Origin of the sequence: Klebsiella sp. 7-CIP_Kleb., assembly GCF_050378655.1 — a bacterium.
Classification (GTDB): Bacteria; Pseudomonadota; Gammaproteobacteria; order Enterobacterales; family Enterobacteriaceae; genus Klebsiella; species Klebsiella quasipneumoniae.
Map to the genome: position 1 here is coordinate 1 of NZ_JBNRLJ010000001.1, position 55,647 is coordinate 55,647.

Annotated in this window: 53 protein-coding genes and 2 pseudogenes; 28 read left to right on the forward strand and 27 right to left on the reverse strand. The window is 60.1% G+C overall.

Annotated features, from left to right (window positions below):
• Positions 1-257: pseudogene (locus ACQUTI_RS00005) on the forward strand (hypothetical protein); the annotation flags it as partial.
• Positions 258-663: 406 nt separating this feature from the next.
• Here ACQUTI_RS00005 and ACQUTI_RS00010 read toward each other — a convergent pair.
• Together ACQUTI_RS00010 and bdcA are read right to left on the reverse strand one after the other, a co-directional pair.
• Complete coding sequence (locus ACQUTI_RS00010; protein ID WP_019705237.1) at positions 664-912, reverse strand: DinI-like family protein; 249 nt, start codon at positions 910-912, stop codon at positions 664-666.
• A 696-nt stretch (positions 913-1,608) separates the two neighbouring features.
• Positions 1,609-2,322 (reverse strand): SDR family oxidoreductase, encoded by a 714-nt coding sequence (gene bdcA / locus ACQUTI_RS00015; protein WP_428923157.1) that lies wholly within the window; start codon positions 2,320-2,322, stop codon positions 1,609-1,611.
• 73 nt (positions 2,323-2,395) lie between these two features.
• Here bdcA and ACQUTI_RS00020 point away from each other — a divergent pair, with 73 nt between their 5' ends.
• Positions 2,396-2,989, forward strand: coding sequence for a TetR/AcrR family transcriptional regulator (locus ACQUTI_RS00020; RefSeq protein ID WP_135712245.1), 594 nt, complete (start codon positions 2,396-2,398; stop codon positions 2,987-2,989).
• Between the two features lie 4 nt (positions 2,990-2,993).
• Here ACQUTI_RS00020 and ACQUTI_RS00025 read toward each other — a convergent pair whose 3' ends face one another.
• Positions 2,994-3,749: an SDR family NAD(P)-dependent oxidoreductase gene (locus ACQUTI_RS00025; protein ID WP_043522098.1), complete on the reverse strand. Its 756-nt coding sequence runs from the start codon at positions 3,747-3,749 to the stop codon at positions 2,994-2,996.
• 157 nt (positions 3,750-3,906) lie between these two features.
• On the opposite strand from ACQUTI_RS00025, the gene ACQUTI_RS00030 reads away from it, so the two are divergent.
• Entirely contained in the window at positions 3,907-4,785 is an 879-nt protein-coding gene (locus tag ACQUTI_RS00030; RefSeq protein WP_065697063.1) for an AraC family transcriptional regulator, read from the forward strand.
• Between the two features lie 50 nt (positions 4,786-4,835).
• Here ACQUTI_RS00030 and ACQUTI_RS00035 read toward each other — a convergent pair whose 3' ends face one another.
• Together ACQUTI_RS00035 and ACQUTI_RS00040 are read right to left on the reverse strand one after the other, a co-directional pair.
• Positions 4,836-5,042: a DUF1471 domain-containing protein gene (locus ACQUTI_RS00035; RefSeq protein WP_048294621.1), complete on the reverse strand. Its 207-nt coding sequence runs from the start codon at positions 5,040-5,042 to the stop codon at positions 4,836-4,838.
• Between the two features lie 25 nt (positions 5,043-5,067).
• Positions 5,068-5,997 carry an aromatic alcohol reductase gene (locus ACQUTI_RS00040; protein WP_428923158.1) on the reverse strand — a complete coding sequence of 310 codons (930 nt, stop codon included), beginning with the start codon at positions 5,995-5,997 and terminating at the stop codon, positions 5,068-5,070.
• A gap of 138 nt (positions 5,998-6,135) precedes the next feature.
• On the opposite strand from ACQUTI_RS00040, the gene ACQUTI_RS00045 reads away from it, so the two are divergent.
• Entirely contained in the window at positions 6,136-7,041 is a 906-nt protein-coding gene (locus tag ACQUTI_RS00045; protein ID WP_048294624.1) for a LysR family transcriptional regulator, read from the forward strand.
• A 21-nt stretch (positions 7,042-7,062) separates the two neighbouring features.
• On the opposite strand, the gene ACQUTI_RS00050 is transcribed toward ACQUTI_RS00045, so the two are convergent.
• Positions 7,063-7,986, reverse strand: coding sequence for a LysR family transcriptional regulator (locus ACQUTI_RS00050; protein ID WP_032455910.1), 924 nt, complete (start codon positions 7,984-7,986; stop codon positions 7,063-7,065).
• Between the two features lie 87 nt (positions 7,987-8,073).
• On the opposite strand from ACQUTI_RS00050, the pseudogene ACQUTI_RS00055 reads away from it, so the two are divergent.
• The 3 genes and pseudogenes from ACQUTI_RS00055 (at position 8,074) to ACQUTI_RS00065 (ending at position 10,414) form a co-directional block, all read left to right on the forward strand.
• A pseudogene (locus ACQUTI_RS00055) lies at positions 8,074-8,944 on the forward strand (MBL fold metallo-hydrolase).
• Positions 8,937-9,848, forward strand: coding sequence for an NmrA/HSCARG family protein (locus ACQUTI_RS00060; RefSeq protein WP_117131627.1), 912 nt, complete (start codon positions 8,937-8,939; stop codon positions 9,846-9,848). The pseudogene ACQUTI_RS00055 and the gene ACQUTI_RS00060 overlap by 8 nt, the downstream one beginning before the upstream one ends.
• 206 nt (positions 9,849-10,054) lie before the next feature.
• Entirely contained in the window at positions 10,055-10,414 is a 360-nt protein-coding gene (locus ACQUTI_RS00065) for a hypothetical protein (RefSeq protein ID WP_023318077.1), read from the forward strand.
• A gap of 19 nt (positions 10,415-10,433) precedes the next feature.
• Here the strand turns inward: ACQUTI_RS00065 and ACQUTI_RS00070 are convergent, their stop codons facing one another.
• Positions 10,434-11,609: an aminotransferase class I/II-fold pyridoxal phosphate-dependent enzyme gene (locus ACQUTI_RS00070; RefSeq protein ID WP_017898758.1), complete on the reverse strand. Its 1,176-nt coding sequence runs from the start codon at positions 11,607-11,609 to the stop codon at positions 10,434-10,436.
• Positions 11,610-11,829: 220 nt separating this feature from the next.
• Here ACQUTI_RS00070 and ACQUTI_RS00075 point away from each other — a divergent pair, with 220 nt between their 5' ends.
• The 3 genes from ACQUTI_RS00075 to ACQUTI_RS00085 are packed head-to-tail and all read left to right on the forward strand — an operon-like array spanning position 11,830 to position 14,316.
• Positions 11,830-12,633 carry a MetQ/NlpA family ABC transporter substrate-binding protein gene (locus ACQUTI_RS00075; RefSeq protein WP_004203972.1) on the forward strand — a complete coding sequence of 268 codons (804 nt, stop codon included), beginning with the start codon at positions 11,830-11,832 and terminating at the stop codon, positions 12,631-12,633.
• Positions 12,634-12,641: 8 nt separating this feature from the next.
• Complete coding sequence (locus ACQUTI_RS00080) at positions 12,642-13,655, forward strand: methionine ABC transporter ATP-binding protein (RefSeq protein ID WP_004203973.1); 1,014 nt, start codon at positions 12,642-12,644, stop codon at positions 13,653-13,655.
• Positions 13,648-14,316: a methionine ABC transporter permease gene (locus ACQUTI_RS00085; RefSeq protein WP_004203975.1), complete on the forward strand. Its 669-nt coding sequence runs from the start codon at positions 13,648-13,650 to the stop codon at positions 14,314-14,316. Before ACQUTI_RS00080 ends, ACQUTI_RS00085 begins: the two co-directional genes overlap by 8 nt.
• Positions 14,317-14,344: 28 nt before the next feature.
• On the opposite strand, the gene ACQUTI_RS00090 is transcribed toward ACQUTI_RS00085, so the two are convergent.
• The 3 genes from ACQUTI_RS00090 to ACQUTI_RS00100 form a co-directional block, all read right to left on the reverse strand.
• Positions 14,345-15,544, reverse strand: a complete 1,200-nt coding sequence (locus ACQUTI_RS00090; protein ID WP_064183121.1) for an amino acid aminotransferase — start codon at positions 15,542-15,544, stop codon at positions 14,345-14,347.
• 38 nt (positions 15,545-15,582) lie between these two features.
• Positions 15,583-16,197, reverse strand: a complete 615-nt coding sequence (locus ACQUTI_RS00095; protein ID WP_004176405.1) for a YitT family protein — start codon at positions 16,195-16,197, stop codon at positions 15,583-15,585.
• Between the two features lie 251 nt (positions 16,198-16,448).
• Positions 16,449-16,928 (reverse strand): Lrp/AsnC family transcriptional regulator, encoded by a 480-nt coding sequence (locus ACQUTI_RS00100; protein WP_023318081.1) that lies wholly within the window; start codon positions 16,926-16,928, stop codon positions 16,449-16,451.
• A 334-nt stretch (positions 16,929-17,262) separates the two neighbouring features.
• On the opposite strand from ACQUTI_RS00100, the gene ACQUTI_RS00105 reads away from it, so the two are divergent.
• Positions 17,263-18,642, forward strand: coding sequence for an amino acid permease (locus ACQUTI_RS00105; RefSeq protein ID WP_004203977.1), 1,380 nt, complete (start codon positions 17,263-17,265; stop codon positions 18,640-18,642).
• Positions 18,643-18,892: 250 nt separating this feature from the next.
• Positions 18,893-19,642 carry a hypothetical protein gene (locus tag ACQUTI_RS00110; RefSeq protein WP_004203979.1) on the forward strand — a complete coding sequence of 250 codons (750 nt, stop codon included), beginning with the start codon at positions 18,893-18,895 and terminating at the stop codon, positions 19,640-19,642.
• A 112-nt stretch (positions 19,643-19,754) separates the two neighbouring features.
• Here the strand turns inward: ACQUTI_RS00110 and ACQUTI_RS00115 are convergent, their stop codons facing one another.
• The 3 genes from ACQUTI_RS00115 to ACQUTI_RS00125 all read right to left on the reverse strand — a co-directional run bounded on the left by ACQUTI_RS00115 (position 19,755) and on the right by ACQUTI_RS00125 (position 22,010).
• Positions 19,755-19,949 carry a hypothetical protein gene (locus tag ACQUTI_RS00115; protein ID WP_004203980.1) on the reverse strand — a complete coding sequence of 65 codons (195 nt, stop codon included), beginning with the start codon at positions 19,947-19,949 and terminating at the stop codon, positions 19,755-19,757.
• Positions 19,950-20,185: 236 nt separating this feature from the next.
• Positions 20,186-21,304: an oxidoreductase gene (locus tag ACQUTI_RS00120; RefSeq protein WP_053810501.1), complete on the reverse strand. Its 1,119-nt coding sequence runs from the start codon at positions 21,302-21,304 to the stop codon at positions 20,186-20,188.
• A complete protein-coding gene (locus ACQUTI_RS00125) occupies positions 21,267-22,010 on the reverse strand; it encodes a DeoR/GlpR family DNA-binding transcription regulator (RefSeq protein WP_064187303.1) in 744 nt (247 codons plus the stop codon). The genes ACQUTI_RS00120 and ACQUTI_RS00125 overlap by 38 nt, the downstream gene beginning before the upstream one ends.
• Before the next feature lie 278 nt (positions 22,011-22,288).
• On the opposite strand from ACQUTI_RS00125, the gene zntB reads away from it, so the two are divergent.
• From zntB to dbpA, 3 genes are all read left to right on the forward strand, one after another.
• Positions 22,289-23,272, forward strand: coding sequence for a zinc transporter ZntB (zntB, locus tag ACQUTI_RS00130; protein WP_004203984.1), 984 nt, complete (start codon positions 22,289-22,291; stop codon positions 23,270-23,272).
• A gap of 335 nt (positions 23,273-23,607) precedes the next feature.
• Positions 23,608-23,784 carry a hypothetical protein gene (locus ACQUTI_RS00135; protein ID WP_369707506.1) on the forward strand — a complete coding sequence of 59 codons (177 nt, stop codon included), beginning with the start codon at positions 23,608-23,610 and terminating at the stop codon, positions 23,782-23,784.
• Between the two features lie 14 nt (positions 23,785-23,798).
• Positions 23,799-25,172: an ATP-dependent RNA helicase DbpA gene (gene dbpA / locus ACQUTI_RS00140; RefSeq protein WP_064150175.1), complete on the forward strand. Its 1,374-nt coding sequence runs from the start codon at positions 23,799-23,801 to the stop codon at positions 25,170-25,172.
• A gap of 45 nt (positions 25,173-25,217) precedes the next feature.
• Here the strand turns inward: dbpA and ttcA are convergent, their stop codons facing one another.
• From ttcA to nifJ, 5 genes are all read right to left on the reverse strand, one after another.
• Positions 25,218-26,153 carry a tRNA 2-thiocytidine(32) synthetase TtcA gene (gene ttcA / locus ACQUTI_RS00145; RefSeq protein WP_008805150.1) on the reverse strand — a complete coding sequence of 312 codons (936 nt, stop codon included), beginning with the start codon at positions 26,151-26,153 and terminating at the stop codon, positions 25,218-25,220.
• Positions 26,154-26,386: 233 nt separating this feature from the next.
• A complete protein-coding gene (gene uspF / locus ACQUTI_RS00150; protein ID WP_023289426.1) occupies positions 26,387-26,821 on the reverse strand; it encodes a universal stress protein UspF in 435 nt (144 codons plus the stop codon).
• Positions 26,822-26,902: 81 nt separating this feature from the next.
• The gene (locus tag ACQUTI_RS00155) at positions 26,903-27,115 is read right to left on the reverse strand and encodes a KTSC domain-containing protein (protein WP_004203998.1); all 213 of its coding nucleotides are present in this window, start codon (positions 27,113-27,115) and stop codon (positions 26,903-26,905) included.
• A gap of 142 nt (positions 27,116-27,257) precedes the next feature.
• Positions 27,258-28,382 carry a porin OmpK37 gene (gene ompK37 / locus ACQUTI_RS00160; protein ID WP_428923159.1) on the reverse strand — a complete coding sequence of 375 codons (1,125 nt, stop codon included), beginning with the start codon at positions 28,380-28,382 and terminating at the stop codon, positions 27,258-27,260.
• A 356-nt stretch (positions 28,383-28,738) separates the two neighbouring features.
• Positions 28,739-32,266 (reverse strand): pyruvate:ferredoxin (flavodoxin) oxidoreductase, encoded by a 3,528-nt coding sequence (nifJ, locus tag ACQUTI_RS00165; RefSeq protein WP_428923160.1) that lies wholly within the window; start codon positions 32,264-32,266, stop codon positions 28,739-28,741.
• A 361-nt stretch (positions 32,267-32,627) separates the two neighbouring features.
• On the opposite strand from nifJ, the gene ACQUTI_RS00170 reads away from it, so the two are divergent.
• Positions 32,628-32,891 (forward strand): putative hemolysin, encoded by a 264-nt coding sequence (locus ACQUTI_RS00170; RefSeq protein WP_004140155.1) that lies wholly within the window; start codon positions 32,628-32,630, stop codon positions 32,889-32,891.
• Between the two features lie 31 nt (positions 32,892-32,922).
• Here ACQUTI_RS00170 and hslJ read toward each other — a convergent pair whose 3' ends face one another.
• The 3 genes from hslJ to ACQUTI_RS00185 all read right to left on the reverse strand — a co-directional run bounded on the left by hslJ (position 32,923) and on the right by ACQUTI_RS00185 (position 35,124).
• Entirely contained in the window at positions 32,923-33,363 is a 441-nt protein-coding gene (hslJ, locus tag ACQUTI_RS00175; protein WP_004204013.1) for a heat shock protein HslJ, read from the reverse strand.
• Between the two features lie 123 nt (positions 33,364-33,486).
• The gene (locus tag ACQUTI_RS00180; protein ID WP_004204014.1) at positions 33,487-34,476 is read right to left on the reverse strand and encodes a 2-hydroxyacid dehydrogenase; all 990 of its coding nucleotides are present in this window, start codon (positions 34,474-34,476) and stop codon (positions 33,487-33,489) included.
• Positions 34,477-34,623: 147 nt separating this feature from the next.
• On the reverse strand, positions 34,624-35,124 hold the full coding sequence (locus tag ACQUTI_RS00185; protein ID WP_004204015.1) for a DedA family protein: 501 nt from the start codon (positions 35,122-35,124) through the stop codon (positions 34,624-34,626).
• A gap of 206 nt (positions 35,125-35,330) precedes the next feature.
• Here ACQUTI_RS00185 and ACQUTI_RS00190 point away from each other — a divergent pair, with 206 nt between their 5' ends.
• From ACQUTI_RS00190 to ACQUTI_RS00200, 3 genes are read left to right on the forward strand one after another with little or no spacing between them, the layout of a single operon-like run.
• Positions 35,331-37,970, forward strand: a complete 2,640-nt coding sequence (locus tag ACQUTI_RS00190; protein WP_428923161.1) for a YdbH family protein — start codon at positions 35,331-35,333, stop codon at positions 37,968-37,970.
• Positions 37,967-38,152 carry a YnbE family lipoprotein gene (locus tag ACQUTI_RS00195; protein WP_004204017.1) on the forward strand — a complete coding sequence of 62 codons (186 nt, stop codon included), beginning with the start codon at positions 37,967-37,969 and terminating at the stop codon, positions 38,150-38,152. The genes ACQUTI_RS00190 and ACQUTI_RS00195 overlap by 4 nt, the downstream gene beginning before the upstream one ends.
• 7 nt (positions 38,153-38,159) lie before the next feature.
• Positions 38,160-38,483 carry a YdbL family protein gene (locus ACQUTI_RS00200; RefSeq protein ID WP_004204018.1) on the forward strand — a complete coding sequence of 108 codons (324 nt, stop codon included), beginning with the start codon at positions 38,160-38,162 and terminating at the stop codon, positions 38,481-38,483.
• Here the strand turns inward: ACQUTI_RS00200 and feaR are convergent, their stop codons facing one another.
• Positions 38,484-39,386, reverse strand: a complete 903-nt coding sequence (gene feaR / locus ACQUTI_RS00205) for a transcriptional regulator FeaR (protein ID WP_032455921.1) — start codon at positions 39,384-39,386, stop codon at positions 38,484-38,486. It abuts the gene before it with no gap.
• Positions 39,387-39,621: 235 nt separating this feature from the next.
• On the opposite strand from feaR, the gene ACQUTI_RS00210 reads away from it, so the two are divergent.
• Together ACQUTI_RS00210 and ACQUTI_RS00215 are read left to right on the forward strand one after the other, a co-directional pair.
• A complete protein-coding gene (locus ACQUTI_RS00210; RefSeq protein WP_428923162.1) occupies positions 39,622-41,121 on the forward strand; it encodes an aldehyde dehydrogenase family protein in 1,500 nt (499 codons plus the stop codon).
• A gap of 124 nt (positions 41,122-41,245) precedes the next feature.
• Positions 41,246-42,136, forward strand: coding sequence for an oxidoreductase (locus ACQUTI_RS00215; protein WP_064177900.1), 891 nt, complete (start codon positions 41,246-41,248; stop codon positions 42,134-42,136).
• Positions 42,137-42,153: 17 nt separating this feature from the next.
• On the opposite strand, the gene ACQUTI_RS00220 is transcribed toward ACQUTI_RS00215, so the two are convergent.
• The 4 genes from ACQUTI_RS00220 to ACQUTI_RS00235 are packed head-to-tail and all read right to left on the reverse strand — an operon-like array spanning position 42,154 to position 46,164.
• Positions 42,154-42,885, reverse strand: a complete 732-nt coding sequence (locus ACQUTI_RS00220; protein WP_032455924.1) for a class II aldolase and adducin N-terminal domain-containing protein — start codon at positions 42,883-42,885, stop codon at positions 42,154-42,156.
• A gap of 5 nt (positions 42,886-42,890) precedes the next feature.
• Entirely contained in the window at positions 42,891-43,721 is an 831-nt protein-coding gene (locus ACQUTI_RS00225) for an ABC transporter substrate-binding protein (protein WP_004204023.1), read from the reverse strand.
• Between the two features lie 23 nt (positions 43,722-43,744).
• Positions 43,745-44,617 (reverse strand): phytanoyl-CoA dioxygenase family protein, encoded by an 873-nt coding sequence (locus tag ACQUTI_RS00230; protein ID WP_064177898.1) that lies wholly within the window; start codon positions 44,615-44,617, stop codon positions 43,745-43,747.
• A 26-nt stretch (positions 44,618-44,643) separates the two neighbouring features.
• A complete protein-coding gene (locus ACQUTI_RS00235) occupies positions 44,644-46,164 on the reverse strand; it encodes an amino acid ABC transporter permease/ATP-binding protein (protein WP_023318097.1) in 1,521 nt (506 codons plus the stop codon).
• Between the two features lie 488 nt (positions 46,165-46,652).
• Between ACQUTI_RS00235 and ACQUTI_RS00240 the strand changes: the two genes are divergently transcribed.
• The 7 genes from ACQUTI_RS00240 (at position 46,653) to ACQUTI_RS00270 (ending at position 53,137) form a co-directional block, all read left to right on the forward strand.
• Entirely contained in the window at positions 46,653-47,567 is a 915-nt protein-coding gene (locus tag ACQUTI_RS00240) for a LysR substrate-binding domain-containing protein (protein ID WP_004204026.1), read from the forward strand.
• Between the two features lie 170 nt (positions 47,568-47,737).
• Positions 47,738-48,994, forward strand: a complete 1,257-nt coding sequence (locus tag ACQUTI_RS00245; RefSeq protein WP_064177897.1) for a flavin-containing monooxygenase — start codon at positions 47,738-47,740, stop codon at positions 48,992-48,994.
• 26 nt (positions 48,995-49,020) lie between these two features.
• Entirely contained in the window at positions 49,021-49,455 is a 435-nt protein-coding gene (locus ACQUTI_RS00250; protein ID WP_004190423.1) for a RidA family protein, read from the forward strand.
• Positions 49,452-50,126, forward strand: coding sequence for a DUF1028 domain-containing protein (locus ACQUTI_RS00255; protein WP_032455929.1), 675 nt, complete (start codon positions 49,452-49,454; stop codon positions 50,124-50,126). The genes ACQUTI_RS00250 and ACQUTI_RS00255 overlap by 4 nt, the downstream gene beginning before the upstream one ends.
• Entirely contained in the window at positions 50,119-51,288 is a 1,170-nt protein-coding gene (gene argE / locus ACQUTI_RS00260; protein ID WP_064177977.1) for an acetylornithine deacetylase, read from the forward strand. The genes ACQUTI_RS00255 and argE overlap by 8 nt, the downstream gene beginning before the upstream one ends.
• A 24-nt stretch (positions 51,289-51,312) precedes the next feature.
• The gene (locus tag ACQUTI_RS00265; RefSeq protein WP_017898737.1) at positions 51,313-52,131 is read left to right on the forward strand and encodes a phytanoyl-CoA dioxygenase family protein; all 819 of its coding nucleotides are present in this window, start codon (positions 51,313-51,315) and stop codon (positions 52,129-52,131) included.
• A gap of 22 nt (positions 52,132-52,153) precedes the next feature.
• Positions 52,154-53,137 (forward strand): zinc-dependent alcohol dehydrogenase family protein, encoded by a 984-nt coding sequence (locus tag ACQUTI_RS00270; protein WP_428923163.1) that lies wholly within the window; start codon positions 52,154-52,156, stop codon positions 53,135-53,137.
• Positions 53,138-53,139: 2 nt separating this feature from the next.
• On the opposite strand, the gene tynA is transcribed toward ACQUTI_RS00270, so the two are convergent.
• Positions 53,140-55,407 (reverse strand): primary-amine oxidase, encoded by a 2,268-nt coding sequence (gene tynA, locus ACQUTI_RS00275; RefSeq protein ID WP_094311620.1) that lies wholly within the window; start codon positions 55,405-55,407, stop codon positions 53,140-53,142.
• Between the last annotated feature and the right edge of the window lie 240 nt (positions 55,408-55,647).

The window sequence follows — 55,647 nt, forward strand, 5'->3', positions numbered from 1 at the left end:
GCTTGATACTGATACGAAAACAGGGTCACCTGAAGGAGCTACGTGTTGAATCAACCCCTCCAGTGGAGGGGATCATTGCTCGTAGAAGAGAACGCTATCCAGAAGATGTTTATTTATTTCAGAGTCATTCTAACCGTGTGAAGTACCATCGTCGGCCGGTCACTATAATTGCTTTCAACGCCGCTTTACGTCGCGCCGCTAGATCATTACCAGACGTTAACGTAAGCAGTAGTAGCGCGAGAAATATACCGGACTAAGCGCCTGTCCAGTAGCGTGTGGCCGATGTGACAGGCGTGGGAGTGAAGACGATTTACAAATATTTGCCAGTACAATACGGCGATAAAAATCCCCTTGAGCAGGCACACTCAAGGGGAAAATACTACATAACATCATTGCTGTGTGCGTCTTTGCGCTCGTCTATCTTCCATGAAGATGCCTAAAGCTTCCAGATATTTCTGGTCTGAGCAGTTAAAACATTGTGTCTGTGGCCTATATGCTCGGAGGGGGTGAAGACGATTTATAAAGATTTCCCGGATAGCATACTGCATGAGGCTGGGTGAGGATTTGGTGTAAAAACCCACCCGGCAGCCGTATATAAGACCTGCCGAGTAGGGTAACTGCAGGTGTTCATGCCGTACAGTCGGGAGGCACTATACCCATAACTCAACACACAAACCAGTCGTCAGCCGTCTCCCAGGCGTCTTTTAGAGTGGTCTCTACAAATTCTTTGGCGATTTCTTTATCAGTCGCCCACAAAACGCTCAGTCCATCATTACTGGCTGTTTTCACGATCACTTCAACGTCGTCATATTGCTTGCTGATTCGACGGGTCATTTCGTCTTTCAAGGCCTCCATTGACCCCTTTGGCATTTTCGCGGCTTTCTCTTTGGCAATGCTGATTTCTACACGCATGATAATCACCTTTGTGCTGGTTGGATATACAGTATTTAGCGAGAGATGATTACTAGTCAAATGGATTGTTTAGGTTTGTGAGTACATAATTAAGTACATACTTTAGGTGAGTATTAATTAATTTTATTTTAAATCAGTTGGTTGTGACTTTGTTCAAGTAATCTTCGGCGTAATCGCCGACCAGCATCAGGATCTTCTTGCTCATTATTTTTACTCGTTGTGGGAGAAAGGTGTCATAGATATAGCCTGGCGATCCGCAGAATGCGACCTCCTCAGGATGCTGAAGACGGTGGCATGCGCATCTTGTAACCGGGTTCATGTTTTTTTGGTAACGGCAACTTTTTCGCCAATGCTAATGTCTGTTACCACAGAAAAGCGTCCTGTTCAGGGGCACACCACGCTGCAGTAAAAACGGCGAGCGCAGCGGCAATATCGTGCCGCAGCAGCTGTGGGATGGCGTAGAAAAGGGGTTTTAATTCTGAGCCTTGAGGCACCCGGCGGCGCGGTGGCGCGAGAGGTTTGTTATCTAAGTCTGGCGCCGGGGACGGATCCGCAAAGCGCACCAGTCCCCCGAGGCGAGACTGATCCTCATCGAAGATCGTATTTTATGGCGATCGACAGCCTGGCCTGATGAATCCAGTGGGCCATGACGTCAGGACAGCGGCGTGGCAAAGCGCGCGCCGCCGCCGAGGATCATCAGGCGCCAAACGCTCCGTCGATGGTGTGCATGGCGCCTGTGACAAACGACGCCTCCGGACCGGCCAGCCAGGCTACCATGCCCGCCACCTCTTCCGGTCGGCCATGGCGCTTAATGGCCATAAAGCTGTGCATCAGCTCTTTCATCGGGTCGTTCTCCGGGTTGGCGTCGGTATCAATTGGGCCGGGCTGGACGACGTTGACCGTGATGCCGCGCGGGCCAAAATCCCGTGCCAGACCGCGCGCCAGCCCCTGCAGGGCTGACTTGCTGAGCGCATAGGCCGCCATTCCCGGCACCGGCATGCGATCGCCATTGACCGAACCGATGACAATAATGCGCCCGCCTTCCGGCATCCGGCGCGCTGCTTCCACGGAGGCATGGTAGGGGGCATGAATATTGATGCGGAACAGGCGATCGATGGCATCGCTGTCCTGCTCCAGGGCATCGCCAAAAATGGCGATCCCGGCATTGACCACTAACACGTCCAGCGGGCCGCTGTCTCGGACCAGGCTTATCACCGCATCGCGATCGGCGCTGTCCGCCTGCACCGCCGTGCTGCCGGTCTCCGCCGCCAGCCGCTCGGCCGCCTCCGGCGAACCGGAATAGCTGAACCTGACCGACGCGCCGTCGGCGACAAAGCGCCTGACGATCGCCGCGCCAATTCCCCGACTTCCACCTAAAACCAGCACTGATTTGTTGTGAAACGCTGTCATATCCCGCACCTCATGATATTGTAGTGATGATTACAATATGCTGCGGCAAAACAGGCAGTCAAGGATTAATATAGTGACCACTACAAAACAAGGGCGTACCCCGGGGCGCCCCCGTCAGTTCAATGCGGAACAGGCTATTGAAAAGGCACAGCGCCTCTTTCACGCGCGAGGCTACGACGCGGTGAGCGTGGCCGATCTGACCCAGGCTTTCGGCATCAACCCCCCAAGCTTTTATGCCGCTTTCGGCAGCAAGCTCGGCCTGTATACCCGCGTCCTGCAGCGCTACAGCCAGACCGGGGCCATCCCCATAGAGACGCTGTTGCAGGACGACCAGCCGGTGGCGGCGTCGCTCATCGCCGTGCTGCAGGAGGCGGCTCGCCGCTATGTAGCCGATCCGGTCGCCGCCGGCTGCCTGGTGCTGGAGGGGGGACATTGTCAGGATGCCGACGCTCGGGTGGCGGCAGGCGAATGGCATGCTGCGGCGAGGGCCAAAATCCAGCAGTATATCGCCCGCCATCACCCGCAGGATGCGCTGCGGGTGACTGACTATATGGATACGCTGATGCTTGGTCTGTCGGCGAAAGCGCGGGAGGGGGATAGCCTCCCGCGTCTTCTGGAGACCGTGCGGCTGGCAGGCGTGGCGCTGGAGCGTATCCTGCCGGCCTGAGTGGTCAGATAGTCTGTCCGCCCGAGACTTCGATCCGCTGGGCGGTTACCCAGCGGTTATCGTCACGCAGCAGGCTGGCGATCATCGGCCCAATATCCTCGGGAACGCCCACCCGTCCCAGCGCCGTCATCGCGGCAAACTGCGCGTTAACCCCCGCGTCGTCCCGCACCAGCCCGCCGCCAAAATCGGTGGCGATAGCCCCGGGGGCGATGGTATTGACGGTGATGCCGCGCCCGCCCAGCTCGCGGGCCATGTACACGCTCAGCATCTCCACGGCCGCTTTGGCCGCAGCGTAGGCGGAGAAGCCAGGATATGAGACGCGAGTCAGTCCGGAAGAGAAGTTAACGATCCGTCCACCGTCAGCCAGCAGCGGTAGCAGGGTTTGAACGAGGAAAAACACCCCCTTGACGTGGACGTTAAACAGCCCGTCGAACTGGGCCTCGCGCGTTTCGGCCAGCGGGGCAAATTCGCCGTGTCCCGCGTTATTGATCAGATGATCGAAGGTGTCCCGTCCCCAGACGCTGGCCAGCGCAGCGCTCAGGCTGTCGGCGAAAGTCGGAAAGCGGGTGGTCTGCGCCATATCCAGCGGCAGGGCGATGGCCTTGCGGCCGAGAGCGTGAATGTCGGCCACCACCGCTTCCGCCTGTTCAATATTGCCGCGGTAGGTGACGATGACGTCCCCGCCCTGGCGGGCGATATCCAGTGCGGTCTGACGGCCAAGGCCGCGGTTGGCGCCGGTGATAAGTGCAATCTTAGTCATGTTCGATCCTCTCCGGTATGTGGAGTCCTTACAATAGGGGGGCCTACCAGACCGGGTTGCCCAATCCTTGTTATTTTTTGCCCATTCCTCTCCATACACTCCCCTCTGGCGGGAAATAGCGCATACTCAGGCTGTAAAATTTGCCTGAAAGGATCTTATGCGCGACGAACTCTTCGCTCTCTGCCGCCGGTATGCCGATGCTCATGTCGATAGCAGCGGGGTGGCGGTCACCCCGGTTTCCGGCATCACCCTGGTGCGGGCCCTGCACCCCGGCGATCTGCAGGCGGCCATCGCCAGGCCGTTAGTGGCTATGCTGCTGCAGGGGCGCAAAAGCGTGACCACCGGCCTGGCAAGCTTTGACTACGGTCCGGGGGAGGCGATGGTGATCGCCGCGGATGTTCCCACCACCAGCCAGATCACCGAGGCCAGTCAGCGCTTTCCCTATTACGCGCTGGTGCTGGAGCTGGACCTGGCTATCCTGCGCGAGCTGCAGGAGGCCGGGCCATCTGGTCCGGATGAGGCGCCCCGCGTCGGTATCGAACCGATGAATGCTGACGTGACGGACGCCGCTTATCGGCTGGCAAGGCTGTTTGATCAACCGGGGGCGCTGGCGGTGTTAGGCGAAGGGCTGCGGCGGGAGCTGCATTACTGGCTGTTGCAGAGTGTTCACGGGCCAGCCATCCGGGCGCTGGGCGCTGTAGACAGCCATTCGGCGCGGATCCGCCGGGCGGTGGCGATGCTGCGCCGGGATTTTATGCAGCCAGTCAGCGTCGACGCGCTGGCCGACGCCGCCGGCATGAGCGTCTCTGTCTTTCACCGTCATTTCCGCGCCATGACCACCTTGTCGCCCCTGCAGTTTCAGAAGCAGTTGCGCCTGATCCACGCCCGCCGCCTGATGCTGGCGGAAGGGATGAGCATTGCGCAGGCGGCCGGCGAGGTGGGCTATATCAGCGTGTCGCAGTTCACCCGGGAATACGCTCGCCTGTACGGTGCGCCGCCGGGCCGCGATCGCCGACGGGAAAAAATGAGCGCCTGACCTGGCGCGCGGGATGGCGGCGGCTCCTCCCTGAGCCGGGTAGCGGTGGTTCAGTTGTCGAGTGTCGCCGTAATATGCACTTTGTTGCCCATTCGCGCCTCAATGATCCGATAGGCGGTTGCGCCCTCGCGGGCGGCCTGCTGGCGAATTTTGCTCTCCGCGTTGTCCAGGGTATCGCCGGTGACGGTGATGGTTCTGGCGTTGACCGCCAGCGGCAGCAGACAACTCAATACGATCAGTGGAAGCAACTTGTTCATCGTCATTCTGTCCTGTGAGAGAAAATCAGCGCGCGGCCTGCAGCCAGCCGGCAATGTCCTGGGTCGGCAGATGGTGGCGGGCATTCCAGGTGTCGCCCATCGGCCACCACACGCCATCCCCCCGGGCGAAGGCAGCGCGATAGCGCAGCATGGCGTTATCCGGGTCCGTCCGCAGCTGGTCCAGCAGGGCGGGCAGGGTGTGAACGGCTTTGCTGAACGTCTGCTGCGTCACGCGCTCCACGGTTTCCGCCAGCTGGCGATAAGAGGTCGTTTCGCCGGCAACAAACACCACCTCGTTGACGATCCGCGGCTGATGCAGATAAATCGCGGTGGTCAGGCGGCCAATATCCGCCGGCGAGGTGACGGTCACCTGGGTGTCCCAGCCGCCAAGGGCGTGAAGGGTTCGGGTGGCTAAATTCACCACATCGAAGTCTGGCTCGAAGAGAAAGCTGGTAAACATGCCGGTGGAGACAATGACCCACTCCGTGGCCTGCTGCGCGCGCAGCAGGGTCCGGACATCATACTGCTCGTCCCACACCGGCTGGCCGCTGCCTTTGCCGACCACATTGTAATTGACGCCAAACTGCCAGGGAAAATAGCGGGGCACTCCGGCGACCAGCACCGCGCGGGTAATTTTTAGCTGCGTCCCCGGACCGGCGACAAACCCCATGCAGTTAATCACGGTGGTGAATCCGCTAAACTGACCAGCCAGCGTCTCCATGTCGCTACCGGCAATGTCGACGGCGAGAAAGGTGGCCCCGGCGTCGGCCAGCGCCCGGTGGTTTGCCGACCGCAGCTGGCCGGCTTCATCCCAGGCCGCCGGCGAGACGATAACCGAGACCGCGCCCTGGCGCTGGATCACCGCAGGTACCAGTGCATCCAGTACGGCGGCGCCCAGTTGTCCCGCTCCTAGCACCAATACCTTTTCCTCGTGGTTAAGATTATCAGATTTCATTTTAACTCCTTTCTCAGTTAAGCCTTGTATTGACTGGCTACAGGCTCAGTGTAGGGGGGTGGGCATCATTCGATAAGAACAGGATTTCGGGTTAGACTGTTCGTCTTAATGGGATAATAATCGCCGGGGGAGAACGAAATGGACAGACTGGATGCCATGCAGTTGTATGTTGCGGTTGTGGATGCCCACAGCTTCGCCCGGGCGGCGGAGGTGCTGGGGCAGCCGCGCTCAACGGTGTCGCGGGTAGTGAAGGAGCTGGAGGCCTGGCTGGGGGCGCAGCTTCTTCAGCGCACCACCCGCAAGCTCAGCGTGACGGCCGAGGGACGCCGGTATTACGCGGAGTGTAAACGGCTGCTGGCCGAGATGGCGGCGATGGAAGCCTCCTTTCCCGGCCGCTCGGCCCAGCCCGCCGGGCGGTTCAAGGTGGGGATGCCGCAATCTCTTGCCCGGCACTGCGTATTGCCAAGGATCGGCGAGTTTCTGCAGCAGTATCCTGACCTGGAGATGATCCTCTGCTCAAGCGACAACGTGGAAGATATTATCCAGGAGGGATTCGACTGCGTGATCCGTAGCGGACAAATCGAAGATTCCACCACCCTGGTGGCGCGTCCTCTGGCCCGCTACCGCTGGATGGTCCTCGCCTCGCCGGCCTGGCTCGCGGCCCACGGCCGGCCGCAGAGCATCGACGATCTGCACCAGCACCGGGCGGTGGGCTACCTGAACCACCGTACCGGGCGGACCATCGACTGGCTTTTCTCCCTCGATGACGGCGATTGCGCGATCCGCATGCAGGAGACGCTGGTGGTCGACGATACCGATGCCTATATCCAGGCCGGCGTTCAGGGGCTGGGCCTGATCCGCGTCGCCAGCTATCTGGCGCAACCTTATCTGCAGAGCGGCGCGCTGGTCGCTTGTCTGGAGCAGGCCGCTTCTGATCTTCCCCTGTCGCTGGTCTATCCGCAAAACCGCTATCTGCCGCCGGCGGTACGCGCATTTTATGACTGGAGCAGACGCGTTCTGCAACCCCCGCTCAGCGAGGCCTGATGTCGGTGGCATTCGCTCCCGCTATGGTCCGCGCATGGCCTGTTTTATCCTCGCTATCAGCCAGTTCAGCGCCGGATCCTGCGCCCGGCGTTTGTGACGCAGTATACACAGGGTAAATTCCGGGTAGGCCACTGGCGGGGCGTCCGCGCGCAGGGCATACTGCGCCTGCCAGCGCTGCGCCAGCCCCTGGGGGACGGTGGCGAAGAGCGGCAGGGTGGTCAGCAGCAGGGGAAAGGTGGAGAAATTCTGCGTGGCAAAGCGCACGCGCCGCGCGAGTCCCTGACTGGCGAGCTGGCGGTCTATTTCCCCGTGGCCGGTTTCGCGATAGGCCACCATCACATGTTCCCAGGCGACGAAATCGCCCACCGACAACGGCCCGCGGCAGGGGATCTGCTGCGGCGACCAGAGAGTGGTCACCCCCATGGTCATCACCGGTTCACTGACGATCTCCCCGCGGCTCTGTTTGTTGAGGGATACCGCGACATCAATGCGATCCTCCTCCAACAGCTGGCGTACCTGGAAGGGGTCGGCGGCTAGTGTCTGGAGCGACACTCCGGGCGCCTCCTGCATCAGTCCGGGTAACAGCTGGGGCATCAGCCAGTGTTCGCTCCAGTCGCTGAGGCCGACGCGGAAAAGCTGCTGGGCGCTGGCGGGGGAAAACTCCCCGGCGCCAAACATTGCCGAATGCAGGTGTTCCATCAGCGGCTGCAGCTCGGTCATCAGCGCTTGCGCCCGCGGCGTCGGCAGCATGCCTCTGGCGCTGCGCACGAACAGTGGATCGTCAAACATCTCGCGCAGCCGTTTCAGCGCCCCGCTGATGGCCGGCTGGCCAAGATGCAGCGCCTCTGCGGTGCGGGTGACGCTGGCTTCGCGGTACAGCACCATCAAGACCGTCAACAGATTCAGATCGATACGACTAAAATCATTTTCAATGATTTTCTTCATTATGATAATCAATTTGAATGTGGGTTATCCCGGCAGCATAGTGAATATCACCCCGATAAATCAACCAGCGCAATGCGCGCGGAGGGAGTGATGCAAGCTTACCAGACAGGCGACAGCCTGATATTCAAAGTTCCGGAGCGCGAGATTAGCCTGCAGCCGGCGGCGCTCTATCCCGCAGCGTTCCCTGCGACGGAGGCGGACGCCGATAATCAGCCAATCGCGCTGTCGATCCACAGCTGGGTGGTACAGACTCCCCACGATCTGATTGTTATCGATACCGCCACCGGCAACGGTCGGGAGCGCGGCGGCAATCCGCTCTATCATCAACTTAACACGCCGTATCTGGAGAATCTCCGCGCCGCGGGAGTGAACCCGGAGGACGTGACCCTGGTGCTACTGACCCACCTGCATACCGACCATGTCGGATGGAATACCGTCTGGCAGGACGATCGCTGGGTGCCGCTGTTCCCCAACGCCCGCTACCTGTGCTCGGCAAAAGAGCTGACGCGGGTGAAAAACAGCGAACGCTACCGGGCGCTGTGGCTCGACAGCCTGCTGCCGGTGATCGAAGCCGGCCTGCTGGAAACCGTCGATGTGGCGGCCCGGCCGCGGGTCGGCGGGCGGATCGCCTTTGTGCCCACCCCCGGCCACAGTCCGGACCATGCCGCGCTGATCCTCGCCGCCGGAGATGATTACGCCTGTTTCTCCGGCGATCTTCTTCATTCCCCGCGCCAGTTTACCCATCCGCACTGGAACTCGGCGTTCTGCGGCGATCCCCGGCAGGCGGAAGCCTCCCGACGGGAGATGATGGCGTGGGGAGCCAGCCATCATGCTCAATGGTTCACCGGGCATTTTGCCGGATCCTCCTGCGGCTGGCTGGAGGAGGATAAGCAAGGTGACTATCGCTGGCGAGAGGCCGGGCAACAAGCTGCAGATAAGGGGAAACAGTGATGAATAATACGCAAAGCGTGTTGGTTTTTGGCGCCACCGGTCAGCAGGGCGGCTCGGTGGCGCGGGCGCTGCTGCACCGCGGCTGGCGGGTTCGGGCGCTGGTCAGGGATCCTTTCTCCGCCGGGGCCGTCGCGCTGGCGGCACGGGGAGCCGAGCTGGTGGTGGGCACCTTTGAAGACCGGGCGGCAATGCGATCGGCAATGGCCGGGGTCGACGGCGTCTTCAGCGTCCAGCCCAGTTCGCCGGGAGGGACGGTGACCGATGAGCAGGAGGTACGCTACGGGATAACCATCGCCGACCTCGCCGTCGAGTGCGGGGTGAAGCATCTGGTGTACAGCTCCGGCAGCGCGGCGGGGGAGACGCCCACCGGCGTAGCGCATTATGACACCAAAGCGGAAATTGAACGGCATATCCGCCGCCTGCCGCTGGCGGCGACCATCGTGCGTCCCGCCACCTTTATGGAGCTGTTGGTGATGCCCGGTTTTGGCCTTGATGAAGGTCATTTTCACTTTTTTATGCTGCCGGAGGGGAGGATGCAGGTGCTGGCGGTGGAGGATATCGGCCATCTAGTCGCGGCAGTTTTTGCCGCGCCAGCGCGGTTTGCCGGCAAGACGTTTGAGATCGCCAGCGACAGCGTGACCGGCCGTCAACTGGAGGCGTTATTCTCCGCGGCGGCGGGACGGCCGATCCCCTATTCGCGATTTTCCGATGAGGTGCTGGCCGCCAGCCCTTTTCTGCACAAGCTGACCGGGCTGGTGGACGACGGGCGGCTGGCCGGGCACGCCGACCTCGACGCCATGCGCCAGCTGCATCCGCAGCTGCACACCTTCGCCGGCTGGCTGGCGGGCCCCGGCCGTCCCGCCTTTGAGCGGGCGCTGACCAGCGGGGCCAGCTGGGCGTTTAATCGTTAAAGGCGATACCTCCTCTGCGCCGGCGTCTCGGTGTTTGGCCCGGCGTGACGACCTGCGCAGGGAGGGCCTACAGGTCGTTAAGACAACTCACGAGGAGTCCGAGTGGAAAATTTTAAGCGGTTTTCACGCACAACGATAGGTAAAAGCGAACATCCGGAATTTTCAGCCGCTTACAATGGAGGAAACACTCTGGGATCGCCTGAATAATGACAATTTACCGATGGGCTTCGGCCTGCCTGTTAAGCATGACCTGCGCCGCTACGGCGGCGGAATTTAAAACCATCGAGGCCGATCTGCTGGCCTCCAACCGGCTGTTCTGTATGACCGGCTATGACCATAAGCCGATCGGCGTGGCGTGGGAGAGCGTCAAATCCAGCCGCTATCAGCCGCAGTCGGATGGCGACCGTATTTTCAGCGACACCGTCTCCCGGCGCTTTCTGGAAGAGGAGAATAAGACCGCCTTTTACAATGGCGCCAAATATCGCGTACTGGGTAAACCCGCCAGCGCCTGCTATGACTATTCCGCCGCGCGTATTCAACGCATGGCGGGCTACCTGAAGGTGTAACGACTCTGCGAGGCGGGCGCTAAAACAGCGCCAGCCGGGCGAGACGGTCCAGCGCGTTGCTCAGCGCGTCGTCCCCAGCCGTCAGACTGATGCGGATAAACCCTTCGCCCCCTTCGCCAAAACCAGTGCCTGGCGCCACCAGAATATGCGCCTCCTGCAGCAGCAGGCGGGCAAACTCTTGTGAACGGTACCCGGGCGGCACGCTCAGCCAGAGGAAGAACGTGCCTTGTGCGGTACGAACCGGCCAGCGCAGCGCGGCCAGTCGACGCAGAACCCACTCCCGGCGCTGATGATACGCCTCCGTCAGCTGCGCAATCCGTTCTGCCGGCAAGCTGAGCGCGGCGATCGCCGCATCCTGAATCGCGCCAAACACCGTGCTGTAGCTGTGGGTGTGCAGCTTTTTAAATGCCCGAATAATCGAGGCGTTGCCGACCGCGAAGCCGAAGCGCCAGCCGGCCATATTAAAGGTCTTGGAGAAGGTGTAGGTTTCCACTCCCCACGCCTTCGCGCCGGGCTGAGAGAAAAGGCTCAGCGGCGCGTCACTGGCCGCGCTGCCGATGGCCGCATAGGCAAAATCGTGCAGGATCGGCACCTGGTGACGGTGGGCAAACTGCAGGGCGCTGGCGAACAGCGCCGGCGTGGCGAGGGCGCCGGTGGGGTTATGCGGATAGTTAAGCACCACCAGCCCGGCCTTGGCAGCCACCTCCCGGGGGAGGTCGTTAAAATCCGGCAGGAAATGGTTCTCAGCCCTGAGCGGCAGGCCATAAAACGTCGCCTGGGACTGCAGCGCCGCTGAGCGATAAATGGGATAGCAGGGATCGGTGGAGATGAGGTATTGCCCGGGACGGAGCAGCGCCCGCGGGATGCCGCCAATACCGATATGCGAGCCCTGAAATACCGCGACTTCGCTGTGCGGATCGAATTCCACATCATACTGGCGGCGATAAAAATGGGCGATCGCTTCGCGGACCTGCGGCTTGCCCCAGAATGAGGGGTAGCCATGGTTTTCACGACGATGAATGGCGCTCTGCAGCGCGTCAATCACTTCCGGCGGGGTGGGTTGATCCGGACTGCCGCTGGAGAGGTCGATCAACGGCAGCATGTCGGTGTTGACCTCCGCGGCCAGGTTTTCCAGCAGGCTGAACAGATTCTCTTCCAGGGCGTCCACCAGCGGTGAAGCAGCAAAATCAGGCATAATTTTCCCGGTTTACGTCATCAATAATCTGCCATCTTTAAGGGATTTATGGCGCCTGGCTAAATAACAATATCTGCAAAGGATGATTATTTTTAGGATATGTCGGGATAGCAAAAGGTTATGAGGAATAAGCAAAAGGAAATCCGGCGTTCTGGCTTACAACCCTCTTGCGGCTGTGATTTAATCGCTCAATATCGCCAACCTTCCAGGAAAATACCTTATGAACAAGTCAGTTGCGCTCGGGATGACGCTCGCCCTGTTATCCGCTACCTCTTTTTACGCCACCGCAGATCAAATTATTCGTATCGGCTTCAATCCCGGGCCGTATAAAGAGCAATTTGAAAAAGGGGTCGCCCCCTATTTATTGAGTAAAGGGTATAAAATCGAATATAAAGATTTTAGCGACGGTATTCAGGTCAATGACGCGGTAGCCCGCGGCGATATCGAAGCGAATATTATGCAGCATCCGGTATACCTGAAAGCGATCAATGAGCGGCTGGGGACCGATAACGTGGGCATTGTGCAGGTACCCACACCGCCGATGGGCCTGTATGGCGGCAAACTGACCACCCTGGGCACCCCGGCAGCCGGCACGGTGGTGTCGGTGCCAAACCAGCCGTCGAACGAATATCGCGCGGTGCTGGTGCTGGAAAGTCTGGGCTGGGTGAAGATTAAACCGGACAGCGATCCCGCCACCTTTTCCCAGCGCAATATCGTTGCTAACCCCTATAAAATCGTGCTTAAGGAGATGGACAATGCCCAGCAGGTTCGCGCGCTGCCGGACGTCGACTATGGCCTGATTCAGGGCAATTTCGCCGTCTCCAGCGGCATGGCGCTCACCTCAGCATTAAAGCTGGAGGCCGCCACCAGCCATTTTATTAACGTCGTAACCGTTGCCGGTAAAAATCAGAAGGCGCAGTTTGCCAAAGATATTATCGACGGCTATCACTCTGCCGATTTCAAAAAATATATTCTCAGCCATCCGCAGTATGATGGTTACCTGCTGCCTGATTATTTAAAATGAATAACGCAATGATAGAATTTCGCCATGTCAGTAAAACCTTTTCCAGAAAAGGGCATCCGGTTCTGGCCCTGCAGGATATTAATCTCAGTATCGACCGGGGCGATATTTTCGGCATTATTGGCTACAGCGGCGCAGGAAAAAGCACCTTATTGCGGCTGATTAATCGGCTGGAAACGCCGGGCGAGGGCGAGGTGGTGTTGAATGGTGAGCCGCTACAGGACTGCAGCGGCCAGCGACTGCAGGCGATCAAAAAAGATATCGGCATGATCTTTCAGAATTTTAATCTGCTGAATTCGAAAACGGTATTTCATAACATCGCTATCCCGCTTATTTTGCAGGGCCGCGACAAGGCCTTTATCCAGGCGCGGGTTGCGGAGCTGCTGGCGTTTGTCGACCTGAGCGACAAAATGCACAGCTACCCTAATGAGCTGTCGGGAGGGCAAAAGCAGCGGGTCGGTATCGCCAGGGCGCTGGCCACCAACCCGTCGGTGCTGCTGTGCGATGAAGCCACCTCGGCGCTCGACCCCCACACCACGGTACAGATCTTACTGCTGCTGCAGGAGATTAATCGCCGCTATGGCATCACCATTGTGCTGATTACTCATGAAATGTCAGTGATCCAGAAAATCTGTCACAAGGTGGCGGTGATGCAGGCCGGGCGCATTGTTGAGCAGGGGACGGTGTTCGATCTCTTTGCCCAGCCGCAGCATCCGGTCACCGCCAGTTTCGTGCAGTCGGTGGTGCACGATCGCCTGCCGCAGCGGGTGGCGTCGCTCCTGCAGCGCGATAACGGCGCCCGGGCTTTACGCCTCGAATTTATCGGCGCGACGGCCCGGCAGCCGATCATTAACCACCTGATCCGCGAGTATGCTGTCGAGGTGAATATCCTGTTTGCCAGCATGTCCGAAGTTCAGGGCCGGATACTGGGATTTATGATTGTGCAACTCCTCGGCGAGCCTGACGAAACCGAACGCGCTATCACCCATCTGGCCGACGCAGGAGTGAAAATCACCCATGTTTGATCTGATTGATACCGCCATTACCGGCGAGCAGTTTCTGCTGGCGCTGCATGATACCCTGATTATGGTCGCCATCTCACTGGGCTTTGGCGCGCTGATCGGCGTCCCGCTGGGAATTGTGCTGGTGGTTTGTCGTCCCGGCGGCATCGTGGCCAACCCGGTGGTGCATCAGGCGCTGAATCCGCTGATTAACGTGCTGCGCTCGCTGCCGTTTATCATTTTGCTGATTGTGATCCTGCCCTTCACCAGGCTGCTGGTGGGCACGACTATCGGCACCGCGGGGGCCATCGTGCCGCTGATCGTTTTTGTCGCCCCCTATATTGCCCGGCTGGTGGAGAGCTCGCTGCTGGAAGTGGATGAGGGGATCCTTGAGGCCGCAGACGCCATGGGCGCTACCCCTCTGCAGACCGTCTGGCACTTTATGCTGCCGGAGGCGGCGGCGTCGCTGATTCTGGCCCTTACCACCGCGACCATCGGTCTGCTTGGCGCGACCGCCATGGCGGGAACGGTGGGCGGCGGCGGGATCGGCGATCTGGCGATCACCTACGGCTATCAGCGCTTCGACGCCTTTGCCACCCTCACCACCGCCCTGGTGCTGATTGTTATTGTCCAGCTTATTCAGACGCTGGGTACCCGCCTGGCTCGCCGGCTGCGTCGCGAATAACCGCTAATCCGCGCCGGGGTTGCCCCGGCTAGCGTGCGCAGACCGCGGCGAAGGCGCTGGCTACCCGCGCAATATTGCCGTGGTTGAGCCCGGCCACACAGACCCGACCGCTGGCGATCAGATAGATGCCGTGCACTTCGCGCAGAACGTCTACCTGATCGGCGCTAAAGCCGGTGTAACTGAACATGCCGCGCTGGGTCAGCAGATAGGAAAAATCCTCCGCCGGCAGGGCTGTCTGCAGGGATTTCACCAGCGCGACGCGCATGGCGCTGATGCGGGTGCGCATGGCCTCCACTTCTTCCTGCCACAGGGCATTCAGCTCGGGATCGTTGAGCACCTGCGACACCACCTGGGCGCCAAACCCCGGCGGGCTGGAGTAGTTGCGGCGCACGGTGGCTTTCAACTGGCCCAGCACGCGCCCGGCGGCATCGGCATTGTCACAGACCACCGACAGGCCGCCGACACGCTCGCCGTACAGCGAAAAAATCTTCGAGAACGAGTTACTAACCAGCGCCGTCAGCCCGGCGCTGGCGATGGCGCGGATGGCATAGGCATCTTCATCCAGCCCACGGCCAAAGCCCTGGTAGGCAATATCGAGGAACGGGATCAGCTCCCGGGCGATCAACACTTCAATCACCCGATCCCACTGCTCGGGTGTGAGATCGGCCCCCGTCGGATTATGGCAGCAAGGATGGAGCAGCACGATGCTGCGCGACGGGAGCTGCTGGAGGGCGGCAAGCATGGCGGGGAAATTGACCCCGCGAGTGGCGCTGTCGAACCAGGGATAGGTATGCACCTCGAAGCCCGCCCCGGCAAAGATGGCCACATGGTTCTCCCAGGTCGGATCGCTGACCCAGACCGCGGAGTCGGGGAAGTAGCGCTTGAGAAAATCCGCGCCCACCTTCAGCGCGCCGGAGCCGCCCAGCGTCTGGATGGTGGCGATGCGTCCGGCACGCAACGCCGGATGATGTTCGCCAAACAGCAGCGTCTGGACCGCGCGGCGATAGGGCGCCAGTCCCTCCATCGGCAGATAGAGGCTGGCCTTTTGCAACTGGCTCTGTAGCCGGTCAGCGGCCTGGCGGACCGCCTCCAGCTGAGGGATGATGGCCTGCTCGTTATAGTACAGCCCGATGCTGAGGTTAACTTTGTCTGCCCGGGGATCCTGTTGAAAGGCTTCCATCAGCGACAGGATAGGATCGCCCGCGTAGGCGTCGACGTTCTGGAACACAGTGGTTACTCCTGAAATGACCGTTAAAGGTGAAGCCATTACACCGCATAGCGTCCGGGGCGGTGGTTCATGGCGATAATCGAATTCAAAATCACGGCGCCGAGGACAGAGACCAGCAGCATCGGCAGGCTAACCACCCACAGGGAGGCGGTGACGATGCAGGCGTCCACTACCATCTGGAATTTACCGGCGCGGATGCCGCTTTTATCCTGCAGATAGAGGGCCAGAATATTGACGCCGCCGAGGCTCGCTTTATGGCGGAACAGCACCACAAAGCCGATACCGACCATGATGTTGCCGAAGAGGGTGGCGTAATAGGGGTTCAGGCGATCGACATGGATAAAGTAGCCGTGCAGGTCGGAGAACAGCGACACCAGTCCGACCGCGCAGAAGGTTTTCAGCGTGAAGGCGGCGCCCATCCGCCGGACGGAGAGCCAGTAGAAGGGCAGATTAATGGCGAAGAAAACCACGCCGAACGGCAGGTGGGTGGCGTAGTGGATCAGAAAGGCCATGCCTGCCGTCCCGCCGGTCAGGGCACCGGCCTGACGAAACAGGATAATACCAAAGGAGATCATTAGCGTGCCGAACAGCAGCGCCAGGGCATCCTCCAGCCAGGTGTGGGTCAGTTTTTCAGGGGAAAGGACGTTATCCATAAATAAGCACTATCTTTTCGTTAACAAGGATAAGCGCTTGTTTGCAAAAATCGCACCAGCGGAGAGTGCCCGGGCGATCGTTTGCGGAAAAAACAGCCGTGGTAAAGCCTAACCTGTTGTTCTGACAGGAAGAGAAGATTGCACGTGTCGTGCGTTTTATGGTTGCCTAATGCGTGAATTGTGCGAATTTGCCGCTTGTCGCGCATTGTCTGGCCCCGCGTCTGCACCAGCGCAGGGCACTGTGCCCCGGTTCAGCGCAGCGGGGGCGTGCCCGGCATCAGCTGGCCGTTCTCTTTCAGGCGGTTGAGCACAACGGCAGTTTTCAGATGGGCCACCCCTTTGTTTTGCGCCAGAATATGGCTGATCAAATGGCTCAGACCGGGCAGGTCCGGGACCGTTACCCGCAGCAGATAATCGGCGTCGCCGGTGGTTTTCCAGGCGTCCAGAATGGCGTCCACTTCACTGAGCATCTGATGAAAGCTCTCCACGCATTGCGGGGTGTGATTCAGCAGACGCACCTCAATCAGGCCAAGCATCTCCTGCCCGGCGGCATCCGGCGCCAGACGCGCATGGTAGCCGAGGATAAGCTGCGCCTGTTCAAGGGCGATACGGCGGCGCGAACACTGGGAAGCGGACAGTCCGATAAGCTCGCTCAGTTCCTGATTGGTTAAACGGCCATTGGCCTGCAGCAGGGTAAGAATTTTCAGATCATAGTCGTCGATGTTGTACATAGTGGCCACTAGCGGAACGTAAAAGTGGCTAACAGCCTAACAGTTTTTTGCCTGGCGTGAAGCCTGGGCGGACGGCGGCAAAGCGGATGCACCAAAACGGGTCAGGTTCATGCATTAAGTCGCTCTTTTTCTCATGATCTGTGCGTAATCTGCCCAGTTTTCGCGTGTGATGCGCCAGGTCAGCGCCGCGATGAGCAGCTACCGGAAATGATGTGAAAACAATAATTCAATATAATTCAATGAATTACTTTTTGTCTGCCGCTGCGCGGCGATCCGCTGGCCTGAAAGTTGCTACCGGCGAAAGTGACTTTTTACAGACAGGGGCAGGTCAGAGATGACAACGCAGCAAGAGCATCAGTTAAAACGCGGGTTAAAAAACCGCCACATCCAGTTGATTGCCCTCGGGGGGGCGGTCGGCACTGGACTGTTTTTAGGTATTGCGCAAACGATCCGTATGGCAGGCCCTTCGGTCCTGCTGGGGTACGCCATCGCCGGGGTTATCGCCTTCTTTATCATGCGTCAGCTAGGCGAAATGGTGGTAGAGGAGCCGGTGGCGGGTTCGTTCAGCCATTTCGCCAACCGCTACTGGGGGCCCTTCGCCGGGTTTATGTCAGGCTGGAATTACTGGGTGTTGTACGTGCTGGTAAGCATGGCGGAGCTGACGGCGGTGGGGATCTATATTCAGTACTGGTGGCCGGAGGTACCCACCTGGCTGTCGGCGGCGATCTTCTTCGTGGCGATCAACGCCATCAACCTGACGCACGTCAAAGTGTATGGCGAGCTGGAGTTCTGGTTCTCGATTGTCAAAGTGGCCGCCATCATCAGCATGATCGCCTTTGGCTGCTATCTGTTATTTAGCGGTCACGGCGGCCCGGCGGCGACGGTGGCCAACCTATGGCAGGACGGGGGATTTTTCCCTAACGGCATCACGGGCTTGGTGATGGCTATGGCGGTGATCATGTTCTCCTTCGGCGGGCTTGAGCTGGTGGGGATCACCGCGGCGGAAGCCGATGAGCCGCATAAAACCATTCCCAAAGCCACCAACCAGGTGATCTACCGGATTCTGCTGTTTTACGTGGGGTCGCTGGCGGTCCTGCTGTCACTCTACCCGTGGCGGAACGTCGTGGAAGGGGGAAGCCCTTTTGTGCTGATCTTTCACGCCATTGACAGCAATATTGTGGCCAACGCCCTCAATCTGGTGGTGCTCACCGCCGCGCTGTCGGTCTACAACAGCTGCGTCTACTGCAACAGCCGGATGCTGTTCGGCCTGGCTCAGCAGGGCAACGCCCCGCGTGCGCTGCTGCGAGTGAACCACCGCGGGATCCCATTGACCGCCCTGGCGGTATCCGCCGTCGCCACGGCGCTTTGCGTGGTGATTAACTATGTGATGCCCGGGAAAGCCTTTGCCCTGCTGATGGCCCTGGTGGTGGCCGCCCTGGTCATCAACTGGGCGATGATCTGCATCACTCATCTTAAGTTCCGCCGCGCGATGCAGCGGGCCGGGAAGGTAACGGCTTTCCAGAGTTTCGCCTATCCCCTGACAAACTGGCTGTGTCTGCTGTTTCTCGCCGGGATCCTCGGAGTGATGTATCTGACCCCGGACATCCGCATCTCCGTCTGCCTGATCCCGGTATGGCTGCTGATCCTTGCCGCAGGCTATCTGCTGCGCAGGAAAAGCGCGCTGGAGCCGGTGGCGGCGCTGGAGGAGCGTTAATCTGCGATGCCCTGCGTGGCGGCAGGGCGATATTGTTGCGCTGAAAACATATAGCGCCAATATATAGGATGGTTTATATAATTACGATAAATGATAACTAACAATATCACGCTGAATATAAATGAGAATGTGAGGTGACCGCGCGCTTTTTATTGATCTTGCGTACCGCTTTGCTACTATCCAGCCGGCATTGAGTCTTTATTTTATAATGCCTGGAAATGGAATGGTAAAATACATAATGGAGTAGGGTATGAAGCATGTGCACAAGCTGGCCTGGATTGGCCTGTTCGTCAATATTATTATCTGTTTTGTCGCGCGTAATTTATTACTCGATGAAGGACAACTGAATTTCCATAGTCGGGTGGACAGCATGTGGTCCTGGCTGGTTCTTGCCCTGTTTATCGCCGTGGTGGTTCAGGCGCTCAGCATTATGCTGTCTGGCCGCTATCCTTATATGGCCATTGTGCTGGCCTTTATTGGCGGTATCGTGATGATACCCATCAGCATGATCTTTCTGGTCGGCAGCCTGTTCAGCTTTCAAACGCGGATTAACGCCGGTTTTACCCCGTGGCGGTCAACAACCGGGGCGATGAGCCGCGACGATAATCACCAGCTATTAACCTTTAATGCATCCGCTTTTTATCCGCAGGGAGCGCTGGCGCTCATCGCCGGGATAATTATCTTAATGATTGGCATGGGTATTGGCGGCGTATTTATTGCCGCCGGTATTCTGGCGTTGTGCAACGGCTATCGTCTGCAGAATCGGGTGGTGATTGGCGTCAGCGGCGAGTCGATGATATTTACGCCGGGTCTCTATGCCGACACCTACATTATTCCTTTGCGCGATGTAGTTCTCGCTGAGCGCGGCAGTCATGATGCGAAAGTCCGGCTGCTCATCCCGTCGACAGGCAGAAGTATCACCTTGCGCAAAAAAATGCTCGCCGGCGATAACGTCAGCGACACCTTCGCTGCGATCCTTGCAAAACTGACCACCGTTTAGCGCCGGCAGGAAGAAAAGCCGCCAGCGACAACGAGGGCCCTGGCGGCGGAAGGGGAAACATCAACGGCAGGCGCGTCGGCCTGGCCTTTGGTATACAGCAACAGGCTGCCTGTTAATCCACGTTAGTAAAATAATCGCGCGCGGCGGTCTCGACGCGCTTCGCGTCCAGCCCGGTCTTCTCAGTGATCTGCTCGATAAACGGTTTAAATTTTTCGTCCATCACGTTCCCTCCTTCCCAGTGGGCGACGTAAAATTTGCACTGATAGCGATAAAAATGGAGAGTGGTATCTCCTAACGTGTAGTACATGAGCTTCTCCTGTCCGGTATTGCGGTCACCGCGTCCACAGCGTCAGCAACCTTTTTCTCATCACGATCGATCTGTTCTCTATCCTCCTCCCAATTGGCTGAAATTTCCAGCGGTGCTTTACGCAAAAAGGCAGGATAAAGAAAGGATAATCTGCTGACAGGCAGTGATTATTTCTGGAGTCAGGGCGGTGACCCGGTTACCTGCGGGCCGCGCAGATAACCGGAGTAGCGACAGGCTTAGCGCAGCGCGTTGCGCTCGTCGGCGGTCAGGTCGAGGGTTTGCGCCACGCCGCTTTCCGCGGAACGCACCGCCGCTTCCAGAACGGCCATTACCGCCAGCGCTTCAACCGGCGGCACCGGATTGGCGATCTGGCCCTTCAGCGCGTCGCGGATCTGCATATAGTACTGGCGCTGATCGCCCGACGGGGTTGGCTGAGTTTGGGCCTGCAGCGAGGCGTCATAGATCACCAGCTTGTCATCATCCTGACCCCAGCCGGCGCTTCCCGGTACCACACCCGCCAGCAGCTGGCTCTCCTGCTGGTCGGCCCGCGCTTTGACAACGCTGCCTTTATCGCCATGCACCGTGAAGCGCGAGGAGCCCCCCGCGACCAGCATGCTGCAGTGGAGGATCGCTTTATGCGCCGGGTAGTTTAACACCACGTGCGCCCAGTCGTTGATCTCTGCGCCGTCGCGCAGGGTGGCAATGTTGCCCTGTACCGACTGCGGCAGACCAAACAGCTGCAGCGCCTGATCGATCAGGTGCGGGCCCAAATCGAACCATAAGCCGCTGCCGGGAACGTTCTGCTCGCGCCAGCGGACGCGGACTTCCGGGCGGAAACGGTCGAAATGGGACTCAAAATGTTTCACCGTGCCGATGGCGCCCTGCTCAATAACCTGACGGATCCCGAGATAGTCGCTGTCCCAGCGGCGGTTATGGAAGACGGAGAGCAGGCGCTGTTTCTCCTGCGCCAGGGCGATCAGCTCCCGGGCCTCCTGCATATCAAGGGTAAAGGGTTTGTCCACCACCACATGCTTGCCGGCGTTCAGCGCCAGGCGGGCCAGCGGCGCGTGCGTGGCGTTGGGGGAGGCGATGACCACCAGATCGACATCCGGATGCTGGACCGCCGCTTCAGGGGAGGCGATCACCGTGACGTCCGGCAGGTCGCGTTTGACTTTCTCTTCATCGCGCGAGGCGACGAAGGCCAGGTTCAGGCCCGGCACCGAACGGATAAGCGGCGCGTGGAAGGTCTTACCGACGAAGCCATAGCCAATCAGGGCGATATTTATCGTGTTGTTACTCATCAGGTTCTCCGCGTTGTTAAGCGTCAGCAATATGTACAGAGAGGGCAGGGTCATCCCCCAGCTCAGGCCAGGGACGATCGAGGAAAAGATGGTCTATGTCGCTGAGACCGGCCACCAGCCAGGGTTCGCAATGGTTGACTTTGGTATGGTCCGCCACCAGCCAGTGTTCCGCGCTGGCGGCGAGCATGGCGCGTTTTACGTCGGCATCGGCCTCCTGGCTGGCGCTCAGGCCCAGTTCGGCATGCAACGCGCAGGCGCCGAGAATCGCGATATCGGCGCGGTAGCGCGACACCAGCGACAGCGTGGCGCTGCCGGCGAACAGCCGCTGCTCACTGTCCCACTGGCCGCCAAGCAGGATGAGCTGGATATCGGCGCGGTCGCTAAACAGCTGGGCGATATCCAGCGACGCGGTGATCACGGTCATGGGGCCTTTCAACTGGGTAGCGACGGCCAGCAGGGTACTCCCGGCGTCAAGAAACAGCGTCGAGCCGGAGGGGATGCGCGCGGCGACCTGCTGGCCGAGACGCTGCTTGGTTCCGGGGAGCAGGGCGTTTCTTCCCTGGCGCGTCATCGCCGGGACGTTAAGCGCGATGGCGCCGCCGTGGCTTTTCTGCAGTACGCCCTGGTTTTCCAGCTCGCTGAGATCCCGGCGTATGGTATCGGCCGACACCTGCAGCGCATCAACCAGTTCGCTGATGCTCAGCTGACCGGTTTCACTCAGCCGGTCGAGGATGTGTTTTTGTCGGGCGAGCTTGTGCATAACGAGAGACTCCGCAAGTTGACGCAATAAGCGGCATAATACAGCATAAAGTCGCAAAATAAACCGCAAAAAGTCGCACTGAGGCGCGCAAAACCTGAAGAACTTGATTTCACTACACTTTAACGTTAAATGAGGAAGGTGGGCGCGGCCCGGGGGAAAGCGCTTTTTAATGAAGCGATTAGCCCCTTTCACCGGGCAATAAACAGCGAAAAAGCGCGCTTTCGCGTACCTTATACAGAGTGCGTGCAATGTGACAGGCATGGATTAACGGAGGTTGAGTGGACGCGATTAAAGGCTCGGAGTTGCAGATACCGGACGCGATCTTCGCGTGGGTGCTCGACGGGCAGGGGGGCGTGAAGCCGCTCGCCGATAACGATATTATCGACAAAGAGAAGCCCTGCTGGCTGCATCTCAACTATACCCATAGCGACAGCGCCGACTGGCTGGCGGCCACCCCGCTACTGCCCAATAACGTGCGCGATGCCCTGGCGGGCGAGAGCACCCGACCGCGGGTAACGCGGATCGGCGACGGGGCGCTGATCACCCTGCGCTGCATCAACGGCAGCACCGATGAACGCCCAGACCAGCTGGTGGCGATGCGTCTCTATATGGATGAGCGGCTGATCGTCTCCACTCGTCAGCGCAAAGTGCTGGCGCTTGACGATGTGCTGGGCGACCTGAAGGAGGGCAATGGGCCGACGGACTGCGGCAGCTGGCTGGTGGAAGTCTGCGACGCGCTGACCGATCATGCCAGTGAGTTTATTGAACAACTGCACGACCGAATAATCGACCTCGAAGACGACCTGCTCGATCAGCAGGTGCCGCCGCGCGGTTTCCTTGCCCTGCTGCGTAAACAGCTGATCGTGATGCGCCGATATATGGCGCCGCAGCGCGATGTTTACGCCCGGCTGGCCAGCGAGCGCCTGCCGTGGATGAGCGACGATCAGCGGCGGCGGATGCAGGATATCGCCGAGCGGCTGGGGCGCGGGCTGGATGAGATCGACAGCTGCATCGCCCGCACGGCGATCATGAGCGATGAGATCGCCCAGATTATGCAGGAGTCGCTGGCGCGGCGGACCTATACGATGTCCTTGATGGCGATGGTGTTTCTGCCCAGCACCTTTTTAACCGGCCTGTTCGGCGTCAACCTCGGCGGGATCCCTGGCAACAGCTGGCATCTGGGGTTTAGCCTCTTCTGCCTGATGTTAGTCGTTGTCATCGGTGGTGTTGCATGGTGGTTACATCGCAGTAAATGGTTGTAAAGAATCGCCTTTTAGCAGCGACGATGCCGGGAAAACCCGGCAATATTTGAGCGAAATCAATAAACCCTCTACCCATTCAGGGCAATATCTCTCTCGCAGGTGAATGCAACGTCAAGCGATGGGCGTTGCGCTCCATATTGTCTTACTTCCTTTTTTGAATTACTGCATAGCACAATTGATTCGTACGACGCCGACTTTGTTGAGTCGGCTTTTTTTTTGCGCTCTCCTGACCAGCTTCTACGCTTACTAAGACACCCGACGGTCTTCAGGCCGTTTACGCCTGCGGGTACGCCCGTATCACTTTCCGGGAGGCCACTATGCATTACGCTTCAGGGCTGACAGCCCAGTCTATCCCCATCTCGCCCGAGCCGAACGATCCGGTTCCTTTACCCGATCCACGACCGCGTCCGCAGCCGCAGCCCGATCCGCCGCCTGATGAAGAGCCGATTAAATTGTCGCATCAGGCGCGGAGATCTGCGAGGATACGCGCCTGCAGATCGTCTGTCCTTTAATACGAGAATACATTGTGACCGCTTTTTCTACCCTGACTGTTTTACCTGCCGCCCAATTAGCCAACCTTAACGAGCTGGGTTATCTGTCGATGACGCCGGTTCAGGCCGCCGCCCTGCCGGCGATCCTCGCGGGGAAAGATGTGCGCGTGCAGGCAAAAACCGGCAGCGGAAAAACGGCCGCCTTCGGGCTGGGTCTGCTGCAGCATATCGATCCGTCGCGCTTTGAGACCCAGTCGCTGGTGCTGTGTCCGACCCGCGAACTGGCCGATCAGGTTGCCGGCGAGCTGCGCCGTCTGGCGCGCTGCCTGCCGAACATCAAGATTTTGATGCTCTGCGGCGGGCAGCCGTTTGGCGCCCAGCGCGATTCACTGCAGCACGCCCCGCATATTATCGTCGCCACTCCGGGCCGTCTGCTCGATCATCTGCAGAAGGGGACGGTCTCTCTCGACGTGCTGCAGACCCTGGTGATGGATGAAGCGGACCGCATGCTCGACATGGGCTTCAGCGACGCCATCGACGAGGTGATCCGCTTCGCGCCGGCTGACCGGCAGACGCTGCTGTTTTCCGCCACCTGGCCTGCGGCAATCGCGGCGATCAGCGGCCGGGTGCAGCGTCATCCGGAAACGATTGAGATTGACAGCGTCGATGCGTTACCGGCTATCGAACAGCAGTTCTTTGAAGTTTCCCGCCACGGCAAGATTGCGCTGCTCCAGCGTCTGCTCAGCCAGCATCAGCCGGCGTCCTGCGTGGTGTTCTGCAATACCAAGCGCGATTGCCAGGCGGTCTGCGATGCGCTCAACGCCGCCGGGCAGAGCGCATTATCGCTGCACGGTGACCTCGAGCAGCGCGACCGCGATCAAACGCTGGTGCGCTTCGCGAACGGCAGCGTCCGGGTTCTGGTGGCGACCGATGTCGCTGCCCGCGGCCTGGACATCAAATCTCTCGCGCTGGTGGTGAACTTCGAGCTGGCCTGGGATCCGGAGGTGCATGTTCACCGCATCGGCCGCACCGCCCGCGCCGGCGAACAAGGCCTGGCTATCAGCTTCTGCGCGCCGGAAGAGGCGCAGCGCGCCACCATTCTGGCCGACATGCTGCAATTATCCCTTAACTGGCTGCCGGCGCCGACGGGCAACGCTATCACGCCGCTGACGGCGGAGATGGCGACGCTGTGCATCGACGGCGGAAAAAAGGCGAAAATGCGCCCGGGGGATGTGCTGGGAGCGTTGACCGGAGATATGGGGTTTGATGGCGCCGATATCGGCAAAATTACCGTCCACCCGGCCCACGTCTATGTGGCGATCCGCCAGAATATGGCGCAGAAAGCGTATAAGCAGTTACAAAACGGTAAGATCAAAGGCAAAGCCTGCCGCGTACGACTGCTGAAGTAAGGGCAGAATAGCGCGTCTCAGGCGGCGGCCTGAGACGCTTTCGGGTTACTTGACTTCCACTACGTTCAGACGCAGCTCATCTAACCGGGCGTCCTCTTCCTCCGGCTGCCAGCCGGCAGGCTGCAGGGGAATCTCTTCCCGGTCAAACGCCAGATCGCCGCCGTCCACCACCTCAGAACCGTGGGTGATGCCTTTAAAATCAAACAGATTAACGTCGCTCAGGTGCGAAGGCACCACGTTCTGCATCGCGCTAAACATGGTTTCAATGCGTCCCGGATAACGCTTATCCCAGTCGCGAAGCATATCGGCGATCACCTGGCGCTGCAGGTTAGGCTGCGAACCGCACAGGTTGCAAGGAATGATCGGGAAGCCCTTGGCCTGGGAGAAGCGCTCGATGTCCTTTTCACGGCAGTAGGCCAGCGGGCGGATGACGATGTGTTTGCCGTCGTCGCTCATCAGCTTCGGTGGCATTCCTTTCATTTTGCCGCCGTAGAACATATTCAGGAACAGCGTCTGCAGGATGTCGTCTCGATGATGGCCGAGGGCAATCTTGGTGGCGCCAAGTTCGGTGGCGGTACGGTAGAGAATGCCGCGACGCAGGCGAGAGCACAGCGAGCAGGTGGTTTTCCCTTCCGGGATCTTCTCTTTGACGATGCCGTAGGTGTTCTCTTCAACAATCTTATATTCAACGCCCAGCTGCTCAAGATACGCCGGCAGAATATGCTCCGGGAACCCAGGCTGTTTCTGGTCGAGATTCACCGCCACCAGCGAGAAGGAGATGGGCGCGCTTTTCTGCAGGTTACGCAGGATCTCCAGCATGGTATAGCTGTCCTTGCCGCCTGACAGACAAACCATAATGCGGTCGCCCTCTTCAATCATATTGAAGTCGGCGATCGCCTCACCGACGTTGCGGCGCAGACGTTTCTGCAGCTTATCGATGTTGTATTTTTCTTTTTTACTAATTTCTTGATTTTGCAGCATGTAATAGTGGCTCAATTCATAGTGTGGCATCAGAAGAGCACGCGTTGTGCCAGCCGCTGGACAACGTGGCGCTGGCGCGTAGCAATTAATGAGGTCTGACAGACAACCGTGGCGTGTATGGTACGGATTCAGGGGCGGAATGTCAGCATCTTTCCGGCACTTTCCGCTGCGGGCAGGCAAGCTGGTGGAGCAGAAGTAAAAATAAACAGCCCGCCGGGCGGCGGGCTGTGGCGCTAGCGGACGACCAGCACCGAGCACTCGGCGTGGCGGACCACCGCGGCGGCGTTGGAGCCCAGCAGATAGGTGGTGATATCCGGCCGGTGCGAAGCGATGATCACCAGGTCGGCGGGTAGCGACCTGGCGAGGGCCAGGATCTTATCTTTTGGCGATCCTTCGGCAACGTGAAAATGTTTCCGATCTTCCGGGATAGAGAACTGTTTCGCGAGTTCTTTAAGCTGCGTTTCCGTTCCTTCACGCAGCTCATCCATACCAGGCAGTTCGGCGGTATAGGCCATTCCCAGTGAGGCATAATAAGGCAGGGAAGGGATAACGGAGAGGAAATGGACCTCAGCGTCGTCAATCCGCGCTTCCGATTCAACGTGACTGATAATGCGTTCAGTAAATTCTTTATCAGAGATATCGATGGGGACAAGAATCATTCTGCTCATAAAACCTCCTGTTTAAGTATCCCCTCATATTGTACGGCATTATGGCACGTTTTGTATCATGACCGCAGTCACACTTTGACATTAACGTGACTTGTGTTCGGGAAATTTTCCCTTTATCACGCCGTCATAAAAGCGACCTTTTGACACCACCTGTAAAAAGTCACGAAAAATACGCGGTGGAACGCCGGTATATTGCAACGGCGGCTGGTGATAAAAACAAATTTCCAGCGTGGCGGAGGCGTCATCATAGGCGACAGAGATAATTCGGGAAGATTTTACCGGGTGATGATGCATGATGGACGTCCTCGGGCAGGCACTGACTGAGCACGACTATATCACTAAACGGACGCTTATTTTAAGCGGTGGGATATATTGTTTTGTTTTAGCTGCTGCGATGCAGAGAGAGAAAGCCCGCCGGAACCGGCGGGCTGGCGCATCAGAACTGGTAAACCAGGCCCAACGCGACGATGTTGTCGGTAGAGATACCGTTGTCTTTGTAGAAGCTGTCGTTGTCATCCAGCAGATTGATTTTGTAATCAACGTAGGTGGACATATTACGGTTGAAGTAATAGGTGGCGCCGACGTCCATATATTTGACCAGATCTTTATCGGCGTAGCTGCCGGTATTATAGAGATCTTTGCCTTTGGACTGCAGATAGGAGATAGCCGGACGCAGACCAAAGTCGAACTGATACTGAGCGGTGACTTCGAAGTTTTGCGTTTTGTTGGCCACGCCGTCGTTGCCGTAAGGGGTCATGTTGCGGGTTTCAGAGTACATGGTCGCCAGGTAGATATTGTTGGCGTCGTACTTGAGGCCAGCGGTCCAGGCTTCAGCTTTATCGCCACGGGCGTTGGTCTGGGTCATCTGGTCGTTGGTACGGTCAGATGAGGTGTAGGCCGCTGCCGCGCTGATGCCCATGCCGAAGTTATAGGAGGTGGAAAGACCGAAACCGTCGCCGTTGTCAAAGCGAACATCGCTGTCGCTGCTGCGGTTGTTGGTGCCGACGTTGATGTCCTGGGCGTTCTGGCCTTCGTTTTTACCCTGATACTGCAGGGCGAAGTTCAGACCGTCTACCAGACCGAAGAAGTCGCTGTTACGGTAGGTCGCGACGCCGTTGGCGCGGCCTGCCATAAAGTTATCCGCATAGGTGTAAGAGTCGCCGCCGAACTCCGGCAGCATATCGGTCCAGCCTTCGACGTCGTACAGCACGCCGTAGTTACGACCGTAGTCGAAGGAACCGTAATCGCCCACTTTGATACCGGCGAAGGCCAGACGGGTCCACGCCTGATCGCCGGCGCTTTCGGTATTGTTGGCCTGAACGTTGTATTCCCACTGGCCGTAACCGGTGAGCATATCGTTGATCTGGGTTTCGCCTTTAAAGCCAAAGCGAACGTAAGTTTGGTCGCCGTCTTTTTTCGAGTCGCTGGAGAAATAGTGCAGACCGTCTACCTTGCCATAGACATCTAATTTTTTTCCGTCTTTATTATAAATTTCCGCCGCATGTGCGGCGCCAGCGGCTAATAAAGCCGGAATAACGAGGGCCAGTACTTTTCTTTTCATGAAGAAATTCCTTTAACTGTTTTTATGTTTTAGCTTCCGGGAAGGAAGTGAACTCATGCTAAAGGAGCGGTCTGAGATATGGTAAGACTCAATTGTTACGATATAAGTAAAATCTAAATAAAATAATACTGAAGTAATGGTGATAATTATGATGAATACATCTTCAACTAATATACAAAATAAAAATTATACATATTCAGTTTGATCACGTATTATTCGAGCGTTATATGCCTTTATTGTCATGCCAAGCATTTTTATTTGCCGTCGCATTCTGCGGAATGATTTTGTTATCGGTAAAACGACAAGCCCGAACTTCATGTTCGGGCTTTTTTATGGCTGCGGGATGGAAAATAACCTTAGCTCTCGCTCGGTGATTTCTCCGCTTTGCCAGCCAGCTGGGCGAGGAAGTCGTAGCGCTTCTGCAGGTCGGCGGCAGCATCTTTCCACAGCTGCTCCGCCACTTCCGGCTGCTGCGCATTCAGGCGACGGAAGCGTTGCTCATTGAGCAGCGTCTCAGCCAGGGCGTCTGACGGTGGGCGAGAGTCGAGCGCCAGCGGGATCTTGCCTTCTTCCGCCCGACGTGGGTCGAAGCGGTAGAGCGGCCAGAAGCCGGTGGCGGTCAGCTGACGCATTTGATCGTGGCTGAGCGCCAGATCGTAGCCATGCTCTTCGCAAGGACTGTAGGCGATGATCAGCGACGGCCCCGGATAGGCTTCCGCTTCCTGAATCGCTTTCACCGTCTGGTTCAGCTGCGCGCCCAGCGAAATCTGCGCCACATAGACATGACCATACATCATCATGCTGACGCCAAGATCTTTGCGTGCCTTGCGTTTACCGTGCTCGCCAAACTTAGTGACCGCCCCCAGCGGGGTGGCTTTTGACGCCTGGCCGCCGGTGTTGGAGTAACACTGGGTATCCAGCACCAGAATGTTGACGTTTTCCGTCAGGCTCAGCACATGATCCAGGCCGCCGAAGCCGATATCGTAGGCCCAGCCGTCGCCGCCGATCAGCCAGACGGATTTCTCCACCAGCGAGTCGGCATCGGTCAGCAGCTCTTCAGCGCCTTGCACGCCGGTCAGCGCCTGGCGCAGGGCCGCCACCTGTTCACGGCGCGCTTCCGGCGTCGCCTCGGCATGCAGCGCCGCGTTCAGCTCTGCCGGCAGCTGATCGGCGAATTCGCTCAGCAGGCGCATCACGCGCTGGCGATGTTGATCGACGGTTAAGCGGAAGCCGAGCCCGAATTCAGCGTTATCCTCAAACAGCGAGTTGGCCCACGCCGGGCCGCGGCCGTTGGCGTCGGTCGTGTACGGGGTCGAGGGCAGGTTGCCGCCGTAAATGGATGAGCAGCCGGTGGCATTGGCAATCAGCATCCGGTCGCCATACAACTGGGTCAGCAGTTTGATATACGGCGTTTCGCCACAGCCGGAGCAGGCGCCGGAGTATTCAAACAGCGGGCTGATCAGCTGCGAAGTGCGGATATCAATACGCTCCAGTTTGCTGCGGTCGATTTCCGGCAGGTTGAGGAAGTAATCGTAATTCACTTTCTCCTCTTCCACATGCTCCAGGCGGGACATCATATTGATGGCCTTGATCTCCGGATTCTGGCGATCTTTTGCCGGGCACACTTCCACGCACAGGTTGCAGCCGGTGCAGTCTTCCGGGGCGACCTGCAGTACGTATTTCTGCCCGCGCATATCGCGGGACTTGACGTCCAGCGAGTGCAGACTGGCAGGGGCGTTCTCCATCTCTTCCGGTGCGACCACTTTGGCGCGGATCGCCGAGTGCGGGCAGGCGGCGACGCAGTGGTTGCACTGGGTACATAGCGCTTCCTTCCAGATGGGGATCTCTTCGGCGATGTTGCGTTTCTCCCAGCGCGTGGTGCCCATGGGCCAGGTGCCGTCCGGCGGCAGGGCGGAGACCGGCAGCGCATCGCCGAGACCGGCCAGCATCGCGGCGGTGACCGTTTTGACGAAATCCGGCGCGGCGTCGGAGACCACCGGCGGGCGGTTCGGACTGTTGGCATTCACCGGCTGCAGCGGCACTTCCGCCAGCGATTCGCGGGCCAGGGCCAGCGCCTGCCAGTTGCGTTCCACCAGCTCCTGGCCTTTGCTGCTGTAGCTTTTGGCGATGGCCGCCTGCAGTTCCGCCAGCGCGCTGTCGCCAGGCAGGATGTGAGTCAGATGGAAGAACGCCATCTGCATCACGGTATTAATGCGCGCCCCGAGGCTACATTCGCGGGCGATCTTCGCCGCGTTGACCACGTAAAAACGCGCTTTTTTCTGATTCAGAGTGGCCTGTACTTCCTGCGGCAGGCGGGACCAGACTTCATCGGCGCTGTACGGCGTGTTGAGCAGGAAAATGCCGCCGGGCTTCAGCCGCTCGGCCATCTGGTATTTATCGATAAACTGCAGCTGGTGGCAGCCAACGAAATCGGCCTGCGAAATCAGATACGAAGAACGAATCGGCTTTTCGCTGACCCGCAGATGGGAGACGGTCAGGCCGCCCGCCTTCTTCGAGTCATAGACAAAGTACCCCTGGGAGAACCACGGGGTGGAATTGCCGATGATTTTGATATTGTTTTTGGTGGCCGACACGCTGCCGTCGCTGCCGAGGCCGTAGAACAGCGCTTCGAGCTTGGCCTCTGATGGCAGAGTATTTTCGCCCAGCGGCAGCGACAGGTTGGTCACGTCGTCATAGATGCCGACGGTAAAGCGCGGCTTCGGCTGGGCGGCCTGCAGCTCATGGAATATCGCCAGCACGCATTCCGGACCGAACTCCTTGGAAGAGAGACCGTAGCGGCCGCCGATGGTCCGCGGCAGCGTCTCGCGCTCGCCGCGGTTAAAGGCTTCCGCCAGGGCGGTCATCACGTCGAGATACAGTGGCTCCGCGTGCGCGCCAGGTTCTTTGGTGCGATCCAGCACCGCCACCGCCCGGGCGCTCTCCGGCAGCGCTGCCAGCAGGTGGGCGGTGGAGAATGGGCGATAGAGGCGCACTTTCAGGACGCCGACTTTCTCGCCGCGGCTCAGCAGTTCATCGACCACCTCTTCGCAGGTGCCGATGGCCGAGCCCATAATGACGATCACGCGTTCCGCCTGCGGATGGCCGTAAAACTCAAACGGTTTGTACTGGCGGCCGGTGGCGGCGGCGAAGTCATCCATCGCTTTCTCGACATGATCATAAACCGCGTCGTACCACGGGTTGGTGGCCTCCCGCGACTGGAAGTAGGTGTCAGGGTTAGCGGAGGTCCCGCGGATCACCGGGTGTTCCGGATTGAGCGCGCGCTGGCGATGCTCAGCGATTTTCTCCTGCGGCAGCAGGGCGCGAATCGTGTCATCCGCCAGCGGGGCGATTTTGTTGATTTCGTGCGAAGTGCGGAAACCATCAAAGAAATGAATAAACGGCACCCGGCTTTGCAGGGTGGCGATATGTGAGATCAGCGCGAAATCCTGCGCTTCCTGAACGCTGCTGGCGCACAGCATGGCGCACCCGGTCTGACGGACCGCCATCACATCGGAATGGTCGCCGAAGATCGACAGCGCGTGGGTGGCGACAGTGCGGGCGGCGACGTGCAGGACAAACGGCATCAGCTGGCCGGCCAGTTTGTACAGCGTGGGGATCATCAGCAGCAGGCCCTGCGATGAGGTAAAGGACGTGGAGAGGGCGCCAGTCTGCAGCGCGCCATGTACGGCGCCAATGGCGCCTGCCTCCGACTGCATTTCGACCACGCGGGGCACATCGCCCCAGACGTTTTTCAGCCCATTGCCGGCCCAGGCGTCAGCCTGTTCCGCCATCGTTGAACTGGGCGTGATCGGGTAGATGGCGATAACTTCACTGGTGCGAAACGCGACGGAAGCGACCGCGCCATTACCATCAATCGTAATCATATGAAGACACCCTTACATTGCGCAAAAGAATGGACGCGTGAAACCGCGACGCGCCCTGTAATTATATAAGAGCTAGTTTAGCAAACCGTTGGCGCCGCCATTTTTGCATTTGTGTCCTCAATACGACGGCTACCCGTGACCAGATCAATATTTTGCGCGGTTCGCGGAGAAAGTAGCTTTTCTGGACATGAAGGCGAGCCATCGCCCGGTGACTATCCCGGTGCAGATCAACCTTTACGCAGAAATTTGCTAGAAAATGTTAATGAGACGCATAAATACGTACTTCCCCTCTCGACGCCGCGCGCCACGCTGCCTATTATTCTTGGGTTTGCTTTTTAAGACGTTTCCGAGGGGAGAGAAAATGCGAGCTGCGATGTTAGTGGGGTGTGCGGCGCTGTTGCTGTCGGCGTGCAGTAGTGAACCCGTTCAGCAGGCCACGGCGGCGCACGTCACGCCAGGAATGCGGGCGGCGATGAGCGACGCCGGTCAGGCCAACTGCGCCATGATAGGCGGCTCGTTATCGGTGGCTCGTCAGCTCGATGGTTCAGCGATTGGCATGTGCGCGCTGCCGAACGGTAAACGCTGCAGCGAGCAGGCGCTGGCGGGCGGAAGCTGCGGCTATTAATGGCAGCCCCGCAGCGGGCTCAAAACGCCGGCTAGTGCATCAGGTCGGCGAGCTTATAGACCAGCGTCTGGTCGGCGGTCGCCAGCGTCAACTGGTTTTCCGTCAGATCGACCTGCGCGCCCTCGCGCAGCATCTTACCAATGGTCGCATCAAGGGTATTAAGCTGGGCATCGTGGCACAGCATCCGGGTCATCGCCAGCGATTTGACCTTCAGCTCGCCGTCCGACACCTTACCTTCCCCGCTGAAGCCGTTGCACATATTGCCCGAAACATACATATTGCCGGTAATAGCCATCTTCTCGCCGAAGCTCAGCTCCAGCGGCCGGTCGCCAGCGTTTACCGCCTGGCCGTTGACGCTGGTCAGCACGAAACGATGATGCTGTAGCTGTTCCGCGCCGGTGGACACCTTACTGTTATAGACACAGCCGGACAGCAGCAACCCTGCCGCCAGTAATGCCGCAAATTTATTCATTTTCACTCCAAAACATTCACATTACTAATAAAACAAAGCCAGTGTAACGGTATCGCAGCGGGGATCTGTGGGGATTATCTGAATGTGCTCCCCCCGGGGAGAGGAGCACAAAAGGGAAAGGAATCAGACGATAGCGTTCGGGCAGGTTTCACCGTTGGCGACCTGCTGCAGATTGCCCAGGGTGGTCTCCGAAATGCTGATCAGCGCCTCGGCGGTGAGGAACGCCTGATGGCCGGTGAACAGCACGTTGTGGCAGGCGGAGAGACGACGGAAGACGTCATCCTGGATCACGTCGTTGGATTTGTCTTCGAAGAACAGATCGCGTTCGTTCTCATAAACGTCCAGCCCCAGCGCGCCAATTTTTTGGTGCTTCAGGGCATCGATGGCCGCCTGGGAGTCGATCAGCGCGCCGCGGCTGGTGTTAATCACCATCACTCCGTCCTTCATCTGATCGAAAGCCCCGCGATTGAGCAGATGGTAGTTTTCGTCGGTCAGCGGGCAGTGCAGGGAGATCACGTCCGACTCCTTGTACAGCGTGGCGAGGTCGACATATTCCACCCCCAACTCCAGCGCGGCGGCGCTTGGGTACGGGTCGAACGCCAGCAGACGCATGCCAAAACCTTTGAGGATCCGCAGCATCGCCACGCCAATTTTCCCGGTGCCAATCACCCCGGCGGTTTTGCCATACATGGTGAAACCGGTGAGGCCTTCCAGGGAGAAATTAGCATCACGGGTACGCTGGTAGGCGCGGTGGATGCGGCGGTTAAGCGACATCATCATGCCGATCGCATGCTCAGCCACCGCTTCCGGCGAGTAGGCCGGGACGCGCACGACGCGCAGGCCAAGCTCTTTCGCCGCCTCGAGGTCGACGTTGTTAAACCCGGCGCAGCGCAGGGCGATATACTTCACGCCGTGGGCCTTCAGCTCCTCCAGCACCGGACGGCTGCCGTCGTCATTGACGAAGATACATACCGCTTCGCAACCGTTGGCGGTTTTGGCGGTTTTCTCTGTCAGCAGGAAGTCGAAGAATTCCAGTTCAAAGCCGTAGGTATCATTCACGTGCTGCAGGTACTTTTTATCGTACTGCTTCGTACTGTAAACCGCGATTTTCATAAGACTTTTCTCCAGTGATTATAACGTCACGGTAGTATATTTAAAATAATCGTACAATTATTAAAAAATAGTTTAAATGGCAGGTGCTTATCCTAATTCTAGAGCATATCGCGGATTTGAGGAATCTCTTTGAAAGACAAAGTTTTTTTACCACAAACTCAGGCTTAACGCGCCGGGGGAGAGCAGCAGAAACGGCCACAGCAGACCGGAGCTGACGTTAGCCAGCTGAAACGACCACAGCGGCAGGCCGCTGGCGCCGCTGACCAGGGGCAGGGTGGCGCGCAGGGGAGAGAGAAAGCGGCTGAAAAAGACCGCCCACAGCCCGCGGCGCTGAAAAAAGAGTCGGCTGCGGGCCAGCCGCTCGGCGGTCAGCCAGCGTAACTGCGTAAGGCGGTGACGATAGCGAACGCCCAACCACCACGAGAGCCAGAATCCGCCGATGGCGCCGAGGCTGGCGCTGGACCACATTAGCAGGAAATGACCGAGGCTGGCGGAAGCGAATGTCCCCAGCAGCAGCAGGCCGGAGGTGCCCGGGATGGCCAGCGACACCAGCGCGCAGGATTTAGTGAAAGTGAGCAAGAAAACCATCAGTAATACCAATGGATAGTGGCCCTGTGCGCTCTCAATGAGCGAGATAATTAACGACACCGTCTCTCCCGCAAGCAATACCTATCTTTCTGGAGTGTGGCAGGGGGTGCTTAAACAAAAGTTAAATGGTGACGGCCGATCGCCGCGCCGCGATACCGGCTGGCAACTATGCTTTAACAGGTCGCAAACTTTCACTCACTGGTCGAACGTGTCACAATGGGCGCCTTTCGGCTTTTACTTATGTTGAATCAGGATATTAACTGCCCATGAAGGGTAAATATAAAGCCGCCATCGCGCTGGTGTTAGCGCTGGTGTTACTGCCGCTAACCCTGCTGTTGACGCTGACCCACTGGGTGCCGACGCTGGCGGGCATCTGGCTGCCCGTGGGCACTCATATCGCTATGCAGGAGAGCCCGCGTCTTACGCGTTCCGCCCTGCTGATCCCCGATCTGCGCTATCTGGTGGGCGAGTGTGAACTCGCCAGGGTGACCGATGCCCGTCTCTCGCGCCCCAGCCGCTGGCGGCTGCATATTGGCCAACTTGACATCAACAGCGCCTGCCTGAGCAAACTGCCGGCCAGCGATCCCACGCCCGGATCGCCGCGCACCCTTGCCGAATGGCAATCGATGCTGCCCTACAGCTGGTTAACTATTGATAACCTGCGGCTGTCGCCGTGGGAAAAATGGCAGGGGCGGCTGGTGATGTCACTGACCCCAGCGCAGCAGGATATCGGCTTTGCCGGTAACGATTTGAGCCTGCAGGCGCGCTTGCGCGGCCAGGCGCTTACCGTCAGCCAGTTCAGCGCCCGGCTGGCTGACGATCAGCCGCCGGTGAAGCTGGTGGGGACCTTCCATCTGCCGCTGGTGCCGGATGGCCTGCCGGTCGATGGCCAGATGCAGGGCACCTTCGAATTCCCGCAGACTGCGGAATGGATCGATGCCGAGCTGACGTGGCAGCATAATCGCGGCCAGCTGCTGGTCACCCCACGCGGCGAGGTGGAGCCCATTCTCGACCTGCCGTGGGAGATCACTCCGGAGCGGATCACCATCAGCGACGGCCGCTGGCGCACCCGCTACGAGGCGTATCCGCTGAGCGGCCGCGTGGCGCTGTCGGTGGGTAACTGGCAGCAGGGCACGGAACAGATGATCGTCAGCGGTCGCTTGAATGTTCTCACCGAGGGGCATGCCGGAAAAGGCAACGCGGTGCTGAATATCGGCCCGGGCAAGCTGAGCATGGATAACAGCGACCTGCCGCTGCGACTCACCGGCGAGGCCAAGCTGGGGGAGATGATCTTTTACGCCGCGCTGCCGGCCCAGCTCAGCGGGTCGCTGGTCAGCCCGCAGCTGGCGTTTTACCCCGGGGCGCTGCTGCGGTCGCGCGGGCGGGTGATCGACGCGCTGAACATTGACGAAATTCGCTGGCCGCTGGCCGGGGTAAAGGTCACGCAGCAGGGCGTCGATGGCCGCCTGCAGGCGATCCTCCGCGCCCATGAGCAGCAGATGGGCGACTTTACGTTGCATCTGGACGGTCTGGCGAACGATTTTCTGCCCGACAGCGGCCGCTGGCAGTGGCGCTACTGGGGCGAGGGGCATTTCACGCCTATGCAGGCGCGCTGGGATGTGAAGGGCAGCGGTGAGTGGCGGGACAATGCCATTACGCTGAGCAGCCTCTCCACTGGCTTCGACAAGCTCGAGTACGGCACGATGCGGGTCAGCACGCCGCGTCTGACCCTCGAGCAGCCGATCCGCTGGCTGCGCGATGCTGAGCATCCGCGGCTGACCGGCGCGCTGTCGCTGGATGCGGCAAAAACTACCTTCACCGGCGGCAGCTATCTTCCGGCATCGACGCTGAAATTCGCCCTCGACGGCCGGGACCCGACGTGGTTCCAGTTCACCGGCGCGCTGCACGCCGATACCATTGGCCCGGTGCGGTTGACCGGGCGCTGGGATGGCGAACGGCTGCGCGGCCAGGCGTGGTGGCCAAAACAGTCGCTGACGGTATTCCAGCCGTTGGTGCCGCCGGACTGGAAGATGAACCTGCGCGAAGGCAGTCTTTATGCGCAGGTGGCCTTCTCGGCGGCAGCCGGGCAGGGATTTGAGGCAGGCGGCCATGGCGTCCTGAAGGGCGGCAGCGCCTGGATGCCGGATAACCAGATCAACGGCGTCGACTTCGTCCTGCCGTTCCGCTTCAGCGACGGCCACTGGCAGCTGGGCACCCGCCGTCCGGTCTCCTTACGCATTGGCGAAATCGTCAACCAGGTCACCGCGCGCAACCTGACGGCGGACCTGCAGGGCACCTGGCCGTGGAGCGAGGCCAATCCATTGCAGCTTAGCGACGTCAGCGTCGACCTGTTAGGCGGCAAGCTGACCCTGCTGCAGCTGCGCATGCCGCAGCGCGACCCGGCGCTGATCCGTCTGCAGCACATCTCCAGCAGCGAACTGACCAGCGCGGTCAAGGTGAAGCAGTTCGCCATGTCCGGGGCGGTGAGCGGCGCGCTGCCGTTGTGGCTGGAGAACAATCAATGGATTATCCACGACGGCTGGCTGCGCAATGACGGACCGATGACCCTGCGGCTGGATAAAGACACCGCCGATGCGCTGGTGGCGGACAACGTCTCCGCCGGGGCGGCGATCAACTGGCTGCGCTATATGGAGATCTCCCGTTCATCGACGCAGATTAACCTGAACAATCTGGGCGTGCTGACGCTTAAGGCCGCCATCAACGGCACCAGCCGGGTGGACGGGAAAAGCAGTACCGTGCATTTAAACTACGCTCATGAGGAGAATATTTTCGATCTGTGGCGCAGTTTACGCTTTGGCGACAATTTACAGGCGTGGCTTGAGCAGAATGCCACGCTGCCCGTGCGGCGCTGTACGGACGGTAAGACATGTAAGGAACCTAAATGAAGAAGCTGTTACTGGCCATAGTGGCGTCGATGCTGCTCGCCGGCTGTACGCCGCGTATCGAAATTGCGGCGTCGAAAGAGCCCATTACCATCAATATGAATGTCAAAATTGAGCATGAGATCCATATCAAGGTCGATAAGGATGTGGAAAACCTGCTGAAATCCCGCAGCGATTTGTTCTGAGGCGACGATGAGAAAACGACTGTTAACCGCGGCGCTGGCGCTAACTCTGCTCAGCGCGCCCGCGCTGGCGTTAACCCTGAGCGAAGCGCGCCAGCAGGGGCGGGTGGGGGAGACGCTGAACGGCTATCTGGCGCCGCTGCGTCAGGATAAAGAGACGCTGGCGCTGGTGAAACAGATCAACGCCGCGCGCAGTGAAAGCTACCAGCAGCTGGCGGATGACAACAATCTGCCGGTGGATGAGGTAGCGAAAATGGCCGGACAGAAGCTGGTGGCCCGCGCTCAACCCGGCGAGTACGTTCAGGGGCTAAACGGCCAGTGGCTGCGCAAATAATTAGCGGCAGCGCTTGCGGTATTCGCCCGGCGAGACGCCAAAGCGCTGCTTAAAGGCGGTGGAGAAATGGCTATGGTCGCTGAAGCCCCAGCGGTAGCCGATCCCCGCCAGCTTTTCGTCATCGTGGACGTCCTGTAACGCCCGGGCGCACAGATCCAGCCGCCGGTTCTTAATATACTGCGCCACCACCAGCCCTTTGTCGGCAAACAGCCGATAGAGGCTGCGTACCGACATTCCCATCTCGCTGGCCAGCCACTCCGGCCGCAGATGCTCCGACTGAATGGATGCGTCGATTAACGCTATTATCTTCTGAAACTGCTTGTCCCGCCGGGACGGGGTCGGCTCACGCTGGCGCAGCACCGGGCGCAACAGGCAGGCGATCGCCTCCAGCGCCGCTTCACTTTCGCTGGCGGAGAGCGCCGTGCCGCCCATACTCTCCAGCAGCAGTCGCTGGCTGAGCTGCACCATCGGCAGAGACTTATCCAGCCGGCAGGCGGTAACTATCTCGCCCGTCGGCGCCACCCGCTGGCGCGGCAGCAGCAGCGAAGCCTGACGCGAGGTCTGCTGCCAGACGATAGAGCACGGGCGGGCGGCATCGATCAACGTGATATCCCCCGCCGCCAGGGTCACCTGGCGATCGTCCTGTTCGATCACCGCTTCGCCGGCGAGCTGAAACACGGTATAGAACCAGGCGTCGTTATCGCGTTTTATCTCATTGCGCGTGCGGTAGAGATTGACGCCGGCGGCGGTGACCGTGCTGACCTTGAGGCTGCCGGCGTAGCGGGCGTCAATCTCGCCGTGAAAGCGGCCCTCCAGCGGCCGGGCGGCGAAATGGCCGCAGACCTGATTGATCGTCGCCAGCCAGCGCTGGTACGCCAGCCCCCCCTCAGCCGTGGTCATCATTCGCCGTTCTCCTGTAATAATAATGTTTCTGCATTGTTGCATTTATGCCGCCTCAGGCAAGGGCGCGATGGCGGGTATATGAAAGAACTATTACCTGCGGCACATTTCTGTCAGGGCAGGCGACGGAATTGCGGCGACTGTCACAGCGGCGCAAACGAATGTCACAGAGAAAAAAGCGCCAGCCGCCAACCGGACATAGACTGAAAGCACTATCCGCGAAGAATAAGGAAAGGGTATGTCCACCTCTCAGATAGCGCTGCTTGCCAGCGTCCAGCAGTTTTTAGACCGTCAGCATGGCCTGTATATCGACGGCGCCCCCTGCGCCGCGCAGAGCGAAAACCGGTTAACCGTCTGGGATCCGGCCACCGGGCAGGCAATCGCCACCACCGCCGACGCCAGCCCGGCGGATGTTGACCGGGCGGTGATGTCCGCCTGGCGTGCCTTCGTCGACCGCCGCTGGGCCGGGCGCACCCCGGCCGACCGCGAGCGCATCCTGCTGCGCTTTGCCGATCTGGTGGAGCAGCACGGCGAGGAGCTGGCGCAGCTGGAAACCCTTGAACAGGGTAAATCCATCGCCATCTCCCGCGCCTTCGAGGTCGGCTGCACCCTGAACTGGATGCGTTACACCGCCGGGCTGACCACCAAAATCAGCGGCCGGACGCTGGACGTCTCGATCCCGTTCCCGCAAGTGGCGCGTTATCAGGCGTGGACCAAAAAAGAGCCGGTGGGGGTAGTGGCGGGCATCGTTCCGTGGAATTTCCCGCTGATGATCGGTATGTGGAAGGTGATACCGGCGCTGGCGGCGGGTTGTTCGATCGTCATTAAACCCTCAGAAACCACCCCGCTGACCCTGCTGCGGGTGGCGGAGCTGGCGACCCAGGCGGGCATTCCTGACGGGGTGTTCAACGTGGTCACCGGCAGCGGTGCCGGCTGCGGCGCGGCGCTGACCGCCCATCCGCAGGTGGCGAAGGTGAGCTTTACCGGCTCGACGGCCACCGGGAAACAGATTGCGCGGGTGGCCGCCGACCGCCTGACCCGCGTGACGCTGGAGCTGGGCGGCAAGAACCCAGCGATTGTGCTTAAAGACGCCGATCCCCAGTGGGTCATTGAGGGGCTGATGACCGGCAGCTTCCTTAACCAGGGGCAGGTCTGCGCCGCCAGCTCGCGGATCTACATTGAAGCGCCGCTGTTTGACACCCTGGTCAGCGGCTTCGAGCAGGCGGTGAAATCCCTGCAGGTAGGGCCGGGAATGCTGGAGACGGCGCAGATCAACCCGGTGGTCTCCCGGGCCCACTGCGACAAGGTGGCGGCCTACCTTGAAGAGGCCCGACAGCAGAAGGCGGAGCTTATCAGCGGCAGCGCCGGACCGGATGCGGGGGGGTACTATATTCCGCCGACGCTGGTGGTTAACCCGGACGCCGGACTGCGCCTCACCCGCGAGGAGGTGTTTGGCCCGGTGGTGAACCTGGTGCGGGTGGCCGACGGCGAGGAGGCGCTGCGCCTGGCCAATGACAGCGATTTTGGCCTGACCGCCAGCGTCTGGACCCGCGACCTGACCCAGGCTCTCAACTATACCGATCGCCTGCAGGCCGGGACGGTATGGGTCAACAGTCATACCCTGATTGACGCCAACCTGCCGTTCGGCGGCATGAAGCAGTCCGGCACCGGTCGCGATTTCGGCCCGGACTGGCTCGACGGCTGGTGCGAAACCAAATCGGTCTGCGTGCGTTACTAGCCATCCGTCGGGGAAGGCGCATCGCTTTTCCCGACGTCCCGCTTGCCGACCTCCGCTCTTTCTCGCTACTGTGAAGGGCAATCTTTGCCCGCGCAGGGCGGAGAATGATGAGGAGGTCTTCGGCATGACTGCATTTCCTGAAGTTGCACTAATTGGTCCCGGCGCCATCGGCACCACGATCGCCGCCGCCCTGTTTGCGGTGGGGAGGACGCCGGTGGTTTGCGGGCGCACTGCCCATTCGTCGCTGGTGCTGCGCACTGATGAGGGTGAGATCGTGGTGCCCGGCCCGGTGCTCACCGACCCGACGGCGATAGCCGCCCCCTTCGACCTGGTGTTTGTCGCGGTGAAGGCCACCCAGACGGAGGCCATCGCCCCGTGGCTGGCGGCCCTGTGTTCGCCAGACACCGTGGTGTGCGTGCTGCAAAACGGCGTCGAGCAGCGCCAGCAGTTTGCCCCTTTGACCGGCGGCGCGACGGTGCTGCCGTCGGTGGTCTGGTTTCCGGCGCAGCGCGACGCCGATGCTTCGGTCTGGCTGCGCGCCGCGCCGCGCCTGACGCTGCCGGATCTGCCGGGGGCGGAGCGGGTGCAGCAGGCGCTGGCGGGAACCCACTGCGCGGTGGAGCTGGCGGCGGATTTTACCAGCGTCGCCTGGCGTAAACTGCTGCAGAACGCCGTCGCCGGACTGATGGTGCTGACCGGACGACGCGCCGGGATGTTCGCCCGGGAGGAGATCACCGCCCTCGGACTGGCCTATCTGCGCGAATGCCTGCAGGTGGCGCGGGCGGAAGGGGCCGTCCTGAGCGACAGCGTGCCGGAGGAGATCATCGCCGGCTTTCATCGGGCGCCTGCCGACTTAAGCACCTCTATTCTGATCGATCGCCTGCATGGCCGACCGCTGGAGTGGGATATTCGTAACGGGGTGGTACAGCGTCGCGGGCGTCAACACGGCATACCGACGCCGCTCAGCGATATCATCGTGCCGCTGCTGGCGGCGGCCAGCGACGGCCCGGGCTGACCCGGGCTGGCGCGGGGTTAATCCACCAGGGAGGGATCGAGGTCGATCATCAACTGCTTCATCTCGGCGAAGTGCTGCCGGGAGAAATCGGCAATTTTCTCCCAGTCCTGGGCGGTTTTTTCCGCCACCGCGTCTGACAGCACCTTCAGCGGCTGGCCGGTTGACCAGGCGGTGATCAGGATCTGACAGGCGCGCTCCAGGGTCCAGATATCGTCGAACGCTTCGCCGATAGTCGGAGCGGTCACCAGCACCCCATGGTTGCCCATCAGCAGACGGCGTTTATCCGTCAGCAGCCCCGCCAGCCGGGCGCCTTCTGCCGCGGTGTCCGCCATCCCGCCGTACAGGGTATCGACGGCGACCCGGTTAAAATAGCGGGCCGTGTTCTGGTCAATGGGCAGGATCTGCGGCGTCGCCAGACAAGCGAGGCTGGTGGTGTACACCGGGTGCAGATGCAGCACCACCCGCACGTCGGGCAGTCGCTGATGGATCTGCCCGTGAATGGCCCACGCGGTGGCATCGACGTCAGGTCGCGAGGCGCAACGTTCATCATCGGCGTGCAGCACCAGCAGATCGCTGGCGCGGATGCGCGAAAAGTGTTTCCACTTCGGGTTGAGTAAAAACGTTTTCCCGTCAGCGGAGAGCGCGGCGCTGAAATGGTTGGCCACCGCCTCATGCATGCCGAGATGGGCAATGATGCGAAAGGTGGCCGCCAGGTCGATGCGGATCTGCTCTTCATCGGAATCGCGCATGGGCATTACTCCGCTTTCGGCATCAGGGTCTGCAGATCCTCTGCCGTCGGCGCCTGGAAGTGATATTTCTTCAGCAAGGCGGCATATTCCGGCGTCGCGCTGTATTTTTTCAGCGCCTGTTCGAGGGCGGTTTTCACCTCCGTGTTGCCTTTTTTAACGCCAAAGCCGTTCAGCACCGGATAGATCAGGGTGTCAGAGGAGATCGCCACCCGGTCGCCCAGCTTTTCCACCACCCCGCGCGCCACGGCGGCGTCGGTGATCTGCGCATCCACTGCGCGCGACAGCAGCGCCTGGGTGGTCTGAGGGTCGGTGGTATAGACGCTCAGCGCAATTGGCTTCAGCCCTTTCTTCACGCAGTAGTCGGCGGAAAGCTTCTGCAACTGCGCCAGCCACGAGGTGGCGCCCATCGAACCGATTTTATGCCCGCAGAAGTCTTCCGGCGTCTTAGGCTGGTAGTCGCTCCCTTTGCGGGCGAGGATCGCTTCCCCGCTTTTCAGGTACGGCACCATGTCGATCACCTTCAGGCGCTCGGCGGTAATGTACATCGACGAGTTGGTGATATCGAAGCGCCCGCCCTGCAGTCCGGGGATCAGGTTGGGGAAGCGGGTGTCGATATTCACCGCCTCGCGGCCCATGCTCTTCGCCAGACCGTCGAGCAGTTCAATATCAAACCCCGCCGGTTTGTTGTTCTCCATGTACTCGTAAGGGAAAAAGGTCATGTCCGAACCGGCGGTGATCTTGCCGCTTTGCTGGAAGGCCAGCGCGTTCAGGGATGTCAGAGCCCCCGCTGCGCAGAGCAGCAGAGCCAGCGGGCGTGGTGCGAAAAAGCGTGTCATAAAACCTCCGGAGTGTGGGCGAATTACATGCTGGCGCGATCGGCACCGGCCTGCTGAACAAAAAACGAAGCGCCGCGCGGCTTCTGCGGCAGGCGAAGCTGGTTATTGGTGCTGCGCACCAGACCGCTCTCTTCCCCGGCCACCAGCTGGCCGGCATGGCGGCTCGGCAGCGGGTTTTCGCCGAAGGGCAGCGCATCCTCAGCGGCGTAGACGCTGATGAACAGGGTGCGCGGCAGGGCGGTTTCGTTGGGGCTGGAGGCGTGCAGCAGGCGGGTATGCATAAAGCAGACTGAGCCCGCCGGGCCAAAACAGGCCTGCGGCTGCTGGCAGTGAGCCGTCACCACCTCGTCATCCACCGCCCCGGTGAAGCGACCCTCCTGCCAGTGGGACCACAGCGGCCCCTGATGGCTGCCCGGCACCACATTGAGCGGGCCATTCTCAGGAGTCACCTCGCTGACCATCAGCAGGGCGGTGATAATGTCGTCATTGCTGTGCGGGGTGAAGAGGAAATCCTGATGCCATTTCACCTCGGTGGCGGTGTGCGGCAGCTTGGAGTTAATTTTGCTGTGGTGAAAACGGGTGCCGTTGCCGCCGATCAGCTGCCCGGCAATGGTCGCCATCCGCGAATTCAGCGCAGTATGGCGATAGGCCTCGGAGATCTCCGTCGGGGAGGCGACCCGGCGCAGCGACGGATGGTCGGGAGCATGGTCGCGTTCGATATCGAAACGCGGCCGCCCGTCGAGGGTTTCTCCCCACGCCGTCGCGTGACGGCGGCTCTCCTCGACCCAGCCGTCGAAATCGCTCTGCAGCGTGGCGATGTCGGCGGCGGAAAGCACCTCTTCGACCACCAGATAACCCTGCTGATGAAACTGCTCAATTTGCCACTGCGCAATCATAGTTTTTCCTCTTCACGTCCCGATAATTAAGCCAGAGAAACATCTTTCAGAAAGGCCTCGACCCGCGGGTGTTGCCCGCTGCGCATCGCCTGCGGCGTGTCATCGCACACCACCCGGCCTTTCTCCATAAACACGATCCGGTCAGACACTTTGAAGGCGAAGTTCATCTCGTGGGTGACGATGACCATCGTGATGCCTTCGTGGGCCAGGGATTCGATAACCTGCAGCACCTCATTCACTTTTTCCGGATCCAGCGCCGAGGTGGGCTCATCGAACAGCATGATCTGCGGACGCATCATCAGGGCGCGGGCGATCGCCACCCGCTGCTGTTGACCGCCGGAGAGCTGGTGTGGATACTTCCAGGCGTGTTCCAGCATGCCCACCTTGTGCAGCAGCTCGCAGGCGTGCTGGCGCAGCTCCGCGTCGCTCGCCAGATGGTGATAGCGCGGAGCCAGCAGCAGATTGCCGAACACGGTCAGATGCGGGAACAGGTTGAAGCTCTGGAACACCATGCCGATATTCAGACGGTGTTCGGCATTCTCCATAAAGCGCGGCTTCTGCTGCCCCTGACGGTCGAGATGAATAAAGGGCTGGCCGTTAATCTGAATTTCGCCGTTATCGATCTGCTCAAGACCGTTTAGCAGGCGAATGAGGGTGGTTTTCCCCGAGCCCGACGGGCCGATAACCGAGACCACTTCGCCGGGCTGGATCTGCAGGCTCACCGCCCCCAGCACTTCGACATTGTTGTAGGCCTTATGCAGCTTAGAGGCCTGCAGCGCCGGCTCCTGGCCCTGGGAGACGCTGCGCGCCATCGCCGGGCGCCGGGCGGTCGCCAACTGCTGCATCTCGGCATCCACCGGCCGGGCGGTGTCGCGTCGGGTGACATCGAGGTAGTTCTCCAGCCGTTTCAGCAGAAAATCGAACACCGTGACGATAAAGATGTAATAAAACGCCACGGCGGTCATGGTCTCCATGACCAGAAAGTTCTGCGAGTAGAGCTGCTGGCCGACCATCAATATTTCGGTCAGGGAGATCACCGACACCAGCGAACTGAGCTTCACGATGGCGATATACTCATTGGCCAGCGCCGGTAGGGCGACGCGCAGCGCCTGGGGAATGATCACCCGCCACTGGATCCCGGCGTAGCGTAAACCCAGGGCCCGCGCGGCTTCACTCTGCCCGCGGGGGATGGAGAGCAGCCCGCCGCGATGGATCTCGGCAATATAGGCCGCTTCGCTGAGGACCATCGCCAGCAGGCCGGCCCAGAAGGGATCGTTCAGCACCGGCGCGAAGGAGGGCAGCGCCTGCGGCATGTTGTAGACAAAAATCAGCAGGACCAGCAGCGGCATACTGCGAAATAACCAGATATACAGCCGGGCAGGGGTGGATAACCAGCCGCGCGGCGACTGTTTAGCCAGCGCCAGAATAAATCCGAGCACAATACTGCAGCCCCAGGTCAGCAGACTTAATTTAATGACGGTCCAGGTGGCCCACCAAAAATCGGCATCGCTGAGCAGGCTTAACATGTAGTTCCAGTTAAACGTCATGGGCTATTTCACTCGTCATAATTAACCTAAATGAAAGCGGCTCGGCTGTGCATTAATGGGGAGCCGCCGGTGTTCATCGTGCGAATACACTATGCTGGCAGGATGCTTTCAGAGGCAATTAGTAAATTTTTGGTCTTTAAGTTTAAAAAAACTATACAGCGTTATTAACGATATGGAATTTAAAGTGATTATCAGGATACTTTGCGTAAACAATTTAAAAACAATAGCTGCAATTGAATAACGATATTTTATGCAGGCAGGTTATTTTGCGCGAAACTGGGGCGACCGCTGCCTGCTCAATGTGCAGCGTGTTGCATGATGGTGCAAAAGCGGAAATAAACCGTGCCGGCGAGGGAGGAGAATAAATAATATCGCCCCCTGGCGGGCAATGCGCCGCCATTTTTCGCGGGTGGCACGCGGATTGCTTGGGACTTAGGGGAAAACTATTTCCTGCGTGCGCCGGACCATATTTTATCAATGGTGATGCTATGAACCGATTTACCCTGAAGCAGCTCAAATATTTCGTCACCGTGGTGGAGACGGAGAGTATCGCCGAGGCCTCCCGCCAGCTGCACATTGCGCAGCCGTCGATTTCCATTGCCATTAAGAATCTGGAGAGCACCTTCGACCAGCAGCTGTTTATTCGCCACCACGCGCAGGGCGTCTCGCTCACCTCCAGCGGTCGGCGGATCTACGATAAAGCGAAGGAGCTGCTGCGCCTGTCGTGGGAATTTGAGCAGAATTCGCGGGCGGATAAAGAGCTGGTTTCTGGCATGATCTCCATCGGTTGCTTTGAATCGGTAGCTCCGCTGTATATGCCGAAGCTGGTGGCTGGATTTAAGAAATGCTATCCGGAAATAACGCTGCATCTGTATGACGGCGAACAGCATGAGCTGATGCATGGCCTGCACCGCGGCCGCTTTGACCTGGCGCTGGTCTACGATCTGGAGCTTGGCCACTCGATCAATAAAGAACGGCTTAACGCCCCGCATAAACCCTACGCGCTGCTGCCCGCCGCGCATCCGCTGGCGCAAAAGGCGCAGGTGACGCTGCAGGAGCTGAGCCGCGAGCCAATGATCCTCCTTGATGCGGTCCCGAGCAAAAATTATTTCATCTCCATCTTTAAGGAAAAAGGCTATCACCCGGAAGTAGCTTACAGCTCACCCTCTATCGAAATGGTGCGCTGTATGGTCGGCCAGGGGCTCGGTTTTTCGGTGCTGGTCACCCGGCCCTGTTGCGATATGACCTACGATGGTGAAAGGGTGGTGCAGCGGGATATTGCCGACGATATGCCCGCCTCAACCTTAATTATGGCGCATCTCGCGAATAATGAGCCGACGCGGCCAACGCAACTGTTTATGGATTATTGCCGCAGTATCGAATTAACCCCCTCTCACGGCTGAAATAACGCCTGTCGATCCGGCAGGCGTTATTTTTTTTGTCGTCACTCAGCCTCGTAAAATTCTATTCAGTCGATCGTTTTATAATATTTTACCAATTCGTCACAGTTAAATAACCTGAAAGCCGTCAATTCCGGCGACCTCGTCGGCAACTGTGCTTGAAGGATAGAGAAATGACTGAACAGATAACCGAGATTGATACCCTGGTGGTCGGCGCGGGGCAGGCGGGCGTCGCCATGAGCGAGCATCTGACCCGGCTGGATATTCCCCACCTGGTGCTGGAGAAACAGGGTATTGCCCAGGCCTGGCGCAGCGGGCGCTGGGATTCGCTGGTGGCCAACGGCCCGGCCTGGCACGATCGGTTTCCGGGGATGGTGTTCCCGGACTGCCCGCCGGATAGCTTTGTCGGCAAAGAGCAGGTTGCGGACTATTTTGCCGCCTATGCCCGCAGCTTCAATGCGCCGATCCGTACCGGGGTGGAGGTGTACAGCGCCGAACGCCTCGCCGGGCGACCGGGCTTTCGTGTCGACACCTCCCAGGGGGTGATTGAGGCGCAGCGGATCGTAGCGGCCACCGGACCCTTTCAGCGCCCGGCGATCCCGCCCATCGCCCCGCAGAGTCCGGCTATTCAGCAGCTCCACTCGGCGCACTATTTTAATCCGCAGCAGCTGCCGGAGGGCGGCGTGCTGGTGGTGGGGGCCGGCTCCTCCGGCGTCCAGATTGCCGATGAGCTGCAGCGTGCCGGACGCGCGGTGTGGCTGTCGGTGGGGGCGCACGACCGGCCGCCGCGTCGCTATCGCCAGCGCGATTTTTGCTGGTGGCTCGGGGTGCTGGGAATGTGGGACGCCGCGGCCAATGCGCCGGGGAAAGAGCATGTCACTATCGCGGTGAGCGGCGCGCGCGGCGGCCATACCGTCGATTTTCGCCAACTGGCGCATCAGGGGGTCACCCTGGTGGGGCAGACCCGCGGCTTTGACGGCGCCAGGGCGTTGTTCCACCCCGACCTGGCGGAGAATATCCGCCGCGGCGATGCCTCTTATCTTGCGTTGCTCGACGCCGCCGACGACTGGGTAGCGCGCAACGGTTCGGATCTGCCTGAAGAGCCTTCCGCCCGTGAGTTTCTGCCCGATCCGGCCTGCGTCAGCGACCCGCTGCTTAGCCTCGACCTGGCCGAGGCCGGGATCGGCGCCATCATCTGGGCGACCGGATATACCACCGACTATCGCTGGCTGAAGGTCAACGCCTTCGATGACGCGCAGCGGCCGCAGCATCACCGCGGCGTGTCGACGGAGCCGGGGGTCTATTTTCTCGGCCTGCCGTGGCTGTCGCGGCGCGGGTCCACCTTTATCTGGGGCGTCTGGCACGATGCCAAATATATTGCCGACCAGATCGCCATTCAGCGCCAGTATCAGCGTTACCAGCCGTCCTGATAACCGTTTCCTGAAGGAGTGCTTTGATGCCAACCCATACCCGTATTCGCATGTTTAACACCAAAGAGACCTACCCGAACCAGGCGCTGAACAACGATCTGTGCCAGGCGGTGCGGGCCGGGAATACCGTCTACGTTCGCGGCCAGGTCGGCACCGATTTCGCCGGCAACCTGATCGGCCTCGGCGACCCGCGAGCCCAGGCGGAACAGGCGATGAAGAATGTCGAGCAGCTGCTGAAAGAGGCCGGCAGCGACCTCTCGCATATCGTCAAGACCACCACTTATCTGATCGACCCCCGCTATCGCGAGCCGGTCTATCAGGAGGTGGGAAAATGGTTGAAAGGGGTCTTTCCCATCTCCACCGGGGTGGTGGTGTCGGCCCTGGCGCAGCCGCAGTGGCTGATGGAGATTGACGTCACGGCGGTGATCCCTGACGACTGGCAGGGGGAGGCGGCAGAATGACCCTTTCCCTTACCGCCCGTTGCCCGGAAACGGGTCAGTTGGGCATCGCCATTAGTTCATCGAGCATGGCCGTCGGGTCGCGCTGTCCGTGGCTGCTGCCCGGCGTGGGGGCGGTTTCCAGCCAGAACATTACCCTGCCGTCGCTGGGGCCGCAGATCCTCAGCGCGCTCGAAGCGGGAGCCAGCGTTGAGCAGGCCCTGAAGCAGGCGCTGGCGGAGGATCGCTTCCGCGAATATCGCCAGGTCGCGGCGATTGACGCCAACGGCGACACGGCGGTGTTCAGCGGGGAATTCACCCTCGGGATCGGCGGCGCCCTGGCGGGGGATAACTGCGTGGCGGCGGGCAACATGCTGGCCAGTGAGGGGGTGATCGCTGCGATGGTGGGCGCCTTTGAGGCCGCCACCGGTGAGCTGACCAGCCGGCTGCTTGCCGGACTGCGCGCCGGGATCGTCGCCGGGGGCGAGGCCGGGCCGGTCCACTCGGCGGCGGTGAAGGTGGTGGACGATTACCCGTGGCCGGTGGTCGACCTGCGCATTGACTGGGCGGAAGCGGATCCGCTGGCGGCCCTTGAGCAGCTGTGGCTGGCGTGGGAGCCGCAAATGGAGGCCTATATTACCCGGGCGCTCGACCCGCGCGAGGCGCCGGCCTATGGCGTGCCTGGCGATGAATAACACGCCGGGAGCGATCCTTGCCGCGCTGCTGGCCTTTGATACCACCAGCCGCCATTCGAACCTGGCGATGATCGACTGGATCGCCGATTTTCTCGCCGCCCGCGGCGTGGCGTCCCACCGCTTTTATGACCCGTCGGGGGGAAAGGCCAATCTCTACGCCCGGCTGGGGCCGTCCGGCGGCGGCGGGGTGATGCTCTCGGGCCATACCGACGTGGTCCCGGTGGACGGGCAGGACTGGAGCGTGCCGCCGTTCAGCCTGACCGAGCGCGATGGCCGCTACTACGGCCGCGGTAGCGCCGATATGAAGGGCTTTCTCGCCTGCGTGCTGGCGACGGTGGATGCCTTTCTGGCGGCGCCGCTGCGGATGCCGCTGCATCTGGCCTTCTCTTATGACGAAGAGGTCGGCTGTCTCGGCGTGCGCAGCCTGGTGGATTTTCTGCAGGCCTCGCCGGAGAAACCGGCGCTGTGCCTCATCGGCGAGCCGACGGAGATGCAGCCGGTGTTCGGTCATAAAGGCAAACTGGCCATGCGCTGCTGCATTGAGGGCCAGGCCTGCCATTCGGCCTATGCCCCGCAGGGGGTGAACGCCATCCGCTACGCGGCCAGGCTGATCAACCGCCTGGATCGGCTGGGCGAGCGTCTGGCCCGGCAGCAGGACAGCCGCTTTTCGCCGCCTTTCAGCACCCTGCAGGTGGGCACCATTCAGGGCGGCGCCGCGCTGAACATCGTTCCGCAGTCCTGTCGTTTTGATTTTGAAATCCGCTACCTGCCGGGGATGCGTCCCGAAGCGGTTACCGAAGCGCTGGCGGCCTACGCCCGCCGCCGGCTGCTGCCGGAGATGCGCCGGGTCGGCGGCGGAAGCGACATCCAGTTTCAGCTGTTGAGCCACTACCCGCCGCTGCTCAGCGATCCACAGTCCGACTTCGCCCGCTGGCTGGCGCAGTGGTGTGGCAGCGATCGGTTTTCCACCGTGGCGTTCGGCACCGAAGGGGGGCTGTTCGACGAGATGGGCGTCGCGACCCTGGTCTGCGGGCCGGGCAGCATGGCCCAGGGCCATAAGGCCGATGAGTACATCAGCATCGACCAGACCGAACGCTGCATGGCGATGCTGGGCCAGCTTTGCGCGTGGATGCGCGCCGAGCCCGCAGAACCGCTTACCTGATCCACCCACACAGGAACCCAAGCGATGCACAACCAACACTCTCACCATATCGATCAAGCGACAGTCGACCGCTGGCAGGCGGATGGCGTGGTATTACTGAAGGGCGTTTTTACCCCCTGGGTTGAGCGCCTCGCCGAGGGGGTCACGGCGCTGATGACCAGCCCCAGCGAATATGGTCATGCGCGCACGGTGATCCCCAAAGATGGTTCGCCGCCTTTTTTTCAGGATTACTGCAACTGGGCGCGGATCCCGGCGTTTAGCGAGTTTGTCTTTCAGTCGGCCGCCGCCGAAATCGCCGCGGCGCTGATGCAGTCGCAGACGGCGAAATTTTTCCATGAGCATACGCTGGTCAAACCCGCCGGGGGCAGCACGGTCACCCCCTGGCATCATGACCAGCCTTACTATTGCGTCTCCGGCCGACAGAACGTCAGCTTCTGGATCCCGCTGGACCCGGTAGCAGAGGCCACCTCGCTGCGCTGCATTCGCGGGTCGCATCGCTGGGAGGCGGAGTACAGTCCCACCCGCTTCAATGGCACCAGGCTCTACGAGCACACCCGGTTCAGCGCGCTGCCGGATATCGACGCCCATGAGGACGAGTACGATATCGTCAGCTGGGCGCTGGAGCCGGGGGATGCGGTGGCCTTCCATTTTCGCACCGTCCATGGCGCCCGCGGCAACCCCGGAGCGCGGGCGCGACGGGTCTTCTCCGCCCGCTGGGTGGGGGATGACGCCGCCTTTGCCGACCGCGGCGGCGTAACGTCGCCGCCGTTCCCCGAGCTGGCCCTGCGGGACGGCGACCCGCTGGATTCTCCACTGTTCCCCCAGGTCTGGCCACCAGCGTAAGCGGCTTCGGACGGGATCTGCTATGATCCCGTCTTTCGTTGTCTGGAGCCAGTCGATGTTCAACGACGCCATTGTTTATGACCGCTACGGGCCGCCGGCCGCGGTGCTAACGCTGAAACGCGCCCCGCTGGCGCCGCTGGCCGGTGGACGGGTGCGGGTCAGGATGCGCTATGCCCCGGTGAATCCTTCAGATCTGATCCCCATCACCGGCGCCTATCGCCACCGTACCCGACTGCCGGCCGTCCCCGGCTACGAAGGCCTTGGCGAGGTGGTCGCCGCGCCATTCGGCAGCCGGCTGACCGCGGGCCAGCGGGTGCTGCCCCTGCGCGGGGGCGGCACCTGGCAACGGTTTATCGATCTCGATGAGACCTGGCTGGTGCCGGTTCCCCCGGCGGTGGACGATCTGCTGGCCGCCCGCGGGTATATCAATCCGCTGACTGCGATGCTGATGCTCAGTCGCTGGCCGGTTGCCGGGAAACAGATCGTGCTGACCGCCGCCGCCTCCTCCTGCGCCAGCCTGCTGGGGCAGTGGGCGCTGGCCATGGGCGCCCGTTCGGTAAGCGGGATTATTCGCTCGCCACAGCATCGGGCGCGTCTGGAGCAGGCCGGGTTCTATCCGATCCTCGACGCCGACCGGGCGCTGGTGGAGAAGGTCAGCCAGCACAGCGATCTGGTGTTTGACGCGGTGGGCGGGGAGCTGGGGAACACGCTGTTGTCGGTGCTGCCCGTGTCGTCGACCCTGGTCTCCTACGGCTTATTATCCGGGCGGCCGTTGATCCAGACGCGCGCCAGCGCGGCGGTGCGCAAGTTTCATCTGCGGGAGGCGCTGCCTGGCCTCAGCGTGGCGGCATGGAGCGCGGCGTTCGATGAGATCTGGCAGCGGCTACCGACGACTACGCAACCGCCGGCCCAGCGGGTGGCGTTGAACGACTGGCGCGAGGCGATTGCCGCCGCCGGCCAGCCGGGAAGAGGCGGTAAAATCCTTCTCGATTTCACCGTGGGTTAAGATTACTGTTTCTTCTCGCCGAGGGTCGGCGTTTCGTCAAAGAAGTTCCATGGCTTCAGCAGGGCGTGCGCCCATTCGGTTGGCATGATCGGCCACTCTTCAGCGCGCGCCACGTGGGTGGTGCCGGTGGTGATCCACACCACGTCATCCTGGTGCGTCAGCGACTCATCGTCCTTGGCATACTGGCCTAACCCGGTATCGTGAGCGGAGCGGTTGGGGTATTTGCCTTCCGGATAGCGTTCGCTCGGGTGGTAGCGCGTCACCCACAGCTGTTTATCCATAAAGCTCAGACGATGGTAGATCCACTCGTCGGGGGCGAACTTAGCGCCGGTCGCCGCCGGATGGGTGCCGCCAGCGTAAGGGATGATCTGGTAAGAGACTGGGTTACCCATGCGGTTCTCTTTGCTGGTGTTGCTCAGCAGGCGAATCGTACCCGGGTCGAATTTCTGCGCCGCTTTCTGTTCGCTGTCAATCGTGTACTGATTCACCTGCATGGTGCTGGTGCGCGGGCCGCCGGCGGTGTTGGGCTTCACCTCCGGGTCCATCGCCACCAGAGTGTTGTTTTCGCCGTCCACGTCGAGGTCGAGGCGGAAGTTATAGATATGCTGGTGGGTGGTGCCGACAATATTATGGTCGATCAGCGTTCCGTAGCGGGTATCTTCTTTGGCGCTCGGGTCGTGCATGGTTTTCGCCAGCACGCCTTTCACCGCCTCAATCCCGGTGGCGCCGGCGTCGATGCCGATGGTGCCGTTGTCGTGGAACACCCAGTCAAAGATATAGTCGTAGTTGCCGACGGTGCTGATCCAGCGCACCACCAGCTCCCGGCGCTCGGTACTGACGTTGGGCTTGCCCATCTCCAGGTGCTTATATTCCGGCCCGGCGTAGCGCTCGAATATGGCGACGGCGTGCGGGATGGTGGTCGGCGCGCCGGTGTAGTCGGCGATGGTTTCATTCAGCAGCACCGCATTCGACGGCGCGTCTTTGCCGCGTACAATCGGCGAGGTCAGGGTGCCCATGCCGTAATCGCCGGAGTCCAGATAGGCTTTGAAATACCAGCCGACGTCCGGGTCGCCGTAAGGGACGATCATCCCGCCGAGGGAACCTTCATACATCACCTGGCGTTTTTTGCCGTTATCGTTGTAGGTCACCGTCGAGAGGATTGGCCCGACGCGCGAGTTAAGACGCAGATGGAAATCCCAGTTCCGCCAGTGAATGGTATCCCCGGTAATGGTATAGTTTTTGCCTTCCGGTTCAGTAATATCCAGCGGTTTCACCACCGGGGCGTTGCGGTCGCGGCCATCATACGGACGCGGTTCCATCGGCACCGGAATCACCGGGCCTTCCTCGATTTTGATGATTTTCTTTGCTTCCAGGTCGACCACCGCCACCAGGTTTTCAATCGGGTGCGCCCAGTAGTTGCCGTCGCCGGTATCGAGATAGCTGACCACCTTCAGCAGACGCGCATCCTGCTGCAGGCCATCTTTGCCATCGAAGTAGCCGACGGTGAGCGGGGTGGTGACCACCTTGCCAGGATTGGTAATACCGTGTTTTTTCAGCACCGCCGCGAATTCGCTGCTGGCGTTGATGATGTTCTGCACGCTGGCGAAATCATCGAGCAGCACCATGCCGTGGGCCCCTTTGATCGGAGTCCATGAGAGGATTTTTTTGTTTTGCAGATCGACCACCGCCTCCATCACCTGTTTGCCATCCAGCATCACCACATCGGCGGTGCGCGGCGCATCCACCGGCGTGCCCTGCAGGGCAAAGGCCCATACCGCGGCTTTATCCGGCTCGTGCAGGGAAATTTCGGTAAAGCGGGTATTGGGCTGGAACTCCGGCGCGGCTTTGACAATGGTCACCGCTTCGCTGATTTCCGCCGCCGAGAGCGAGTTTAACGGGTGAGGGCGCTTTTCCACCTGGAAGGTCTGATCGAGACCGGACTGGAACACGTCGTTGATAAAGGTATCGGAGACCCAGGCTTTACCTTCCTTCATCACTACCGGCACCGGCAGATCAAGGGGCTTACCGTTGACGATTGCGGTTTTGGCGCCGGGCTTCACTTTGACGTAAGCGCCATCTTTTATCAGGGTAAACATTTGCGCATAGTCATCCCACTGCACGTCAGCGCCGAACGCCTCCAGCGTTTTATCCAGTGGTACCATGTGGGCTTCGCTACCGTGAGCGAAGACCGGTGATTGCCAGGCGCAAACCACCGCGACAGCGAGAGCCAGTGCGGTTTTACGCGGGGAAAATTTCAAGCCGTTTGCCATTGTGACCTCATCTTATTGTTGTGTTGTCTTATGCCGCTGCGAATGTCGGCTTTGTCACCCTTAAGCTACCAGCCCGCGGCGCCGTAGCGTTTGTTTGCTCTTGCCAGGTTATTTGTCAGTTTTGCCAGAGGGACGTAAAAAATGCCTCCGCAGAGGCATTAAGCACGAGCGCCGATTTTTTTGCCGGGTGGCGGCTAACGCCTTACCCGGCCTACAGGATCCACTCACAGGCTCACACCC

Bases quoted from the DNA above. Each gene is read 5' to 3' on its own strand.
- ACQUTI_RS00010 (WP_019705237.1), bottom strand. From the start codon at position 912: ATGCGTGTAGAAATCAGCATTGCCAAAGAGAAAGCCGCGAAAATGCCA.
- bdcA (WP_428923157.1), bottom strand. From the start codon at position 2,322: ATGACAGCGTTTCACAACAAATCAGTGCTGGTTTTAGGTGGAAGTCGG.
- ACQUTI_RS00025 (WP_043522098.1), bottom strand. From the start codon at position 3,749: ATGACTAAGATTGCACTTATCACCGGCGCCAACCGCGGCCTTGGCCGT.
- ACQUTI_RS00030 (WP_065697063.1), top strand. From the start codon at position 3,907: ATGCGCGACGAACTCTTCGCTCTCTGCCGCCGGTATGCCGATGCTCAT.
- ACQUTI_RS00035 (WP_048294621.1), bottom strand. From the start codon at position 5,042: ATGAACAAGTTGCTTCCACTGATCGTATTGAGTTGTCTGCTGCCGCTG.
- ACQUTI_RS00040 (WP_428923158.1), bottom strand. From the start codon at position 5,997: ATGAAATCTGATAATCTTAACCACGAGGAAAAGGTATTGGTGCTAGGA.
- ACQUTI_RS00045 (WP_048294624.1), top strand. From the start codon at position 6,136: ATGGACAGACTGGATGCCATGCAGTTGTATGTTGCGGTTGTGGATGCC.
- ACQUTI_RS00050 (WP_032455910.1), bottom strand. From the start codon at position 7,986: ATGAAGAAAATCATTGAAAATGATTTTAGTCGTATCGATCTGAATCTG.
- ACQUTI_RS00060 (WP_117131627.1), top strand. From the start codon at position 8,937: ATGAATAATACGCAAAGCGTGTTGGTTTTTGGCGCCACCGGTCAGCAG.
- ACQUTI_RS00065 (WP_023318077.1), top strand. From the start codon at position 10,055: ATGACAATTTACCGATGGGCTTCGGCCTGCCTGTTAAGCATGACCTGC.
- ACQUTI_RS00070 (WP_017898758.1), bottom strand. From the start codon at position 11,609: ATGCCTGATTTTGCTGCTTCACCGCTGGTGGACGCCCTGGAAGAGAAT.
- ACQUTI_RS00075 (WP_004203972.1), top strand. From the start codon at position 11,830: ATGAACAAGTCAGTTGCGCTCGGGATGACGCTCGCCCTGTTATCCGCT.
- ACQUTI_RS00080 (WP_004203973.1), top strand. From the start codon at position 12,642: ATGATAGAATTTCGCCATGTCAGTAAAACCTTTTCCAGAAAAGGGCAT.
- ACQUTI_RS00085 (WP_004203975.1), top strand. From the start codon at position 13,648: ATGTTTGATCTGATTGATACCGCCATTACCGGCGAGCAGTTTCTGCTG.
- ACQUTI_RS00095 (WP_004176405.1), bottom strand. From the start codon at position 16,197: ATGGATAACGTCCTTTCCCCTGAAAAACTGACCCACACCTGGCTGGAG.
- ACQUTI_RS00100 (WP_023318081.1), bottom strand. From the start codon at position 16,928: ATGTACAACATCGACGACTATGATCTGAAAATTCTTACCCTGCTGCAG.
- ACQUTI_RS00105 (WP_004203977.1), top strand. From the start codon at position 17,263: ATGACAACGCAGCAAGAGCATCAGTTAAAACGCGGGTTAAAAAACCGC.
- ACQUTI_RS00110 (WP_004203979.1), top strand. From the start codon at position 18,893: ATGAAGCATGTGCACAAGCTGGCCTGGATTGGCCTGTTCGTCAATATT.
- ACQUTI_RS00115 (WP_004203980.1), bottom strand. From the start codon at position 19,949: ATGTACTACACGTTAGGAGATACCACTCTCCATTTTTATCGCTATCAG.
- ACQUTI_RS00120 (WP_053810501.1), bottom strand. From the start codon at position 21,304: ATGACCCTGCCCTCTCTGTACATATTGCTGACGCTTAACAACGCGGAG.
- ACQUTI_RS00125 (WP_064187303.1), bottom strand. From the start codon at position 22,010: ATGCACAAGCTCGCCCGACAAAAACACATCCTCGACCGGCTGAGTGAA.
- ttcA (WP_008805150.1), bottom strand. From the start codon at position 26,153: ATGCTGCAAAATCAAGAAATTAGTAAAAAAGAAAAATACAACATCGAT.
- uspF (WP_023289426.1), bottom strand. From the start codon at position 26,821: ATGAGCAGAATGATTCTTGTCCCCATCGATATCTCTGATAAAGAATTT.
- ACQUTI_RS00155 (WP_004203998.1), bottom strand. From the start codon at position 27,115: ATGCATCATCACCCGGTAAAATCTTCCCGAATTATCTCTGTCGCCTAT.
- ompK37 (WP_428923159.1), bottom strand. From the start codon at position 28,382: ATGAAAAGAAAAGTACTGGCCCTCGTTATTCCGGCTTTATTAGCCGCT.
- nifJ (WP_428923160.1), bottom strand. From the start codon at position 32,266: ATGATTACGATTGATGGTAATGGCGCGGTCGCTTCCGTCGCGTTTCGC.
- ACQUTI_RS00170 (WP_004140155.1), top strand. From the start codon at position 32,628: ATGCGAGCTGCGATGTTAGTGGGGTGTGCGGCGCTGTTGCTGTCGGCG.
- hslJ (WP_004204013.1), bottom strand. From the start codon at position 33,363: ATGAATAAATTTGCGGCATTACTGGCGGCAGGGTTGCTGCTGTCCGGC.
- ACQUTI_RS00180 (WP_004204014.1), bottom strand. From the start codon at position 34,476: ATGAAAATCGCGGTTTACAGTACGAAGCAGTACGATAAAAAGTACCTG.
- ACQUTI_RS00190 (WP_428923161.1), top strand. From the start codon at position 35,331: ATGAAGGGTAAATATAAAGCCGCCATCGCGCTGGTGTTAGCGCTGGTG.
- ACQUTI_RS00195 (WP_004204017.1), top strand. From the start codon at position 37,967: ATGAAGAAGCTGTTACTGGCCATAGTGGCGTCGATGCTGCTCGCCGGC.
- ACQUTI_RS00200 (WP_004204018.1), top strand. From the start codon at position 38,160: ATGAGAAAACGACTGTTAACCGCGGCGCTGGCGCTAACTCTGCTCAGC.
- feaR (WP_032455921.1), bottom strand. From the start codon at position 39,386: ATGATGACCACGGCTGAGGGGGGGCTGGCGTACCAGCGCTGGCTGGCG.
- ACQUTI_RS00210 (WP_428923162.1), top strand. From the start codon at position 39,622: ATGTCCACCTCTCAGATAGCGCTGCTTGCCAGCGTCCAGCAGTTTTTA.
- ACQUTI_RS00215 (WP_064177900.1), top strand. From the start codon at position 41,246: ATGACTGCATTTCCTGAAGTTGCACTAATTGGTCCCGGCGCCATCGGC.
- ACQUTI_RS00220 (WP_032455924.1), bottom strand. From the start codon at position 42,885: ATGCGCGATTCCGATGAAGAGCAGATCCGCATCGACCTGGCGGCCACC.
- ACQUTI_RS00225 (WP_004204023.1), bottom strand. From the start codon at position 43,721: ATGACACGCTTTTTCGCACCACGCCCGCTGGCTCTGCTGCTCTGCGCA.
- ACQUTI_RS00230 (WP_064177898.1), bottom strand. From the start codon at position 44,617: ATGATTGCGCAGTGGCAAATTGAGCAGTTTCATCAGCAGGGTTATCTG.
- ACQUTI_RS00235 (WP_023318097.1), bottom strand. From the start codon at position 46,164: ATGACGTTTAACTGGAACTACATGTTAAGCCTGCTCAGCGATGCCGAT.
- ACQUTI_RS00240 (WP_004204026.1), top strand. From the start codon at position 46,653: ATGAACCGATTTACCCTGAAGCAGCTCAAATATTTCGTCACCGTGGTG.
- ACQUTI_RS00245 (WP_064177897.1), top strand. From the start codon at position 47,738: ATGACTGAACAGATAACCGAGATTGATACCCTGGTGGTCGGCGCGGGG.
- ACQUTI_RS00250 (WP_004190423.1), top strand. From the start codon at position 49,021: ATGCCAACCCATACCCGTATTCGCATGTTTAACACCAAAGAGACCTAC.
- ACQUTI_RS00255 (WP_032455929.1), top strand. From the start codon at position 49,452: ATGACCCTTTCCCTTACCGCCCGTTGCCCGGAAACGGGTCAGTTGGGC.
- argE (WP_064177977.1), top strand. From the start codon at position 50,119: ATGAATAACACGCCGGGAGCGATCCTTGCCGCGCTGCTGGCCTTTGAT.
- ACQUTI_RS00265 (WP_017898737.1), top strand. From the start codon at position 51,313: ATGCACAACCAACACTCTCACCATATCGATCAAGCGACAGTCGACCGC.
- ACQUTI_RS00270 (WP_428923163.1), top strand. From the start codon at position 52,154: ATGATCCCGTCTTTCGTTGTCTGGAGCCAGTCGATGTTCAACGACGCC.
- tynA (WP_094311620.1), bottom strand. From the start codon at position 55,407: ATGGCAAACGGCTTGAAATTTTCCCCGCGTAAAACCGCACTGGCTCTC.